The organism is Pantoea sp. SGAir0180, from assembly GCF_043546245.1.
Genome location: NZ_CP028071.1, coordinates 570,947 through 628,617 on the forward strand (window position 1 = coordinate 570,947; position 57,671 = coordinate 628,617).

Below are 57,671 nucleotides of genomic sequence, written 5' to 3' on the forward strand. Positions count from 1 at the left end.
GACCGCACCAAACGTACCCTGCGTAAGAAGATGGCCGGTGAAGCCATATCTGTGAAGGCGATCTGAAAGGCGGACGAACAGGGTTTCTGATCGGTTACCGGCGTGGCAGGCTGCTGCCCACCACACGGATGACAGGAAGGAAACCTTATGCGCAAAGGAGCAGGCGCGCGGCTACTGGCCGTTTTTGTTGTAAGCGGTTGTGTCAGTTCACCGTCGCAACCCGGGGCCGCAGAATTGCGTTTACAGCTGGGTATGCATTACCTTGCCGTAAACGATTACAGTGCGGCGCGCCGTAATTTCCTTCGCGCGCAGGCGGCAGCGCCAAAGGATTATCGGGTGCAGCTGGCCTTTGCCAGGCTCGCTCAGCGTCAAGGACAAACTTCTGCTGCGCATCTTCATTTTTTACAGGCGCAGCAAATTGCCCCATACAATGGTTACATCGCTAACAATTACGGTGCGTTTCTTTGCACTTTAGGGCAGTATGATGAAGCGCATCAACAGTTTATCCGGGCAAAAGATGCGCAGGAAGGAGACGCCCGCATCGATGCGTACGAACTGTCGGGATATTGTTATCTGCGGGCAGGGGACAGACAGTCAGCGCGAGCAGCATTGTCTTATGCGCGTGATGCGGACAGAAGTAAGGGAGAATCGCTGCTGGCTGAAGCTGAAAGAGCGGTCGAACATGACCAATGGGCTAACCTGGCGCTATTGTTAGAGCTTTACCAGCCGCTGCCGGAGACGGCACGCAGCCTGGCGTTACACATACGTTTCGCCGCGCAACAGGGAAATCACGCAGACGTTTCACGTTATGGCGACCAGTTAGCGCGACGTTTTCCGCAATCGATACAGTACCAGCGTTATTTAGCTAATGAATACTGAAGCCACTCAAGAAAATTCTGCAGTTCATTCCACAGGTGCCCGCCTGCGTATCGCCCGTGAGCAAATGGGACTTACGCAGCAAAATGTCGCTGAACGCCTGTGCCTTAAACTTTCTACCGTGCGTGATATTGAAGAAGACAAGTCACCTGCGGATTTAGCCTCTACCTTCCTGCGCGGTTATATTCGTTCCTATGCGCGTCTGGTGCATATTCCTGAAGAGGAACTGCTGCCGATGATGGCAAAACAGACGCCAGTGCGGGCAGCCAAAATCGAACCGATGCAAAGCTTCTCATTGGGTAAACGCCGCAAGAAGCGGGACGGCTGGTTAATGATCTTCACCTGGCTGGTGGTCTTTGTTGTCGTGGGTCTGACGGGGGCCTGGTGGTGGCAAAACCATAAAGCCTCTCAGGATGAACTGGTGTCGATGGCTGACCAAAACGGCAGCAGCAGTGACAACAGCCAGTCGATTCCCTTAGGGCAAAACAGTGGTTCGTCCTCCGCGCCAGCGGATAACAGTACCAGCGTGCCGTTAACCAGTGGAAACAGCGCGGCGACCTCTGCTCCTGCTAACAGCGGCACAGCGGCCAGCACGCCCGCTGAAAACGACAACGCAAATGCAGCCACCTCCTCTTCGGCAGAGAACAATGCCGTGGTTTCACCCAGTCAGGCACCCGTAGAGAACACTACCGCACCGACGTCGTCGAACGCTACGCAGCCCATGCCTGTGGGCGCAGCGGCCGTCAGCGAACCTGCCGCCGATCCGAATGCGGTGGTGATGACTTTCACGGCTGATTGCTGGCTGGAAGTCAGCGATGCGACGGGCAAAAAACTGTTTAGCGGTATTCAGCGCAGCGGCGGTAAACTGAGTCTGTCAGGAACGGCCCCGTATCGTCTGAAAATTGGTGCGCCGGCAGCTGTTCATGTCGAATATCAGAATAAACCCGTTGATTTAAGTCGCTTTATCCGTAATAACCAGGTTGCTCGCCTGACGTTGGGTGCGCAATAACAGCGTAACGCGTGTTCCGGGCAATTGTGGAGAAGAAATATGCATAACCAAGCACCCATTATCCGCCGTAAGTCCAAACGTATTTACGTCGGCCAGGTGCCGATTGGCGATGGTGCGCCCATCGCCGTTCAGTCAATGACGAACACCCGCACCACCGATGTGGCCGCGACGGTCAGTCAGATCAAAGCCCTTGAGCGCGTGGGGGTGGATATCGTTCGCGTGTCGGTGCCCACGATGGATGCCGCCGAAGCGTTTAAACTGATTAAGCAGCAGGTCAATGTCCCGCTGGTCGCCGATATCCATTTTGACTACCGTATCGCGCTGAAAGTGGCGGAGTACGGTGTGGATTGCCTGCGCATCAACCCCGGCAACATTGGTAACAACGAGCGTATCCGCTCTGTTGTCGACTGTGCCCGCGATAAAAATATTCCCATCCGCATCGGGGTTAACGCCGGATCGCTGGAAAAAGATCTGCAGGAAAAATACGGCGAACCTACGCCGCAGGCCCTGCTGGAATCGGCCATGCGTCACGTCGATCATCTGGACCGCCTCAACTTCGATCAGTTTAAAGTCAGCGTAAAAGCCTCGGATGTGTTCCTGGCCGTTGAGTCCTATCGTCTGCTGGCCAAACAAATTGAGCAGCCGCTGCACCTGGGGATCACCGAAGCGGGCGGCGCACGCGCGGGGGCAGTAAAATCCGCTATTGGTCTGGGATTACTGCTTTCAGAAGGCATCGGCGACACACTGCGTATCTCGCTGGCCGCTGACCCGGTAGAAGAAGTCAAAGTGGGCTTTGATATCCTGAAGTCGCTGCGTATCCGTTCACGCGGCATTAACTTCATTGCCTGCCCGACCTGTTCTCGTCAGGAGTTTGACGTGATTGGCACGGTAAACGCGCTGGAGCAGCGACTGGAAGACATTATCACGCCGATGGATGTCTCTATCATTGGCTGTGTGGTGAATGGCCCGGGCGAAGCGACAGTGTCCACGCTGGGCGTGACCGGCAGCAACAAGAAAAGCGGTTTCTACGAAGACGGTGTCCGTCAGCGCGATCGTCTCGACAATGACAATATGATCGATCAACTGGAAGCACGCATTCGCGCCAAAGCGGCGATGCTGGATGAAACCCGTCGTATCGACGTACAGCAACTGGAAAAATAATCCTTTGCGCGTACGGCATGCACGACTTTTTTAGCTGAGCCTGTGCGGTTTCATCCTCATGAGGTATGATGCCGGACAGGTTTTTTTGCATTAAGAGATTTTAACGTGGCGAAGAATATTCAAGCGATTCGCGGGATGAACGATTTTCTGCCTGCGGATACGGCCATCTGGCAACGAGTTGAAGATGTCCTGAAGTCCGTGCTGGCGAGTTATGGTTACAGCGAAATTCGCTTACCTATTGTAGAGCAAACTCCCCTGTTCAAACGTGCAATCGGTGAAGTCACCGATGTGGTTGAAAAAGAGATGTACACCTTTGACGATCGTAATGGCGAAAGCCTGACGCTTCGTCCGGAAGGGACGGCAGGCTGCGTGCGTGCCGGTATCGAACACGGCTTGCTTTACAATCAGGAACAGCGCCTGTGGTACATGGGCCCTATGTTTCGCTACGAGCGTCCGCAAAAAGGGCGCTATCGCCAGTTCCACCAGATTGGTGTGGAAGTCTTTGGCCTGCAGGGGCCGGATATTGATGCCGAGCTGATTATGCTGAACGCCCGCTGGTGGAAAGCGTTAGGTATCGCCGACCATGTGCGCCTTGAACTGAACTCTATCGGTTCACTTGACGCGCGCGCCAGTTACCGCGAGGCGCTGGTTGCCTTTCTGGAACAGCATAAAGAGGCGCTGGACGAGGACTGCAAACGCCGCATGTACAGCAACCCAATGCGCGTGCTTGACAGTAAAAACCCGGATATTCAGACGCTGCTGAACGATGCGCCTCAGCTTGGTGACTTCCTCGATGAAGAATCTCGTGCCCACTTCGATGGCCTGCGTGCGCTGTTAGATGATGCCGGTATCGCTTACACGGTGAATCAGCGCCTGGTACGTGGGCTCGATTACTACAACCGCACGGTGATTGAATGGGTCACCGACAGCCTCGGCTCGCAGGGCACCGTGTGCGGCGGCGGACGTTACGATGGCCTGGTCGAACAACTGGGCGGACGTGCGACGCCAGGTGTCGGTTTTGCCATGGGCATGGAGCGTCTGGTGTTGTTAGTGCAGGCGGTGAACCCAGAATTTGAACCCGCGCGTAATGTCGATGTCTATGTTATCGCCTCAGGTCAGGGCGTTCAGTCAGCGGCAATGCAGCTGGCCGAAAAATTGCGTGATCAGCTGCCCGACATGAAGCTGATGACTAACTTCGGCGGCGGGAACTTCAAGAAGCAATTTGCACGCGCAGATAAGTGGGGCGCTCGCGTGGCGCTGGTGCTGGGTGAAGATGAACAGAAAGCCGGCCAGGTCGTGATCAAAGATCTGCGCAATGGCGAACAGCAAACGCTGGCGCAGGCGGATGCTGCGGCTGCACTGCGCACGCTGTTACAGTAAGCGCGTTATGGCACAACCATTGAAAGGAGAGGGATTGCGTGGAAGTGTATAGCAATGAGAACGAACAGGTTGATGCGCTGCGTCGCTTTTTCGCCAACAACGGTAAAGCATTAGCCATTGGTGTGGTTATCGGTATTGCTGCATTAGGTGGCTGGCGTTACTGGTCGAGCCATGAGCAGGACTCTGCTAAAACCGTGTCGGCTGAGTACCAGAAACTCACCAGTGCCATGCAGGTCAGCAAGCCTGAAACGCTGGAAGCCGTTAACACGTTTGCCCGCGAAAACAGTAACACCTATGGTGCCCTGGCGGCGCTGGATCTGGCGAAGCAGTATGTCGACAGCAATCAGCTGGACAAGGCCGAGAGCCTGCTGCAAAACGGATTAAAAGACACCAAAGATGCCAATCTGCAGGCGGTAATTAACCTGCGCCTGGCACGCATTCAACTGCAACAGAATCAGGCTGATGCGGCACTTAAAACCCTTGACGGTGTGAAGGGTGATGGCTGGACAGCCATTGTGGCTGACATCCGCGGCGAAGCGCTGCTGAGCAAAGGCGATAAGCAGGGCGCGCGCGATGCATGGAGTAAAGGCGTCGAATCTGACGCGTCTCCGGCGCTGAAGCAAATGATGCAGATGAAGATGAATAACTTAAGCTAAGCCAGTCAAGAGAGAGCGCATGGAATTACGTAAATACCTGCTGCCGGGGCTGATTTCAGTCACCCTGCTCAGCGGTTGCTCGCTGTTCAGCGGCGAAGAAGATGTAGTGAAAATGGCCCCATTGCCGAAAGTGGAAAACCAGTTCACGCCGAAGACAGTATGGAGTACAGGCGTGGGCGACGGGATTGGCGATTTCTATTCCAACCTGCATCCGACCTGGCAAGACGGCACCGTTTATGCGGCTGACCGCTTTGGTATCGTAAAAGCGCTCGATGCAGCGGATGGCAAAGAAAAATGGAAAGTCGACCTCTCTGAGAAAACCGGCTTCTTCTCTAAAAACCTGTCTGCCATGCTGTCCGGTGGTATTACCGTCAGCGGCGATCGCCTGTATATCGGCAGTGAGCGCGGTCAGGTTTATGCCCTGAACACCAGTGATGGTTCGATTGTATGGCAAGCTAAAGCGGCTGGCGAAGCGCTGTCGCGTCCTGTGGTCAGCGATGGCCTGGTGCTGATTCATACCAGTAACGGTATGTTGCAGGGTCTGGATCAGGCGACCGGGGCGGTGAAGTGGACCGTGAACCTGGACATGCCTGCGCTGTCGCTGCGCGGTGAATCAGCCCCGTCAGTTGCCTTTGGTGGCGCGATTGTGGGCGGCGACAACGGACGCGTCAGCGCCGTGATCATGAATCAGGGCCAGTTGATTTGGCAGCAGCGTATTTCACAGCCGAGCGGGGCGACGGAAATCGACCGCCTGAGCGACGTGGATACCACGCCGATCATTGTAAATGGTGTGGTTTACGCGCTGGCGTACAATGGCAACCTTTCCGCACTGGATCTGCGTTCAGGGCAGATTTTGTGGAAACGTGAAATTGGCGGCGTGAAAGATCTGATTGTCGATGCCGGGCGTATCTACCTGGTGGATCAGGACGATCGTGTGATTGCCCTGAATGCGGATGGCGGTGTCGCTATCTGGCGTCAAAGCGAGCTGCTGCATCGTAATCTGACCTCACCGGTGCTGTATAATGGCTACATCGTCGTCGGTGACGGCGAAGGCTACCTGCACTGGCTGAACACCACGGATGGCCGCTTTGTTGCCCAGCAAAAACTGGACAGCTCGGGCTTCCAGACTGAGCCTGTTGTCGCCAGCGACAAGCTGCTGATTCAGTCGAAAGATGGTGAAGTTTATGCCATTACCCGCTAACGGGTAAGTTGTCAGGCAGGGTTATCCTTCCGGCACAGCGGCTCCTGATTTCATCAGGGGCCGTTTCGTTTTTAGTCAGGCATGGTATCCTTTGCGCCGTAAGCCTGAACTGAACGGCTAAAGCCGTTATAATCACGCCATTCGGGCGAATTAATACATTATTGAGGCATTGTTATGGTACCTGTGGTCGCGCTGGTTGGGCGTCCCAATGTGGGAAAATCTACGCTGTTTAACCGTTTAACTCGCACACGAGATGCGCTGGTAGCGGATTTTCCTGGACTGACTCGCGATCGCAAATATGGTCGCGCCGAAGTGGAAGGGCGCGAATTCATTGTTATCGATACCGGCGGTATTGATGGCACCGAAGACGGTGTTGAAACGCGTATGGCGGAACAGTCGCTGCTGGCGATTGAAGAAGCCGACGTGGTGCTGTTTATGGTGGATGCCCGTGCAGGCATGATGCCCGCCGATCAGCAAATTGCAAAACATCTGCGCGCGCGTCAAAAAGCGACATTCCTGGTCGCGAATAAAACGGACGGGCTCGATCCGGATCAGGCCATTGTGGATTTCTATTCACTGGGTCTGGGGGAGATTTACGCTATCGCCGCGTCCCATGGCCGTGGTGTGACCAGCCTGCTGGAGACGGCGCTGCTGCCGTGGATGGAAAAGGTTGATCCCGTAGAAGTCACCGAAGAAGATGAAAACGAAGCCTACTGGGCCGCGTTAGCCGCAGAAGAGAACGGTGAGGAAGAGGAAGAAGAGGACGATTTCGACCCGACCACACTGCCGATCAAGCTGGCGATTGTCGGACGTCCAAACGTCGGTAAGTCTACGCTGACTAACCGCATTCTGGGTGAAGATCGCGTGGTCGTTTATGACATGCCAGGCACCACGCGCGACAGTATCTACATCCCGATGGAACGTGACGATCGTGAATATGTGCTGATCGATACCGCCGGGGTGCGTAAGCGCGGCAAAATCACCGATACGGTGGAGAAATTCTCGGTCATCAAAACCCTGCAGGCGATTGAAGACGCTAACGTGGTGATGCTGGTGATCGATGCGCGCGCCGGCATTTCCGATCAGGATTTGTCACTGCTCGGATTTATCCTGAACAGCGGCCGCTCACTGGTGATCGTGGTGAACAAGTGGGATGGTCTGTCACAGGAAGTGCGTGATGAAGTCAAAGAGACGCTGGACTTCCGTCTGGGCTTCATCGACTTTGCGCGCGTGCACTTTATTTCTGCGCTGCATGGCAGCGGTGTAGGCAACCTGTTTGAATCGGTAACGGAAGCGTACGACTGCTCAACGAAGCGTGTAAACACCTCGCTGCTGACGCGCATCATGAACATGGCGGCAGAAGACCATCAGCCACCGCTGGTGCGTGGTCGCCGCGTTAAGCTGAAGTACGCCCACGCGGGTGGCTATAACCCACCGATTGTGGTGATTCACGGCAACCAGGTGAAAGATTTACCGGACTCCTACAAGCGTTACCTGATGAACTATTTCCGTCGTTCTCTGAACGTAATGGGCACGCCAATCCGCATTCAGTTTAAAGAGGGTGAAAACCCGTATGAAGGCAAGCGTAACCTGTTGACGCCAACGCAACAGCGTAAGCGTAAGCGTCTGATGGCGCACATGAAGAAAAATAAGCGTTAACTAATCGAGGGCCAGATGGCCCTCTTTTTTTGCCCTGGCATTGTGCTTATTTACACAATGGTGAAAAACGCTGCGCCAGAACTGTGGACATTTCGTACCCGACAGCGGCAAGGTCCACTGCACAGGATGGGATATCCGCTGTCACAGGGCGCCTGTCTGTCCCGATTGTCATCAATCCTTACGTGACTGAGGCGAGGTGACTGATGACGTCTTCCAGCATGCGGGTTTACTTTCCCGATATATATCCTCGTCCCCTTAAAAGCTCAAAACATCACTTTAGTTGTCCGCTGGGCTACTCTCTGGATCGGCGTGGCCTTATCCAGCGTAAAAATTTGTAGCGAAAATGCTATTGCTTAGTAACAAACAGGTTTAAAACTTCACTGCATAACGTACCAGGTGGTACAATTTCGCCGCGTCATGACGGAGTATCGCCTGCTCTGGCTTCCTCCGGAAACATATCATTCATTTCATGGACGCAGGTCTGATTTAATTGGAATTAAAACAACGCCGTCTCATTAACCTGCAACGTTAACCGCGATACGCGCGAAAAGCGGCGGGCGAAAGAGCGGACTTTGTTTATCAGGAGAGTAAGTGTTATGGCTGAAACATCCTCTCGATCCGGTAAAGGATTGAGAATATGGTCTGTGCTGCTCGGGCTGGTGCTACTGGCAACCGGCCTGTTCTTTGCTGTTGGCGGGGGACAACTCGCAACGCTTGGCGGCAGTTGGTATTTCCTGGTTGCGGGCATCGTTATCGTGCTGTCAGCCATTCAGTTTTTCCGGGCAAAATCCTCAGCGGTTGTGCTTTTCCTGCTGGTATTTTTAGGGACTCTGGTCTGGGCGGTGGTGGACGCTGGCCTGGTCTTCTGGCCACTGGTTTCTCGCCTGATGGTGCCCGCCGGTTTAATGATTCTGGCCTTCCTTACCTGGCCCGCCTTACGCAAGCGCGAGAATAAACCTTCGCTGGCAAAACTCTCTTATGCGCTTTCTGCCGTCATCGCCGTGGGTATGGTGGCTACATTAGTCCAGATGTTCCAGCCGCATCCAACCGTGGCGGCAACGGGTCCTGAACTGCCGCTGATTCCGGTAGAGAAATCGAAGCAACAGCAAAACTGGGATAACTACGGTAATACCGCTGGCGGCAGCCGTTTTGTCGCGCTCGATCAGATTACCCGTGACAACGTGAAGGATCTGCAGGTTGCCTGGACTTACCGTACGGGTGACATTCCCGAAAGCCCAACCGGTAACGGTGCGGAAGATCAGGAAACGCCGTTGCAGGTCGGTAATACACTTTACCTGTGCACGCCGCACAATAATGTCATCGCCGTCGAAGCTGACAGTGGAAAGCAGATCTGGAAGCGTGAAATCAACGCACAGGCTGAAGTCTGGCCGCGCTGCCGTGGTCTGGCCTATTTCGACGCGACGAAACCGCTGAACCAGCCAACGCAGCCCGGCTCAACGCCAGTACCGGCCGTAACGCTGGCGGCAGGAGACAGCTGTCAGCGCCGTATTCTGATGAATACTATCGATGCGCGCCTGATTGCGATCAACGCCGACAACGGTGAATTCTGTGAAGACTTCGGTAACCATGGCATCGTCGATCTGAAAGCGGGCTTAGGTGATGCGCCCGATCCGCTTTATCAGCTGACTTCAGCCCCAACGCTTGCCGGAACCACGGTGGTCGTGGGCGGCCGCGTGGCGGATAACGTGAAAACCGACATGCCTGGCGGCGTGTTGCGCGGTTTTGATGTGATCACCGGTAAAATGCGCTGGGCGTTTGACCCGGGCAATGTCGATCCTAATGCCATCCTGATGCCTGGCAAGGACTATACGCGCAGTACGCCGAACTCCTGGGCGCCGATGTCGTACGATGCGGCCATGAACACCGTGTTTATTCCTATGGGCAGCTCCTCCGTTGACCTGTGGGGAGCCAATCGTACCGCGCTGGACCATAAATATGGAGCCTCGGTACTCGCGCTGGACGCGACAACCGGTAAAGAGAAGTGGGTTTATCAGACCGTTCATAACGATCTGTGGGACTTCGACCTGCCGATGCAGCCCAGCCTGATCGACTTCCCGATGAAGGATGGCAGCACCAAACCTGCGGTCGTCATCGGCGGTAAAACCGGCATGATTTTTGTGCTGGATCGTCTGACCGGTAAGCCGCTCACCAAGGTTGAAGAGCTGCCGATGCCGCAGGGTGATATCCCGAACGAGCAATATACAAAAACCCAGCCGCATTCGACCGGTATGCCGATGATTGGTAATCAGACGCTGAAAGAGTCGGATATGTGGGGCGCAACCCCGTTCGATCAGCTGGCCTGCCGTATCGCGTTTAAGTCAATGCGCTACAACGGCCTGTTTACCGTACCTGGCACTGATAAGTCGCTGAGTTTCCCGGGTTCACTGGGCGGGATGAACTGGGGCAGTATGTCCACCGATCCGAATAACAACCTGTTGTTTGTTAACGACATGCGTTTAGGATTATGGGTACAGATGATCCCGGTTAATACCAGCAAAATTTCACGCGGCAGCAACGGGGGGGAAGCCATCAATACCGGTATGGGCGCGGTTCCGTTGAAAGGCACGCCTTATGCCGTGAACAAAAACCGCTTTATGTCACCGTTGGGTATTCCTTGCCAGGCGCCACCGTTTGGTACCCTGTCTGCGATTGACATGAAAACCCAGAAAATCGTCTGGCAGGTGCCGGTAGGTACGGTAGAAGATACCGGTCCGTTCGGCATCAAAATGCGCGCGAAAATGCCTATTGGCATGCCGACGCTGGGCGGTACGCTGGCGACGCAGGGTGGACTGGTGTTTATTGCCGGTACTCAGGACTACTACCTGCGCGCGTTCGATAGCGCCACCGGTAAAGAAGTCTGGAAAGCCCGTTTGCCTGTCGGCAGTCAGGGTGGACCGATGAGTTATGTCTCACCGAAAACCGGTAAACAGTACATCGTGATTTCCGCCGGCGGCGCACGCCAGTCGCCGGATCGTGGTGACTATGTGATTGCTTATGCGCTGCCAGACAGCAAATAAGCGACGATAAAACAAAAGGGCCATCGCGGCCCTTTTTTTGCGTAACGGAAAACCCGTTTTCCCGACAGGATAAGCTGCGGGTTCATAAGACGTGCCGCAGGGCAAACCCGAAGCCGCCTTCTGAAAAGGCGGCTTTGTTACTTACCGTCGCGCAACAGCGACTTGAGTTCTGGCGGTGCCTGTTGCTCGGGAACCAGTATGACGACCGTGCCGGACTGCTGGCGCGTGGCATATTGAATCTGGATGCGAAAGTAACGTTGATCCCCGCGTCCCACCTCTGCTGCTTTTTCCTCGGGTTCGCCCAAAGGCATCGCCCGTTCCAGTACCTGACAGACGTGCGCTTTTTCGGGAGGCGGAAGTTCGCCCAACGGAAATCGACGCTCATTCCGTAAGCCAGGAATAAAAGCAAAGCCGCCTTCTTGCGTTACCACAATCGTTGCGTCATCGGTGAGCTCGGGGAGTTGACTCATAACACGCCTACCTCTTTCCACGCTTGTTCAATTGCGCTCGCCACCGTGGTGTCGAAGCGCTTTTTACCATGCTGCACGGTGAGTTGTGCAAAGGCTTTGAAGTCCGCATCCTGATGTAAATCTTTATCGCACAGCGTGTCGTACCATGCCTGACCCGCTCGCTCCCAGGCATATCCGCCCAGGGCTTTTGCGGCCAGATAAAAGGCACGATTAGGAATTCCGGAGTTCAGGTGCACACCGCCGTTATCCTCACGTGTTTTAATATAGTCCTTCATGTGGCCTGGCTGAGGATCTTTCCCCAGCATCGGGTCATCGTAAGCGGTGCCGGGATGTGACATTGACCGCAGACCCTTACCATTGATGCCTTTTGCCAGCAGCCCTTCACCGATGATCCAGTCGGCCTTATCGGCTGTCTGTTTCAGACTAAACTGTTTCACCAGCGAACCAAACACATCAGACATGGACTCGTTCAACGCACCGGCCTGTTCAAAATAGATCAAACCGGCTTCGGTTTCTGTGACGCCGTGCGACAACTCATGCGCCACCACATCAATCGCAATCGTGAAGCGGTTAAAGATTTCGCCATCACCGTCGCCAAACACCATTTGCTGACCGTTCCAGAACGCATTTTGGTACTTCTCACCGTAGTGAACCGTCCCAGCTAGTTTCAGACCGTGATTATCCAGAGAATTTCGTTTATAGATTTGCCAGAAAAAGTCGTGTGTGACACCAAGATAGTTCCAGGCTTCGTCGGCAGCAACGTCACCATTTGAAGACTGGCCTTCTTTACGCACCAGCGTGCCAGGTAATGTTTCCTGGTTTTTGGCATCATAGATTTCACGCTCAATCTTCCCGGCCTGCGTGGTTTTTGGCGCTGCCGTCTTTTTCCAGTGTTCAGCCATCAGGTGCTGAACATGGGTCAGTGTACGACGTGCCTGCTCCTGCTGGTGGCCGGTGCCGTGATCGATAATCTTGCGAAGAATATAGGGAGGAATAACGCTGAAAGCCATTTGAGACTCCTTGGCATGAGGGATGTACCAGGAAGTATAGTTAAGAAATGCTTTTCTTTCGTCTCGGTTTTTCAGGAATAAGTTGCGTGACCTGGCTTTCAACCCAGCCATCATCAAGGCGGGTGCGTAACCGATCGCCCTTATTCAACTGACCAGTTTTTTTCACGACCTGTCCATGGGTATCCGTCGTAACGCTGAAACCCCGCGCCAGCGTGGCGAGCGGGCTGACGCCTTCCAGTTGCGCGGCAAGCTGACCAAAACGTTGTTTATCGCGGTTAAGCATTTTTTCCATGGCCTGCTGCAGGCGATAGTGCCAGTTCTGCAGACTTTTTTGTGCCTGATACAGGCGTTCTTGTGGCTGCTGTTGGGCCAACCGCTGTGCCAGGCGATCCTGCTGACGGCTGGCGTGGCGAAGCCGTGTTTCCATCGCATCGCCCAGGCGCTGTTGTAGCCGGAACAGCAGGGTCTGCTGGCGCGCAAGGCGCAACTGCGGATGTTGCTGCTGCAGGCGATGGTCTAAACGGCTGAACAGACGCTGCTGACGCGCCAGATAGTAATCCATTGCCATTTCCAGCCGCTGCTGTTGTGACTGAAGTTGACGCAACAGCTCAAGCTGATTACGGCTGACAATTTCGGCCGCAGCCGATGGCGTTGGGGCGCGCAGGTCAGCGACAAAATCAGCAATCGTGACGTCAGTTTCATGCCCGACAGCACTGACCACGGGAATGTGGCTGGCAAAGATAGCGCGCGCCACGCGCTCGTCATTAAAGCTCCACAGATCTTCCAGCGAACCGCCGCCGCGTCCCACGATTAACACGTCGCACTCTGCCCGCAGGTTAGCGATTTCAATCGCACGTACGATCGCGGCAGGCGCATCTACGCCCTGTACGGCGGTGGGATAAATCACGACCGGTAGTGAGGGATCGCGACGGTGAAGCACGCGCAGTACATCGTGCAGCGCCGCGCCGGTAGCAGACGTTATGATGCCGACCTGCTTTGCCGGTTGCGGCAAGGGCTTCTTATGTTCTGGTGCGAACAGGCCTTCCTGCGCCAGCTTTGCTTTCAACTGTTCGAACTGCTGCTGGAGCAGGCCTTCACCGGCGGGATGCATGCTTTCAATAATCAGCTGATAATCGCCGCGCGGCTCATACAGCGTGATATTGGCGCGAACTAAAATCTGCTGACCATGCTGCGGGCGAAAGGTCACACGACGGTTGCTGTTACGAAACATCGCGCAGCGCACCTGTGCACCATCATCTTTCAGCGTGAAGTACCAGTGGCCAGAAGCCGGCTGGGTAAAATTAGAGATTTCGGCACTCAGCCACACCAGGCCCATCTCATTTTCCAGCAGCTGGCGCACTGTGGTATTGAGACGACTTACGGTAAAAATATTGGCGTTCGGTGGCAGCGACATGTGACGAAGATCAAATTCCAAATCAGTAGGTTAATTAGTCGATACTACAGGCCCTGTTGCGCGGATCAAGACTTTTTCTAAAAAACTAGTGGAGGCAATCGATTACGCCCTGTATAATGCCGCGGCAATATTTTATCTATTCTCACGCACCCGAGGTGGAGTATTGCCATGTTAAGAATCGCTAAAGAAGCACTCACTTTCGACGACGTCCTGCTCGTTCCTGCTCACTCCACCGTCCTGCCTAATACGGCCGACCTCAGCACGCAACTGACCAAAAATATTCGCCTGAACATTCCCATGCTTTCTGCTGCGATGGATACCGTGACCGAAGCGGGCCTGGCGATTGCGCTGGCACAGGAAGGTGGTCTGGGCTTCATTCATAAAAACATGTCAATTGAACGCCAGGCAGACGAAGTCCGTAAAGTCAAAAAACATGAAAGCGGCGTGGTTACCGAACCACAGACCGTACTGCCCACCACCACACTGGCCGAAGTTAAAGCGCTGACCGAGCGCAACGGTTTTGCTGGTTACCCTGTGGTGAACGCGAAAAACGAACTGGTGGGCATCATCACCGGTCGCGATGTGCGCTTTGTGACCGATCTGAACCAGCCTGTCACTGCCGTGATGACGCCGAAAGAGCGTCTGGTGACGGTGAAAGAAGGCGAAGCCCGCGACGTTGTTCTGCAAAGAATGCACGAAAAACGCGTCGAGAAAGCCCTGGTCGTGGACGACAGCTTCCATTTGCTGGGCATGATCACCGTAAAAGATTTCCAGAAAGCCGAACGTAAGCCTAATGCCTGTAAAGATGCGCAGGGCCGTCTGCGTGTGGGTGCTGCTGTCGGTGCCGGTGCGGGCAACGAAGAGCGCGTGGATGCACTGGTGGCTGCCGGTGTTGACGTCTTACTGATCGACTCTTCTCATGGCCACTCTGAAGGTGTACTGCAGCGCATCCGGGAAACCCGCGCGAAATACCCTGATCTCGAAATCGTCGGCGGCAACGTGGCGACTGGCGCGGGTGCGCTGGCGCTGGTTGAAGCGGGCGTAAGCGCCGTTAAAGTGGGCATCGGTCCGGGATCCATCTGTACGACCCGTATCGTTACCGGTGTCGGTGTTCCGCAGATCACCGCCGTTTCTGACGCTGTTGCGGCGCTGGAAGGCACGGGTATCCCTGTTATCGCTGACGGCGGTATCCGTTTCTCAGGTGATATCGCCAAAGCCATCGCGGCAGGTGCTTCCTGTGTCATGGTAGGTTCTATGCTGGCAGGTACAGAAGAATCGCCGGGTGAAATCGAACTTTACCAGGGCCGTGCCTTTAAATCTTATCGTGGGATGGGGTCACTGGGTGCGATGTCTAAAGGTTCATCAGACCGTTATTTCCAGACCGACAACGCCGCTGACAAGCTGGTGCCGGAAGGCATCGAAGGCCGTGTAGCCTATAAAGGCCGCCTGAAAGAGATTGTGCATCAGCAAATGGGCGGTCTGCGTTCATGTATGGGGCTGACCGGTTGCCCGACCATTGACGATCTACGCACTAAAGCAGAATTCGTCCGTATCAGCGGTGCGGGCATCAATGAGAGCCACGTGCACGATGTGACCATCACCAAAGAGTCGCCGAACTACCGCATGGGTTCATAACCCCGCAAGATTTCCCGCCCGGCGACAGCCGGGCGCTTTACTTTATCAAGTCACCGTTTTGGAAAACCCTCAATGACGACGGAAAATATCCATAAGCACCGCATTCTGATTCTCGATTTTGGTTCTCAATACACGCAACTGGTGGCGCGTCGCGTCCGTGAGCTTGGCGTGTACTGTGAACTCTGGGCCTGGGACGTTACCGAAGCGCAGATTCGCGAGTTCAATCCCAGCGGTATCATCCTGTCAGGTGGCCCGGAAAGCACCACCGAACACGACAGTCCGCGCGCACCTGACTACGTTTTCACGGCTGGCGTGCCCGTGCTGGGCGTCTGTTATGGCATGCAAACCATGGCTATGCAACTGGGTGGTAAGGTCGAAGGCTCTAACGAGCGCGAATTTGGCTATGCGCAGGTAGAGGTGAACACCGCCAGCGCACTGATTCGCGATATCGAGGATGCTATCAGCGCATCAGGCAAACCGTTGCTGGATGTCTGGATGAGTCACGGTGACAAGGTGACCGCGATTCCGGCTGACTTCGTCACCGTTGCCAGCACGGAAACCTGTCCGTTTGCGATTATGGCGAACGAAGAGAAGCGCTTCTATGGCGTGCAGTTCCACCCGGAAGTCACCCATACGCGCCAGGGCCTGCGCATGCTGGAGCGTTTCGTTATCGATATCTGCCAGTGTGAAGCGCTCTGGACACCGGCCAAAATCATTGAGGATGCCGTTGAGCGCCTGCGTGCACAGGTGGGCGATGACAAAGTCATTCTGGGCTTGTCCGGTGGTGTCGATTCCTCTGTGACCGCGATGCTGCTGCACCGTGCGATTGGTAAAAATCTGACCTGCGTTTTCGTGGATAACGGTCTGTTGCGTCTGAACGAAGCGCAGCAGGTGCTGGATATGTTTGGCGATCACTTTGGTCTGAACATTGTTCACGTCGATGGTGAAGCGCGCTTCCTGGATGCGCTGGCCGGAGAAAGTGACCCTGAAGCGAAGCGTAAAATCATTGGCCGCGTTTTCGTCGAAGTCTTTGACGAGCAGGCGCTGCGTCTGGAAGACGTGAAGTGGCTGGCACAGGGCACCATCTATCCGGATGTGATTGAATCCGCTGCCTCTGCCACCGGTAAAGCCCACGTCATCAAATCACACCACAACGTCGGCGGCCTGCCGAAAGAGATGAAGATGGGCCTGGTCGAGCCATTACGTGAGCTGTTTAAAGACGAAGTGCGTAAGATCGGTCTGGAACTGGGCCTGCCGTACGATATGCTCTATCGCCATCCATTCCCGGGCCCGGGTCTGGGCGTACGCGTACTGGGTGAGGTGAAGAAAGAGTACTGTGACCTGCTGCGCCGTGCGGATGCCATCTTTATTGAAGAGCTGCATAAAGCCGATCTCTACAATAAAGTCAGCCAGGCCTTTACGGTGTTCCTGCCCGTCCGTTCCGTGGGCGTAATGGGCGATGGCCGTAAATACGACTGGGTCGTTTCACTGCGTGCGGTCGAAACCATCGACTTCATGACTGCCCACTGGGCGCACCTGCCGTATGATTTCCTGGGCCGCGTGTCCAATCGTATCATTAACGAAGTGAACGGCATTTCCCGCGTGGTCTATGACATTTCCGGTAAGCCACCGGCGACGATTGAGTGGGAATAATTTCCCGACCGGTAACGTCTGGCACTAACAGGCACTAAACCATACTTAAGTCCGCGTAATTGCGGACTTTTTTTGTTTTTGGCTTAGTCATTTTTGGCAATGTCTGGCAACGCCAAGCACGGTTTGACCGTGGTATTTTGATGGGTATGATTCATTGGTAATGCCATGGATTACGCCCGATACCATGCTGAGTATTTTTGATGGGGCATGGTATTAATTTTTCATATCTATTTGTTTTATAAATATTAATCTCTAATTATTTAGAGGTTTTTCAGCATGGTATCAAACAAAAATTACAGGTTGAAACATGCTGACTGATACTAAGCTACGCAATCTCAAACCCAAAGATAAACTTTACAAAGTCAATGACCGTGATGGCCTCTATGTTGCCGTCACAACCGCAGGGTCTATCTCCTTTCGCTACAACTACTCGATCAATGGCAGGCAAGAAACCATTACCTTTGGCCGCTACGGAGTAGGAGGTATAACGTTAGCTGAAGCACGTGAGCGTCTTAATGAAGCGAAGCGAATGGTTACTGATGGAAAGTCTCCGGCCAAAGAGAAAGCTCGTGCTAAGGCGAGAACGAAAGATGCTGAAACCTTTGGTGCATGGGCACACAAATGGCTGCGTGGGTATCAAATGGCCGACTCTACCCGGGATATGCGTCGCTCAGTCTACGCCCGAGAGCTAGAGGGAAAATTTGGCAACCAAAAGCTCACAGAAATTACCCATGAAGACTTGAGAGCACTTACTGATGCGATTGTGGAGAGGGGGGCACCTGCAACAGCAGTGCATACGCGTGATATTGTGCTCCAGGTATATCGATGGGCGATAGAAAGAGGGCAGAAAGTCGAGAATCCCGCTGATTTGGTACGGCCTGCAAGTATCGCTCGATTTGAGCCGAGAGACCGAACATTAACGCCAGCTGAGATCGGTTTGATGTACCGGTATATGGAAAAAGTAGGAACAACGCCTCAGATTCGTGCTGCGGTAAAGCTTCTCTTGTTGACGATGGTACGTAAAAGCGAATTAACGAATGCAACTTGGAATGAAATAAACTTTACTGAAGCGTTGTGGACGATCCCTAAGGAGCGAATGAAACGGCGTAACCCACACTTGGTATTTTTGTCTCGCCAAACTATGGATATTCTGATTGCTTTGAAAACATTTGCCGGTGGTTCTAACTACATTCTTCCTTCTCGGTATGATTCCGATGCTCCAATGAGCAGTGCGACGATGAACCGCGTAATGGATTTAACATACAAGGCGGCGCAGAAAGAAGGCCAGTCACTCATTAAATTTGGACCTCATGATCTTCGTCGAACTGCGAGCACTCTGCTGCATGAGGCCGGATACAATACTGACTGGATCGAAAAATGCCTGGCACATGAACAGAAAGGGGTAAGGGCGGTATACAACAAAGCTGAATATCGAGAGCAAAGAGCATCAATGCTACAGGATTGGGCTGATATGATTGATGAATGGATTGTTTAAGATTTGTATATTCATACATAAGCCGGAATATATAGGTGCATAGGCTAGCCTAATTAGACAGGCAGCTCTGTATCAGAAGGGCACATTCGGCATCTTTGTAGAAACAATCACATGCATACTTTGAAAGTTCGTTTTCGCATATAACTTCCTGATGCAGCTTAACTTTTTTTTAATAGTTTGATAAGGTTATCGCATGTGTATTATGTAGATATTATAGGTGGCCAAAGTGATCATAAACGATATATTTAAAATATCCGAAGCAATTTCTTCTCCGTTTCACTATATCTTCAGAAGAAATCTCTCACATTACTTATATCAAAAGAGTGTTGTTGCAATCCTAACCAGAGTCAATGAAAAAAGACTACGGGAGTGGTATCGGCCATTGGATTTAATTGACGCCAGAGAATTTAGAGGGCTAATTAATTCACTTTTCCAACCTGGGGACTATCATTTTTCTGCAATGGATATCGCCGTTACAATTAATATAGCAATAGGGCATTATTGCGATAATGAATTTAACAAAATTAGTCATGAGATTATTGATTTTTCATATCACTTTTCATGTGAAATAAAAGAGTCTATAATTAAGAGTAAACTAATGCGGGATGGGTTGGCTGATTATGGAAAAAACATTGCCCTTCTTGATGTCAATTCAGAGCGCGCAAAGATTGAATATCTGTTTAAAAATAAGAAGGCTTTATTTAATCATTACTTCTCCACATTCAAAAATGATAATTTTAACCACAGCATCAGGATCTGGCATCAAAGTAATGACCATTCATGGGTTGACTGGAACGAAAAAAACTCCATCTGTATAAACATTAATCCGTACAAAATTCGTGAGGGTTTCTTTTTGGTCGGTTTTGACTACTTTGATATTACAAATAGCGAAAGTTTGTATGTTGCCAGCAATAAAGATGGATGTGAATATTTTAATGAACATTTAGATGATGGTTTATGCGTATGGGTGCGTTAGAAATTAATAAAGATAGGGCTTAATTTAAAATGATTTAATGAAATTCAAATGATAAATTCACTGTTTATACTAATCAAGGCCTTTGAAACTGCTTGGTGTGAAATAATTCTCCCCTCAATTTTTGTTAACTTATCTGCAATTTGTCTCTGATTGAATCCTTGTTTCTTAAGAACAAGCATACGTTTCTTACTATCTGTTAATCGTGAGTCAACCATGCGGCGAGCAATATTTCGCAGCATTCCGAGATCGTTAGCTCCAAGCGTTTTACCTGCTCCAGTCAAGCGAACGGCTGCTTCATGAATGAGTCTTTCGGTTTCTCCCTTAAGTAATATTGGGTACTTAAAATTATCCCTAACGTAATGAAAGAATTCGTCACTTTGTTTCTGAGTGACGCATTTATTTTGGAGGAAATGATAGAAATAAAGGTCAATTAGTTCATCTTTTGAAATGACTTTAAGTTCTTCGACTCTGACAATGTGAAGTTGCAATCTCTGCAATTCATTCTCGAATTTCTCTTTTGAGTTTAGAGCACTCTTGTGAGTGGAGTTCCACGTACAGCCGTTTTTATGTTTCGGTTTATGGTAAGAACAATACCTGTGGCTGAGTTGTAGTTTTTTCTGATTATCAGGATTTTTTTCGTTATGACTATCTATGTCATCTTCCAGTTCTAGCATGTTTTTATCTAGCTTATAGAAATATTCTGCAAGTTCATTTCTTTGGCCACACAGTTCGCAGAAAGTTTGCTTTCGTCGCGCATTGAGTTTTGTGTCTGCATTGTGCTGCTTGAAGCGCGTCGGTGTAAGGTGAAGCTGCCATAAAAGCTCAAGAAGATTATCCACGGTGGCCTGAAACTTAAAATCTACAGCTCGATATTGATGTTGCGTATTTGCAAAATGTCTTAGTTGTTGTTTAATTACATCATGAGCATTTTTGAAACCCATGACCACTACTAGATTGGTTATTGGAGTTTCTTCTTTAAATTTATAACTGTATTTACGAGAAGAAAAACCAGGGGCGCTTTCAGGACTGATCAAATTATCATTTGAACGTTGTAAGTGAGAGTGAGCAACATTCATATAGGGGTTAGGAAAGAATTTAAAATGACTCTCAGGAAGAGATTTAAGGAATGCTGAGACCTTAGGATCAATGACTTCTAAGATAAGCTCTCCAATAGGGCGCTTATCCGATTCTCGTTTGTCGTAGGATGAAACCCCTTTCAAATGGCTTCGTGAGTCTTTCCTTTTTGAATGTACGCTGTAGTTTGCCCACCGATCTCGAAATTCCCGTATGCCAGCGGCAACAGCGTTATCGCAATCTTCCCAGACAGAGATAAAGTACATGCCTAAGCGATCACTTACATCTTTTTCACTTTCGATATACGCCATTTGTCACGTCCCTCATATGTAGACCATTGCTATGTTACTACTGGTTAAGTAATGAGTCTATTGGCAACTGCTTGTAATTACTGGCAGCTGTTCTTTGTTAATTTGAAAATAAATAGTAGATTCAACCTAATCCGCCAAAACGTCCAATTCAATGTCTAAAAAATATTGGCATACTCAGGTCTCTGCAACTAACAGGAGGCCAACACATGCAAGAACTAGCACATAAGACCCTAATTAATCGTAAGACCTTACTCAGCATCATTCCTTTGTCTGATCGAACAATCTATAACCTGGAACAACGTGGTGAGTTTCCTCAGCGTATTGTTTTGACGAGTCGAAGTGTTGCATGGGATTTAGCGGAGGTTGAAAGCTGGATAGAAGCAAAGCGCAGATCTGCTTTAAAGGCAGCAAGACCCGGTTTTATGTGGTCTGTGTGAATCATCATGAGGATTAAAAATTTAATAGATTTTCAGACTCAGGAAACAACCAATAAAAAAAAGGAATCTGTGACAAACAATAAAATGAAATTGGATGCAGGATATGTAGATAAACTTATCGCAATACATGAGTGCAGTGCTCAGGAGGCTAATCAACTTGGTTTCATTGCTCGGTTTTTAATTCAAGCAACTCTGCCACACAGCAAGCCAAGATTGAATGAGTGGAGCCGTAAGAATGGCAATTTGACCATGCATATGATGGCACCGTCAGCAGTAGGTTTGCCTTACGGTTGTTATGCACGATTATTATTGGTTTGGATTAGTACTCAGGCAATTAGAAATAAATCGAAATTAGATAAAGGTATTATTACTGAGCAGGAAGTTCGTAAGCTTGAATTGGGGCGATCTCAGCGACGTTTTATGGAAGCACTGGGGCTACGTTCAAGTGGTGGGAAAAATGGCTCTATTGTCCCGCTTCGTGATCAGATGCGACGATTATTTAAAACGACAATTAGTATTATGTTAGCAGAGTTAAATGACGAAAGTGGATATATTTGTGAAGATGAAATGGGAGCCAGGGTTGCCGATATTTCACATATTTGGTGGAGTGTAAAATATCCTGAGAGAGATTTATTGAGTCAATCTTGGGTAGAGTTGTCGCCTAAATTTTTTCAACTGATAACAGATAAGCCTGTTCCATTGGATATGAGAGTTCTGCGGCTGATTAAACGTTCTCCGATGGCTTTAGATATATATTGCTGGGCGACTTATAGGGTTAGTTATTTAAAGCGAGTAACAATTATTCCTTGGTCAGGTTTGATGGAGCAAATAGGATCTAATTACGCCGATGTCAAAGACTTTAGACGACGGTTTAATGATGGGCTTAAAAAAGTACAGTGGGCATGGCCAGGGCTAGACGCTACACCAACCGAAAAAGGACTTCTTATAAAACCAAGTGCCCCTCAAGTACCTCGAAGGAAAAAACAAAGAACAGAGAGGTTTTGAAGCTTTATGAACGCCTATTCACTGACTCTTTATAAGTGTGTATATGCTTGGGGATAAAGAAAGTTATCCACGCATATTCTGTCCCGCTTTATAGAAAGTATTCTGCGCATCTTCTGTCTCAGTTTGCGCATGTTTTGTCTCAGGCTACGCATGTTCTGTCTCTTAAATGGTCGTATAGTCCTTTTGTAACAGAGGCTTATAGGGAATCCTATAGTATAGCCTGTAGGTTTAACCTATATAAAAATCAGCCTGTAGCCTAAGTTGAGAAATTGTGGATAAACTCTGGGGGTAATTATATCTCTGACTGGCATTTTTCACTTTCTCATTTTTTAATGAGCTGTTAGCTAAAAGGATTTTCTAAATATCATTTTTTCTTTTGGACGTGATGTGCTCTGTATACGTTTAAAACTTGCCATCATATTTATGACATATGAGGTACGTATTTTTTTTGATATGTAAAACAGTATGTTAGCTGCATTCATGGTTTTTCGAGAATTTTAGCCGCTAAAATCCGATGATCTATCTAGGAAGATAAGAGCGATGAAACCAGTTATAGCTGAGTTTATAACCACTGAGGCGAGGAACGAGATTCACTATATAGAAGAATTTTACCCGAGTAATCCTACAGTAATACTTTAAAAAAACACATCCAGTACACAGGAATACACAGTACGTACACAGATTTACAACGGCAACTGTAGGGCAGGACATGTAAAGTAGGCCCACCGCTCCGGTGTCCCAACTTTACCACTCCCTATTCGCCGCAACGCTGCTCAAGGTAGTCCTGCTCTGCGAGGCTGATCGGCTACCGCCTATATGGAGAGTGATATGACAGTTTCTCAGACTAGAAAGAACAGTTCACCAATTAAAGTTTATTGTTTGCCAGAGGAAAAAGCGCAAATCCAGGAAAATGCAGAAGCTTCTGGTTTAAGTGTCGCGAGTTTCATTCGTAAAGTCGCAATGGGTTATCAGGTTGAGTCTATTGTAGATATTAAACAGGTCATAGAACTTAGCCGGGTAAATGCTGATCTAGGGAGGCTTGGTGGTTTACTTAAACTGTGGCTAGCTAATGATCCTCGCACGATTGATTTTTCGCCCACACTGATAAAAGCGTTGCTTGCAAAAATAGAATCAACCAGACAAGAACTAAGGAATATTATGGATAGAATTTTGGATAATTAAATGTATGGTTTTCTACATATCAGCATCTGTTACCAGTCCAAGTTTACAATACTCATAATCAGTTGAATTTGAGGTAGGCAAATGAAATTTATGCTCCGAATATTTTCATCGCAAAGAACTATTTTAGCCGCTAAAAAAGCCTTGGTAGCTTCCTTCATGGCATATATAGTAGTACTTCCGGTGAAAGCAGGTATTCCTGTTATTGATGGAACTAATGTGGTTCAGACCACAATCAGCGCTGTCAACAACGTTCAGGCAGTATCAAAACAAATCCAGCAATATCAGATGCAACTGCAGCAATATGAAAACATGCTGCAGAACACCGTAGCACCTTCGGCTTACATCTGGGACCAAGCTAATTCGACCATCAACAAATTACTGCAGGCGCAGGATACCCTAAATTACTACAAAAATCAGGCTGGAAGTCTCGATTCATATCTTAAACGTTATCAAGACATTAACTACTACCGTTCTTCACCTTGCTTTAATACTAATCTTGAGTGTACTGCATCTGAAATTAGCGCACTGCGTAAAGCTGAACAGGACAGTTCTGAGGCACGAAAAAATGCTAATGACGCTGTATTCCGGGCAATTGATGAACAGCAAGAAACGCTACAAAACGATGCTAACAAGCTGGCAGACCTGCAAACTCAGGCAACAGGTGCAAAAGGGCAAATGGAAGCCATTCAGACGGCTAACCAGCTTGCCAGTGCACAAACAAACCAGTTACTGCAAATACGCTCATTACTGGTGGCACAACAAAATGCAGCTATAACTCTAGCGCAAGTTCAGGCCGATAAAGAAGCCCAACAAATAGCCGCTGATGAGAAAGTATTAGCTGGACAGAACACACCAAGCCCAAAGCGAATGTGGTGAGGGCCAATTAAATGAAAAATAAAATTACGATAGTTTTTATTCTAATCACTTTAATAACTCTATGTTCTTGCAAAAAAAACGATGAAGATTGCTCAGTGACGGCAGATAAAAAAGTAGACGCGCATAAATACGATATGTGTGCATTGCGTAGTAATAATAACCCAAGCCCTAAACGAGAATGGTAATTATGAAAATAGTAAGCAAGCTAACTTTTGTAGGTGTAATAATTTTATTTTCTGTTAATGCCTATGCTGGTCAGTTAAATAGTAGCGGGTTACTTGATACTTTGTTAGATAAGTTTCAACAAGTAGCTAGCACATGGACAACAGTAATTGGCGATTATGCGAATTGGCTCTTCTGGGGGCTGGTGTTAATCAGTATGGTCTGGACATTTAGCATAATGGCGATGCAAGGGGAAGGGTTGACTGGGGTACTTGCAGAAATGGTTCGTTTTTTTGCCGTGATTGGTTTTTTTTATTATCTTTTAATCAATGGGCCAGCCATATCGCAATCAATAATTATTTCAATGAGACAACTTGCTGCAAACGCTTCGGGAATAGGTACTGGTATATCACCCTCGAGCATAGTTGATATGGCGTTTGTGATACTGACGAAGGTCAGCTCAGCCGCATCAATTTGGTCGCCAATGGTATCCACTATTATGATAACAGTCGCGATAATCGTTTTGATAGTGATGGCTCTCATAGCGATAAATATGCTAGTCCTTTTAGTTTCTGCATGGGTATTGTGTTATGCGGGAGTTATATTGCTTGGCTTTGGGGGCTCGAAGTGGACCTCTGATATAGCAATAAATTACCTACGCACTGTCTTATCGATTGGTGTTCAATTATTCACTATGACATTAATCATTGGGATTGGACAATCATTTATAGATCAATATCTTTCAATTATTAGAAATGATGTGCCTGATCTTAATAGTCTTGTTGTTTTACTTCTGGCGTCAATCATTCTTTTAGTATTGACAAATAAATTACCGTTATTGTTATCTGGCGTTGTAGGGGGGGCATCCTTACAAGGAATTGGTGGGTTTGGGGCCGGTATGATTACGGGCGCTGCTACTACTGCGATTAGTGGTGCTGGAACGATGGCAATGAGCACTACAGCTCAAGTCAGCGGCGGGGTTTCTGCATTAAAAGCCGCTTTCGAATCTGCACAAACGTCGATGGCCGAAGAATCCGGATCTGCCGGTGGTGGTTCAGGTGGCGGATTTGGCGGTGGGGAAGATACTGGTTCTGTAAACACGTCGGGAGACAAACCATCTGGTAAAGGTAGTTCCAATGGTGGAAGCGAGGGTTTTGCTGCATCGTTCTCGCGTGCTGGACGCATGGCAAGACATATGGGAAGCAGTATGATTAATGGAGCTGCTGAGTACCAGACAATGAAGCAAAACAGCAATTCTTCTGGTGCTCATCAGTCTATTGGAGAAGAGTTGGCGACTCAGATACGTAAACAAACAGCTACTCGTCGGGATAACCGCGAACATGATGATTTTGTCGGAGATAGCTTATCCGGCAATAATAAATCTTGAATCATGCGCGTCAGTTAACGGGAAAACGCGAACTGGCGCTTCAACTGGGCAAACTCTACACCTGCAATTCAAAGGAAAAATTATGTCTTGGACTCCCGATTCACGTTTACGCATTGAGGGCTTTCGTAAAGCTGAGGCTTCCCTTAGACTCGAAGGAAAGGACCCCAGTGGTACGCCGCTCTATGAGTCCATCAAGGCACGTATTATTTCAGGTGAGCTGACGTATGAGCAGGGGCGTTCTGAGATTCTTGCCTACTATACAAGAGCAGAGAACGATGGGCCTGTGACAGTGGGGAAAAATGCTGACAAAGGAATTTTTAAAACCGTTAAGTATGACTCATCTTGAACTGGCGGAAGCTATGGGTATTCGCCGACAGGGCATTGAAGATATCATCTACGGTATGCGTCGTCTTAGGGATGACGAGGCTCGCGTTCTTGCTGAGATATTCGGGACTGATGAGGACTTCTGGTGTAACCTGCAGGTGCTCCTCGATCGTCCAGAGCAACGGTGTAAGTAATTAGTGGAGAGCACGTCAGCCCCCCAAATGTCACTAAATTCGACCATTTTGCGAAGCCTTTCATCAGAGAAAAATTTTCGTTAGAAACTGGAGTGTTTTCAAAATCCATCCACAAAACGTTGGTTTTACAACGCATTAAAAAAAGACATCCGAGACTATCCGAATCTTAATTGTCACGTTAATATTCTCGTCAAGTTTTCAACGCCCCGGTGTGTCAATGATACAGCGAATAGGCTACACATGGTCGACGCGCCACCGCGCTGATCGTCTCTCCACCCTAGAAGTTCCCGGCTACAATTGAGGCCTTCACGACATTCAGGCTAGTCCTATTGGGGCAAATATGCTCACTCGCACTCTTCCTTCCTCTCTCATATAATGTCAATAAGGGATTGATTGGGGGGTGGGATGTTGGAAGTCGACAAAAAACGCGAAGCAACAGCTTCAATTAGGGGCTATTTCTACCAGCTCGATGCAGCTTTACTCGGAATTCTAAACGCGGGCCTTGACGAGAGCGTTGTGATTGAGGGCATTGAAGACTTCGACCGCTACACCGATGAAGGCGTCATTTACGGCCAGGTCAAATACTACGCGGAGCAGAATCTGACAGACTCAGTACTGCGTGATCCTCTGCATAAGCTCTTTGTTCATTTCCATGGGCTCGAAGAAGCACAGCGGGCAGGACGAAAATACCTGCTGTACGGGCACTTTTCAGAAGTTAAGATCAAGATTGGTGAGCTTTCCGTCGAGCGTTTCAAATCAGTGATGGAATACCGAAAGGAAGTGAAGGACGCTGACGGTACAAAATCCTACGAAAAGAAGTCTTTGCTCGATGGCATGGCCGCGTCAGATGGGCTAATTGAGGCGTTCTGCAAGAGCTTCAGCATACAAATCTCGACAGAATTTTCTGAACATCGCAATCTCGTCATCGAGGCAATACGGAAAAACCAAAACATCTCCGGGTTTGAGGCCGAAGGTTTTCACTATCCAATGGCCTTCGACTACATCGCCACACTCGCCACGAAAAAAGATCACAACGACCGTAAGGTCACCCGTCGTGATCTGCAGGAACTGCTCAAAGGTACTCAAACTATCCATAATCGTTGGCTTCTCCGGGAGAAGGATGCAAGTGAGTACGCGAAGCATATGAAACGCCTGTACTTCTCGCCCACGAACGGCGCAGGAATCGTCCGTGCTTTCATCATAGAATGCAGTGCGGCAACCGACGGTTCGGTTGTTTGCGACCAACTCAGAGCAATCGCCAAGAACTGGAGTTCGGCTAAGAATCGCCGCATCCAGAATTCCGAGCGCTACGCGCCATTCATCCTGTTACGCGACGCGGATGAAAAACTCATCATGCAAGTGAAGAACATGCTTTTCGATACTGGAACTGTTTTCGTAGATGGTTTCCCATATCGCGGATCGCCATTCCGGATCGATCACGTTCACAGCCAGCAAACCCAAGAGCACCAGATCGAAATTCGTTTTGTTGACGACGTTGGCCAGTTGTTGGAGGTCCTCAATGGGGTGGGACGGAAGTTATGCCATATATACGATTTCTTCCTTGAACGCCCTGCAACCATGACGCTGCCGGGTCCAAAGAGTCGGATGTATTCGATCCCCATAAGTAGCATCTCAACAATCACGAATATTATCTGAGGACGAACAATGACTGAACAAATCGCCAATGCTGAGGTGGTCGCCGTTTACCCCAACAAAGTCCGAGTGGCCGTCGATGATCTTTTGAACTTCCAGGCGGCAGGAGAGTCTCTTCGTGTTGGGTCCTTTCTTAAGGTGTCGGACAATGACAACGTTTCTCTCATCTGCATCATCGAAAGCTTTTCAATCGAGATGAAAGAGGTGAAAGGCGACGGCAGTAGTGACTACAAGCGCGTCTATATGATTGATGCGTATCCTCTCGGGACCCTTAAAGACGGAAAGTTCAATCGCGGCGGTGACGAACTCGCCATTCCGCCAAAGAAGGTCGTCCCGGCGACGAAAGCGGAAATCGCATCCATCTATGCAGACTGCTATGCGGCTGAAGACCGCTTCTGCTTTTCTTCATTGACCAGGCAACGCGATATCGTTGTACCTGTTCATGGCGACCGGTTTTTCAACAAACATATTGCTGTTGTCGGTGCTTCGGGATCAGGCAAATCGTCGAGTGTGTCGTCGGTTCTGCAAAGGGCTATATCAGCCAAAACAGGTGAATACCAAGGCCTCAACAACTCCCATATCCTGATATTTGATCTTCATTCCGAATATGCCGCAGCGTTTCCGAAAGCAAATGTTATTACCGTCGATGATCTCGTCCTGCCATATTGGTTGCTAAACGAAGACGAGATGGAGGACATGTTTCTGGAGTCAGGTGACAACAACAATTATAATCAGGAAGCATTGCTGCGGCAGATTGTTACTATCGCAAAAAAGATCAGTAATCCTGATGTAGATAAAGTCAATTTTGACAGTCCACTTCCCTACGAGATCAATCATGTCGCGAATGCGTTCAGAAATCTCACCAGAGAGACAAAGAACGCTGACAATTCTTTGCTGATCAAGTTCAAGGACAATACGGAAATCGATTTTACTGACGTTGATGCCCAGATCGAGCATTATTGTATGGAATTGCGCGAATTCGCGACTACAAAACGTAGTGAGATTAATAAAGGGCCATATTCCGATGGGTCAATCGACAAGTTCGAACGACGGGTCAGATCAAAAATCTCGAATACGCGCCTAGGGTTTATTTTCGGTGAAAGGGCTAAGAAGGCTTCTTTGGAGGATGTTCTTCAACAGTTCACTGGCTACAACGCGGGGGGGGAGTCGAATGTCACCATCATTGACCTTAGCGGCATCCCTTTTGAACTACTCAGCATCACCGTTTCGCTCATCTCACGTCTAATGTTCGATTTTTGCTATTATGCTCGGCGCGTTGAAAGCAAAACCGAACAGCCATTCCTGATGGTCTATGAGGAAGCGCACAAATATGCGCCGAAGAGCGGTCTTTCCCGCTATAAGGCTTCACTGGCTGCTATCGAACGCATAGCCAAAGAAGGCCGAAAATACGGTATCAGCTTAATGATTTCGAGCCAGCGACCGTCTGAAATTTCAGAAACTATTTTTTCGCAATGCTCCAACTTCCTAGCGATGCGTCTTACTAATCCTGATGATCAAAGCTATGTCCGCCGACTACTGCCGGATACGCTTGGCAATTTGACCGAGGGAATGCCCGCGCTGGAGCAAGGGGAGGCGCTTCTGATCGGAGACGCGGTCATCATGCCGTGTGTGGTGTATGTTGAGAAATGCGACCCCGAACCCTCGTCCAGTGACGTGAAATATCTCACGCTCTGGAAAGCGGAGTGGAAGAAGATCGACTTCAAAAAGCGTGCCGATAACTGGCGAGGGTGACGGGTGCTGATCAAGGATTGCAGGTACAAATTGTCGATATGGATAAATGATCTCAACCGAATGAAACCGGGCTGCCCTGAACTCCAAATTCGCCAGACCGCCATCGGCTCCAGATGTGATGTTTCGCCCTAAGCTCGGTGAGTGACAGCTTACCCGCACTCATAGATCAAAACCTGCTACTCCGCTAACGGTCAGGGCTGCTCATTCCGGGGGCGGTTGTGGCAAAACTCCAACGTCGGCTTTAACCCAAACCTGCCGCTCCACATATGATAGCGAACGGCGGGTTTGTCCCCAAGGTCGGGCCATATTTACAACTCTTGCCTTAGCCGTGGCGAGTCGTTGTTGGACGGCCATAGGAAGCGTCTCTAGGTCGTTAACTTGAAGTATGGTATCAACAATGGTATTGTTGATTCATGGTTATATAAGCTACTGATAAATATTGCTTTTATGAGGCTAAAAATAATCGAGTGGGAATAATCCCGCTTCCGGTATAGCCCGACAGTCGGTTATATCAAGCACGAAGCCCGCATGATTGCGGGCTTTTTTATTCTCCGTCCTTCGGCTGTCTTGCGAGACCCTGTCGAAACCCATAAGGCACAGCCTCTGCTGATGCGAAAAAGGGTAACGCGGGGCACCAGGTCGACATATAAGGCAAAAAAATCAGCCGGCCTTATCCGGCTGATTTTATTAACAGTATTTCTGCCGGAGAGAAGAAGACGCACCTCCCCGGTCGGGCAATGCTTACTTAAGATGTTCCTTCAGCTCCACGGACGCCTGGCTTATCGCTGTGCGCACCGTTGGCTCTTTACTCAGGGCATTCAGCAAACCAAAGTCGTGGATCATGCCGTTGTAGCGGGTAACGGTTACCGGCACGCCGGCCGCGTCCAGTTTACGGCCAAACGCTTCCCCTTCGTCGCGCAGGACATCCAGTTCGGCGGTCTGAATCAGCGTCGGTGGTAAACCTGCCAGCTCTTCTTTGGTTGCGCGCAGCGGCGAGGCCAGAATACTATTCCGATCTTTTTCTGAGGTGGTGTAGTTGTCCCAGAACCACTTCATCATGTTACGGGTCAGGAAGTAGCCATTGGCAAACTGCTTATAAGAAGCATCGTCAAAGTTTGCATCGGTGACAGGCCACAGCATTACGTCGTAGCGAATAGCCGGGGTTTTATTCTGCTTAGCCTGCAGCGCAACGGCGGCAACCATATTTCCGCCTACGCTGTTCCCCACCAGAGCCAGGCGCTTACCGTCCACCCCAATTTCAGCGCCGTGTTCGGCTACCCATTTTGTTGCCTCGTAAGCCTGGGTAATGGCGACCGGATAGTGCGCTTCCGGCGAAGGCGTGTAGTTTACAAACACGGCTGCAGCACCGGATTCATTCACGAGATCGCGTACCAGACGTTCATGTGTCGGAAAATCACCCAGCACCCAGCCACCGCCGTGGAAAAACATAAACACAGGCAGTACGCCAGCGGCATGGGCTGGTTTGACTATTGTCAGCGTCAGCGGTTTACCCAGTGCCGTAATGGTCTTTTCAGAAATCTGTGCAGGCGGCAGCGTGGCGCCTTTCTGCGCCCCTGTAAGCACCGCGCGGGCTTCTTTAGGGGATAAGGTTTCAATCGGTTTTCCGCCGCTACTGTTAAGCGCGTGAAGAAATGCCGCCACGCCAACGGTGGGCTCCGGTGCGTTTTCGACCGGACTGGCCCATGCTGATGTCATCTGGCTGGCTAACAGTAAAGCACCTGCGGTGAGTTTCACTTTCATTGGGGTTTCCTTGTGTTTGCTATTAAGTAGTGTGCTATTTAGTTTGGCTACAATGCCAGTGAATTATCATCTTGTAAACAACTAAATAGTGAGCTATCTAAATTTTTACTATCTCACGGTGGGATGAACACGCCAAATAGCGAGGGCGGAATAAAAAATAACTATTTTTATTAGTGGCTTAAAACGGTGGGTGATAATTTAACACCTGCTTTTTTTTGCGCGCTACACTCATGTTGAAGCCGCTACGTTCGCGAACAGGCTATCCATTATTGGTACGTCTTGATCGAGCCGAGTTAAATCAGGGCAGTGCAACAGCCGCGCTTGCGCTGCTGATATGGAAAATGTTCGGTGTCGAGGGGGAGGCTGACGCGCTCGGTAAACTGCTTTTGCCAGAAGCACAACCGCGCTACCGGGACTGGTTGCAGCGCATTGCGGATCAGGCTAGCGGTTAGTCCCCTTAGCGCACTGGCGTAACCGGGGGAGGAAAACCGTGCAAAAACCTTTGCGTCACCTTGCCATGCGTTTCAGCGCAGAAATGCTGATTTATGCGTTAATGGGATGCTCGCCGCTGATCATCGCGCTTACGGCAGGGCAGGTTGCCAGTGTGGCCGGTTGTCCGCTGAATGAGAGCCGCGCGTATCCCTGCTTTATTCTGGGATACGATACCGGCCAGCTCCTTTACAGGATGGGCGTTTCAGGCTGGTTCAGTCTGTATAGCCTGCCGCTGGGGGCGATGCTCATGATGCTACGCACCGCAGCCTTCTTTGGGCAACTGTATTCACATTACCGTGCCAGGGGCAGCTAACGTGTCATGCCGCCGCAGGCGAAGTGAAGTCAAAGCCGGTGCTTTATTGCACTATAACAGCCTGTCTCTGATCCCCGGGAACCCTCATGCTGACCCTGAAAATTTTTTGTCTCTGCTTTCTTACCGTCATTGTGCTGTCGCTCGCGGCCAGTCTGGCGCAGGCGACGCGCGGCGCTGATGCCCTGAATCAGGGTGGCTGGGCGACTGCCCGGCGGGATTCGGCAGGGCTCGCTCCCGATCCGCATGTTAACGCCAGTCAGGCCATCATTCAGGTTTATGCCGCGCCGACCTATGGCTGGAAGGGTGCCGTTGCGGTGCATCCGTGGATTATTTTTAAACGCGCAGGTGAAACCCGCTATACGCGTTATGAAGTCATCAGTTGGGGCAGTGGCGATAAGGTAAGGCGCAATGCCTCTTTGCCAGATGGTTACTGGTACGGTGCAAAACCGCGTTTGCTGGTGGAGCACCGTGGCCCTGAAGCGCAGAACCTGATTCCGCAGATTGAAGCCGCCATCAAAACCTATCCCTGGCCCACGACCTATCATGCCTGGCCCGGACCGAACAGTAATACTTTTATGGCGCACATTGGGCGCAATGTGCCCGCGCTGAAACTGAATCTGCCTGCTAACGCTCTGGGGAAAGACTATCGGCCATTATGGCGTCCGGTTGGCTTACCGCCTTCAGGGCGCGGGGTTCAACTGTCCCTGCTTGGCGTGGCGGGCGTAACGATCGGCGTGCAAGAGGGCGTTGAGTTTAATCTGTTAGGACTGAGTGCTGGCGTCGGATTTGCGCCGTTTCAGCTGCGCCTGCCTTTTATCGGCGGTGTAGGGCATAACAACCTGCAACATGATCATCCCTGATTGCCGGCCAGGGTGAGGCGTCGGGCGCATTGACGTCCTGCCCTCGTCTGCCCTGACGCGCTAACGGCCCACAGGTTAGCGCGTCCCGGCAGAAACGGTCAGCAGACGCCGAAATCGCCATCTTCGTGATAAAGGTTCACGCTGTCTGCTTTAATTTCAATTTCCTTTTTACTGGCATCATCTACGCGCGCGCACCAAAGCGTGTCGCCTTCGGCACGCAGCACGACCATTTTAGGACCGCCCGTTTTCGACTGAACCAGGTCATCAGGGTTAAACATATTTCCTCCGTTGTTTTCTGATGGTTATGTCTGGCATAGCAGCCTCGCATTTTTTGCGCGGCCTTTTCCATTTTAGACACAACCCGTTTTACCTGCCGTCCGACTGCTCGCGTCCTGTCCACACATCACAAAAATACCGCAAGGTTGTCAGTTGACAACCGAAAAAATATAAGGAATGCTACGCGCCATGGTGGACAGAAAGCGGCACCCGAATAAAGAGATTGAGGCAGCATTACGTTACGCAGAATCTTACGGATGGCGGGTTATTGCCTCCGGTCATCATGCATGGGGAAAGCTGTATTGCCCCTCAAATCTTGAGACATGCCGGTGTGGGGAATTTTGTCTGACCTGTATCTGGCACACACCAAAAAGCGCGACGAACCATGCAAAAGCATTGCGGCGCGTCGTAGATAACTGTAGTGAGATAAAAAAACGCAAGCGAGGGCATTAACATGACGGAATACTGTTTCACCTTGCGGTTTGAACTGCCTGAAACGTCGGCACCCATTGATACAATACTGGAAAAACTGGCCGAGGCAGGGTGCGATGATGCGCTGGTGGGCGCGGGAACCGCTGGCAAGCTGGCGCTGGAGTTTACCCGCCCGGCGATGTCGGCCAGCGATGCGGTCGACAGTGCGATCCGGGATGTTCAGGTTGCCATTCCTGGCGCGGTCATGATCGAAGCGGCACCGGACTTTGTCGGCTTAACCGATGTGGCTGACCTTATTGGCGTGTCGCGTCAAAATATGCGCAAACTGATGCTGACGCACAGCAAACAGTTTCCACTGCCGGTGCATGATGGCAAAACTGCTATCTGGCATTTAGCCGACGTGCTGGAGTGGCTGGGGCAGCGCAATCACTACCAGCTACCCGCGGTCACCTGCGAACTGGCGCAGGTAACCCGTCGGCTTAACGTGTTGGGTTCCGTGCAGCGCTACGGTTACCAAAAAACTAAGCCCTAGTGCGGCAACAGGAAAAGCGTCGCCAGGCCCAGGAAAATAAAAAAGCCACCGGTATCGGTAATGGCCGTAATCAGAACGCTGGAGCCCACGGCGGGATCGCGTTTCATTTTGGTCATTACCAGCGGCACCATCACGCCCATGATGGCCGCCAGCAAAAGATTCAACACCATCGCCAGCATCATCACGCCGCCCAGTGCCATATTGCTGTACATGAGCCAGGTGATGGCACCCATAATCCCGCCCCAGAACAGGCCGTTAATCAGGGCGACGCCAATTTCTCGCTTAAACAGAAACGAGAAGTTGCCCGGTTCAACCTGATGCAGCGCCAGGGCGCGGACAATCATGGTAATGGTCTGGTTACCGGTATTGCCGCCGATGCCGGCGATAATCGGCATTAAAGTCGCAAGCGCGACAATCTGTGAGATAGTGCCCTCAAACAGCCCAATCACGCGGGAAGCGATAAAGGCTGTGCAGAGGTTGATGGCCAGCCAGGCCCAGCGATTTCGTACCGACTTACGGACCGGAGCAAAGACATCCTCTTCCTGGCTGATCCCGCCCATTTTGCGGATGTTGCTTTCATTTTCTTTGTTTACCAGGTCGACCACATCTTCAATCGTGATACGGCCAATGAGCTTGCCTTGGGCGTCCGTCACCGCTGCGGAAATCAGGTTATAGCGTTCAAAGGCACTGGCGGCGTCTTCGGCTTTATCGTCCAGCTGAAAGGTGGTGGGATGGGGATTCATCACCTCGCTCACCAGGGTTTTGGGTTTGTTCAGCAGGATATCCGTTAACAGCAGTTCGCCGAGCAGCTGATTCTGTTCATTGGTAATGAAGATTTTGTCCGTGCCGTCGGGCATGCTTTTGCCTTTGCGCAAAAACCGTTGCACGGTCGCCAGCGTGACGTCCTCGCGTACAGTGAGGATATTGAAGTCCATCACCCGACCCACGCGATCGCGGTCAAACTTCATCACGCTCAGAATACGCGCCCGTAGTTTGGGCTCCAGGGAGGTCAGTAAGCGCCCGGTGAGGCCGCGCGGCAGATAGCGCACCAGCCAGGCCTGGTCGTCAATATCCAGCGGCGCGATAGCCTGGAGAATATCGCGGTCGCTCATCTCGTCGGTCAGGCTGTCCCAGACGGTTTCTGACGCTTCAACCAGCACATGGCCGCGTTTTTCCGGCGGTACCAGGCTCCAGAGCGCCAGGCGGGCTTCTTCAGGCAACGCTTCAAGGATGTCGGCCAGGTCAGCCGCATGGAGCTGGTCGATGTCTTGTTGCAGAATTTCCCGATGTATCACATTTTCACGTTGCTGCTCAGGCGAGAGATGACCGGCTTTATTCCGTAGTGTCTCGCTGAGACCCTGCTCATTGAGCAGCAGCGTCAGAATACGATGACGAATTTCATTTAAACGTTGAGTGTGTGAGGCAGACACATTGCATCCCTTTAGTCTGAAAGCACCTGCACGAAGTGTAGCGTTTTGAGTGAAAAAGGGAGGCAAAAAATCGTCCCGCAGGCGGGAATGCGCGCGGATGTGTCAGCGAAAAGCCTGTAAGGGATTAACGACTGCTGGAAAGCGTCGGGATAACAGGCGCGGATTCAGTTTGCTTTTGCTGATGATGCTCGAAGGCCGCAGGCAGGATAAAAACGAGACGGCTAAACAGAATGATAAAACTGATGAGTAAAACAACCCGCGTCATACTGACGCTTTTTTTACGTCTTCGGGGAGAAAGGGCGCTGTTCACGCAAAGAAATTCCTGTAATAACCCGGACCGGGCGACAGCAATATTTAGTCACAGTCGCCCGGGTAAATCAACCGCTGTTTAAAAAAAATACAACGGGTCAATAGCTGGCTTTCTGGGCCAGCAGGGTCGCAAAACGGCAGTTAATCCGGTTGCCGTTTTCATCTTTGCGATGTAGCTGTCCCCAGTTTTCGTTGTATTTCACAATGTGCCAGTTGCGGTAGTAATGGCTTAACTCACCGGATTTAAACGCGAAAGGGAAGTCAGACGGACAGGGCGCATCCTCGGTATTCATCGCGGCCACAATCAGGTTGAAGCCGTTTTTCACGGTACAGGCTTGCATATCCGCGATGAGCTGGGGAATGGTGGCCGGTTGCAAAAACATCATGACCACCGTCGAGATGACCACCTGCCAGGCCCCGTTAAAACGCACCTGATTTAAATCCTGCAGCGCCGTATGAATGCCGGTCAGCCCTTCGGCGGCGATGATCTGATTGAGCCGTTCCAGACTGGCGGGATTGTGATCCCAGGCCGTCACGTCAAAACCATGTTGGTTAAGGAACAGCGTATTACGTCCACTTCCGCACCCCAGATCAAGCGCTTTTCCAGGTGTCAGTTTAGGCAGCGCCTCGGCCACCTCCGAGTGCACAGGGGTTAAGCCATAGGTTTCTGCAAAATAGTTATCGGTTCGCAATGTCATGATTATCCGTTCGGTAATGCGGGCAGCAAATGCCCGCACAATCAGGCTTCTGCCAGAATCAGCTTCCAGCCGGTGACCTCATTCCAGTAGTTTTGCTCACGCTCCAGATCGAGCTGGACCAGGTTATTTTGACTGAAATAGCCCGCCGGGAAGGTAAGCGTCCAGTGGCCCTCATCACAGGTCAGCGTTAACGCGTCAGGACGTGTAGTCGCCTGACGCTGGTTGTTCAGTAAGGTGCCAAGGCGCAGCAGGAATATCAGCGGCAGAAACTGCTTTTTCTTAAACAGCGTGACGCGAGGCAGTTCATCCACTTTGACGGCTTTGCGGTGGAATCTGACCAGTGCTGCCAGCAGCATCTGCTGATCCTGGTTAAAACCCGGCAGGTTGGTGTTCTGCAAAATATAGGCTGAGTGGCGTTGCATGCCGCTGTGGTTGATCGTCAAGCCGACTTCGTGCAGCATCGCCGCCCATTTCAACAGCGCCGCCAGCTGAGGATTCGCGAGTTTGGGATTCTGGTCGCGCCATTGCAGATAGAGCTGCTCGGTGGTTTCCAGCACTCGACGCGCCTGGTCGCTGTCGATGGCATAGTGATTCGCCAGGCTCTGAGCGGTGCGGCTGCGAATATCCCGATGGCGGAAACGGCCTTCCATCTCATAAAGTACGCCTTCACGCAGCGCGCCATCGCTCAGGGTCAGTTCACGAATCGCCAGCGCATCAAACACGCCGCAAAGAATCGCCAGCCCCGGAACAAATACGCTTTTGCGCTCTTCAGACAGGCCTGGCAGACTCAGCGCAGCGAACGATTTATGCTTGATCACTTCATCATAAAGCTTTGTCAGTCGCTCTGGCGTAATCAGCTTCTCTTTCTCGCCCATCGCCAGCAGCACTTCGCAGGCCGCTTTGATGGTGCCGGAAGCACCAAGGGCATATTGCCAGCCGTGCAGACGATATTGCCACGCCAGGGTTTCCAGCTTCTGCGTGGCGGCCAGCCGGGCGCGACGGAAGTTTTCAACGCTGATTTCGCCGCCAGGGAAGTAAAGCTGGGCAAAGCTGACGCAGCCCATGCGGCGGCTTTCGACCAACTGAGGCTCAAAATCTTCACCGATGACGAGCTCTGTCGAGCCGCCACCGATATCAATCACCAGCTTGCGTCCTTTTTCCGGTTGCGTATGTTCGACGCCCATAAAGATCAGGCGCGCTTCTTCGTGACCGGAAATCACCTCTATTGGATAAGGAATGACCTCTGCCGCGCGCTGTAAAAACGTCTCAGCGTTAACCGCCTGACGCAGCGTATGTGTGCCGACAATCGTCACGTTGCTGGCATTAAAGCCCTGCAGGCGTTCGGCAAACAGTGCCAGGCAGTTCAGACCGCGCTCCATGGCGTCTTCGCTCAGGTAATTTTTGGCATCCAGGCCATCAGCAAGATGCACGCGCTGCTTCAGTCGCCCCAATACCTGCAAAGCCCCATCCACCACACGGGCAATGACCATGTGGAAACTGTTTGAACCGAGATCGATGGCCGCAAACTCTTGAGGTTTCGGCGTACTTTTTTGGGATATTGGCATAGGCGTTATTCAGGTTGTTCCAGCTTCTTAATGTATTCGTAAATCGCCATTTGCGACCGCACCTTACGACGATTGCCGCGCTGAACGTATTGGTTACTCAGCTCTTTATCCACGACGCGCGCTTTAACCGTGTCGCTGAGCTGAATGGCAATGATGTCCAGAATGCGCTGCTTTATTTGTGGATCCAGGATAGCCACGGCCACTTCGATACGGTAATCAATGTTACGCGTCATCCAGTCAGCCGAGGAGAGAAACACTTTCTTGTCCCCACCGTTTTCAAAGATATAAACGCGGTCATGTTCCAGGAAGCGATCAACGATACTGATCACACGAATATTTTCACTGATCCCAGGCAAGTCCGGAATCAATGAGCACATCCCACGAACCAGTAAATTAACATTTACGCCAACGCTGGAGGCCGTATAAAGCCTGTCTACCAGCCCTTTGTCCACCAGGTTGTTAATTTTAAGAGTTATGCCACTGGGGCGCTTTTGTTGGGCATTCGCAATCTCGTTATCGATCAAATCATACAGCATCCGACGTGAGTTTTGCGGAGAAACCATCAGGTGATCAAACGTCACCGGGCGGTACGGGTTTTCGATAAAGTTAAAGACCCGGCGCACTTCATTGGTGATCCGCGCATCGGCGGTCAGCAGCGAGTAGTCCGTGTACAGACGCGCGGTTTTCTCATTAAAGTTACCGGTGCCGATGTGGGCATAGCGCACGATTTCTTCGCCTTCACGACGGGAAATCAGGAACAGTTTGGCGTGAATTTTCAGGCCAGGTGCCGAGAAAATAACGTGAACACCGGCTTCTGTCAGGCGCTTAGCCCAGTAAATATTGGCTTCTTCATCGAAACGCGCCTGAAGTTCGACGACCACCGTCACTTTTTTACCGTTATAGGCGGCGTGAATCATCGCATCCATGATGCGGGAATGCTTGGCGACGCGGTAAATATTAATTTTAATCGCCAGCACGCTGGGGTCGAATGATGCCTGGCGTAGCAGTTCCAGCACATGCTCGAACGTGTGATACGGATAATAAAGCAGGACGTCGCGATTACGAATGGCGTCAAAACCGTTGCGGAAGCCATCAAAACCTATGTGGCGAATCTGCGGCATCGGACGGTTAATCAGGTTGTTTTTCCCGACGTTAGGAAACCCGATAAAGTCTTTGAAGTTGTGATAGCGTCCGCCTGCCAGCACGGAGTCGTAGTTGGAAATCGACAGCTTGTCGCACAGCAGCGCCACCATAGAATCCGGCATATCGCGCTGATAGACAAAACGCACAGGTTCTGCCGTCAGACGCTGTTTCAGGCTGGAGGACATCAGTTCCAGCAGGCTGGACTCCATTTCGGTGACCAGATCGTACTCCGCATCGCGCGTCATTTTCATTGAATAGGCGTTCAGCGTGTCGTAATCGTAGAAACCTTTGAAAATATCATCCAGGCAGTAGCGCAGGATATTATCTAACAGGATCATCGGCTTGCGGCGGCGCGGCGGCTCCGCAGGCAGGTTAATAAAACGCGGGACCTTGTCTGACGGGATTTCCAGCAACGCGTACTGAATATCGCTGCCGCGAATGATCTCGACCGCCAGATAGGTGTAATCGTCTTTCAGAAACTCCGTCAGGTCGGTTTCATGGGTAATCAGGATCGGCGTGATGTGCTGACGCAGTTCATGCTTAAAGTAGTGACGCAGCCAGCTTTGCTGATTAGGTGAAAGCTGACGTTCGTTAATCAGAAAGATTTGATTGCGCGCCATTTCCAGCAACAGGTCGTTGTAGAGCGCATCAAATTCCTGATCCGATTTCAGTACGCGCTGCTGAATCTTCTTCAACAGGTGGCGCGGTGTGCTGGCGGAGCCTTGCTCTTCGCCAATCAGGATGCGTCGTTTCAGGTCGGCAAACCGGACCTTGTAAAATTCGTCGAGGTTATTTGAGTAAATACCTAAGAAACGCATACGTTCAATCAGCGGATTACTTTTGTCTGCCGCTTCCTGCAAAACACGTTCGTTAAAGCACAACCAGCTCATTTCTTTTTCAATATAAAGCTTTACCTGACCCATTCTCACTCCGTATGACGGTTGCAGGACTGACGACGCTACAGTATCCATCAGCATTATGGCGAGAGTATGGCAGGCTTGTCCAACAGCAAAAGTTGTCTTATCAAGCCGCTACGGGCAACATAGCGACTCATTTTCGCCGCATAATCAGGGCCGCATGAGCGTAAACCATATTCCCGTCCAGTTTAGCGATCGCCGACGTCGTGCTATTGACCGTTACACGCGGCGCCTCGTCACGTGCTGCGGGGTCGCTATTCTGTTACTGATGATGCTGCTGTTCTTTTGGTTGCTCTGGGTGGTCCTGCCGTTGTTTAGCGCACCGGGTGTGCACAGTCTCAGTCATCAGCGGCTCTGGGATGCATCGCCCGCACTGGCCATTGGTAATAAAGGCAGCGTTGGCTGGCGTATCAGTCGTGATGGCAAGGCACGATTTATACCGCTGAATGGCCAACCGCCTGAGCCCGCGCTGATGCTGACGCCCGCGCCGCAACAGGTGGTAACGAGCGCCGATGGCGATACGGTGCTGCTCAACGCACAGGGCAGTTTAACCCTGTTGCAGCCGGTGATAAGCAAAGGCGAAGGCGAGTGGCATTTTCCGTTGGGCGATAGCGGCTTTCGTCTGCCCCAGGGCGACGTAAAAGAAATGGCTGTCGCCACACTTCGTCCCGATCAATGGCGGATTGCAGCGCTCACTGACGCGGGCGTCAGTCTGTTAACGCTGGAAACTAACCGCCAGGCTGCGCTCATCCAGCTGCCGGGTCTGCAGCCTGCGCATCTGGTGCTTTCGCCTAAAGGCGACCTGCTGTACACCACCGAAGGCCGCCTGCTGCGGGTCTGGCAAATCGATGACGGGCGGGCCTGGCTGCGGGAAACGCAGATGCTCCCGGAAGCGCCCCAACATATGCAGTTACTGGCCGGAGGCCAAACGCTGTTAATTCAGGACAGTCACGGTATTACGCAGTGGTTTTCCATTGCTGGCGATAACGGCCTGCGCCTGCACGCCATCCGCACGTTCGCACACAGCGCCGGACAGGGTCTGATCGTCAGTGAGGCGCAGCGCCGGGTTTTCGCTACCTTTGATCAAACCGGACTGCTTAAGGTCTTTGCCAGCAAACAGGATGGGCCCATTCTGCAACGCCAGTTAGCACCCGGCATCCTGAAGGCGCAGTTTTCGCCGCAGGGTGACAGCCTGTTGCTGGAGCGATCGTCAGGTTGGGAAACCCTTAAACTGACCAATCCCTGGCCGGATGTGACCTGGCGTAACTTCTGGCAAAAAATCTGGTATGAAAACTATCCCAAAGCCGACTGGGTCTGGCAGTCCACCAATGCCGGAGACAGCTATCAGGCGAAGTTCAGTTTAATTCCGATGGTGGTGGGCACACTGAAAGCGGCCAGTATGGCGCTGCTTTTTGCCACGCCGCTTGCCCTGGCGGCCGCGATGTACACCGCCTGGTTTATGGCACCGGGTTTACGTCGTTGGGTGAAGCCTGCGATAGAGATGATGGGGGCGTTGCCCAGTGTGGTGATTGGGCTGATTGCCGGATTATGGTTAGCGCCCCATGTCGGTCAGGCATTAACAGGAATTCTGTTGCTGCCGGTCACGCTGGCGGGCAGTCTGCTTGGCTGCGGTATTCTGGCCCGCCGCTTACCGGCCCGCTGGCGGCAGCCGGGCTATGAGGTTATCCTGCTGCTGCCCGTGCTGCTTATTGTCGCGGCGTTAACGCTCTGGCTACCCACGCTTATCGTGCCGGATGCCGGTGACTGGCTGCCGCATTACGCGCAGCGTAATCTGCTGATAGCGGCGCTGGCGATGGGGTTTGCGCTGGTGCCGATGATTTTTACGCTGGCGGAAGATGCGCTGTTCAGCGTTCCGGCGTCGCTGGGGCAGGGCTCACTGGCGCTGGGCGCCACGCCGTGGCAAACCCTGACGCGGGTCGTGCTGCCGGGAGCGTCGGCCGGCATTTTTGCCGCGTTGATGATTGGTTTCGGACGGGCCGTAGGCGAAACCATGATTCTCTTAATGGCCACCGGGAACACGCCGCAAACTGAAGGCGGCCTGTTCAGTGGCCTGCGCACGCTGTCAGCCAATATCGCGATTGAAATGCCTGAGGCGGCCGTTGGCAGCGCACATTACCGGATTCTGTTTTTAAGTGCGCTGGTGCTGCTGGTCTTCACGTTGATGATCAATACGGTTGCCGAGCTTATCCGCCAGCGTCTGCGCCTGCGTTTTAGCCAGTATAAGGAGCAGGCATGAAGGCGATACGACAAAACGATCGCTGGCGTTGGCTTACGGCGGGTGCCGTGACGGTCTGTTTGCTGGCCTTTACCCTGTTGATCGCGCTGCTGGGATGGCAGGGCCTGCGCGCGTTCTGGCCCCATCCCGTCGATCTCTATCAGTTCACACTGCCTGATGGCAGCAAAACCCGTGTACTGGGCGAAACGCTTGAGCGGCAATCGCATTATCCGGCGCCTGCCGCCGCGTCAGACGGCATACCGGGCGACGTACATCGCTATCTGATTAAGACCGGCAACCGGGACTGGGCCGCGCCTGACTTTCGGGCGGTGCTGAGTCAGCAGGCACCGATTGTCAGCCAGCCGGACGACGTGATGGTGCTGCAGCGCCGCAGTCAGGGGAATGCCTATGGCTGGTTTGTCGGCCTGCGGGAAGAGAATGATGTTCTTACGGCAAAAGACATTATGGCGCTTCTGCAACAGCGCCTTGAACAGGTAAAGCTTATCGAGCAGCAGGCCAGCGAGATGCGTCGGGTCGATATTGCCCGGTTGAATGAACAACTGGACCAGTTGGACGATCAGGCTGAGCATCAGCGCGCGGCAAAGCAGTTCGATTTGCAGGCGCAGTCAGAATACGAGGCCAACCAGGCGGCGCTGCAACGCCGCCTTCTTCAGCTCAATGACAGGCTGAACAGCCTGCAAGCGGAAAGCCAGCGTGATGCGCTGATTCTGCGCGATGTGAACGGCACTGATCATCGCATTCCCCTGTCGCAGATTGTGGAAGCCTGGCAACCCAACGCGATGAGTCTGACGCAAAAAATGGGGCATTTCTGCCAGCAGGTGTGGCGCTTTATTAGCGATTCGCCTGCCGAAGGAGAAAGCGAGTTTGGCGTGTTTCCGGCGATATTTGGCACGGTGCTCATGGTGCTGCTGATGTCTGTAGTTGTGATGCCGCTGGGCGTTATCGCGGCGCTGTGGCTACATGAATATGCGGAACGCAACGCGTTGACCCGTCTGGTACGCATCGCCGTGGTCAACCTGGCGGGCGTACCCTCGATTGTTTATGGCGTATTTGGGCTGGGCTTTTTTGTCTGGCTGGTGGGCGGCACGGTGGACCAGCTGTTTTACAGCAGCACCTTGCCCGCCCCGACATTTGGTACGCCCGGTTTGCTGTGGGCGTCGCTGACACTGGCCCTGCTGACCTTGCCGGTGGTGATTGTCGCGACGGAAGAAGGGCTTTCCCGCATTCCCGACAGTCTTCGGCAGGGCTCGCTGGCGCTGGGGGCGACCCAGGCCGAAACGCTCTGGAACGTGGTATTGCCTATGGCCGTTCCGGCCATGTTAACCGGACTGATTCTGGCCGTGGCACGTGCCGCAGGCGAGACCGCGCCTCTGATGCTGGTGGGCGTGGTTAAAATGGTGCCGGAACTGCCGGTTGATGCGGTGTTCCCTTACCTGCACCTCGACAGAAAATTTATGCATCTGGGCTTTCAGATCTATGATCTCGCCTTTCAGAGCCCTAATACCGAAGCCGACCGGCCGCTGGTTTTCGCCACGGCGCTGCTTCTGGTGCTCATTATTCTGTTGCTGAACCTGTTAGCTATGGGCCTGCGTCACCGCCTGCGTGAACGCTATCGCCTGATGACTCAATAACTGACGATGACTATGATGCCCGAAACTGATATTGCGCTAACCGTTGATCATCTGTCGCTCTGGTACGGTGAGCGCCAGGTGCTTCAGGATGTCTCGCTGCAACTGCCCAAAAATCGCATCACCGCATTGATTGGCCCGTCCGGCTGCGGCAAATCAACGCTGCTGCGCTGCTTTAATCGTATGAACGACGTGATTGATCGCTGCCGCATTGAAGGGGACATTCTGCTGGATCAGCAGTCGATTATGCGACCTGCTCAGGATGTCTCTGCGCTGCGTCGCCGGGTCGGGATGGTGTTTCAGCGGCCCAATCCATTTCCCAAATCGGTTTACGAAAATGTGGTGTACGGACTGCGGCTGCAAGGGGTGCGCGATAAGCGCGTACTGAATGAAGCCTGTGAACGGGCACTCCGGGCGGCGGCGCTGTGGGGCGAGGTGAAAGATCAGCTGGCACAGAATGCGCTGACGCTTTCCACGGGGCAGCAACAAAGGCTGGTTATCGCCCGCGCTATTGCGATTGAGCCGGACGTCCTGTTACTTGATGAGCCAACATCCGCGCTGGACCCGATTTCTACCCTGGTGATCGAAGAACTGATGAGCACGCTCAGGCAGCATTTCACCCTGGTGCTGGTCACCCACAACATGCAGCAGGCTTCACGCGTGTCGGATTACACAGCCTTTATGCATCAGGGATCGCTGGTGGAGTTTGATACCACAGACAGGATTTTCACCACACCACAGGTGCGCCGGACGGAAGATTACATCACCGGGCGTTACGGTTGAAAGGGCAGGGAGCCTGGCTCCCTGAGCATTAATCGTGGGCGTAGCCCTGAGCGGGTAAGGGATGACCATCCAGCCAGGCTTTTCCCTCACGCATGGTCAGTCGGCCTTCGGTAAACCAGTTAATTACCAGTGGGTAGATGGCATGTTCCTGATGCTGAACGCGTTCGGTAATCTCGGCCTCGCTGTCTTCAGCAAACACCGGCACCCTGGCCTGCAAAATGACCGGGCCACCATCCAGTTCATCGGTCACGAAGTGCACGGATGTACCGTGCTCCTTATCGCCGTTTTCAAGCGCCTGGCGGTGCGTATGCAGACCGGGATATTTCGGCAGCAGCGACGGATGAATGTTCAGCAGACGGTCAGAGTAATGCGCCACGAAGCCCGGACTCAGAATGCGCATATAACCCGCCAGCACCACCAGATCCGGTGCATACGCATCGATCTCACGCATCAGTTGCCGATCAAAACTGTCGCGATCGTTAAAGTCACGTGCATCCAGCGCTTTTGCCGGGATCCCGGCCTTCTGCGCGCGAACTAAACCATAGGCGGAGGCTTTGTTACTGAACACGGCAGCGATGCTGCCGTGAATACGCCCGTTTGCACAGGCGTCGAGGATGGACTGAAGGTTACTTCCGTTACCCGAAATCAGTACAACCAGCTTTTTCATGAATGAATAACCACACGCTCTTCCGAGTCTGAGGCGTTAATCACACCAATTTTCCAGGCGTTTTCACCGGCAGCACGCATCAGGTCAACGGCCTTATCCGCGTCAGCCGGGCTCAGCGCGATGATCATGCCCACGCCGCAGTTGAAGGTGCGATACATCTCATGACGACTGACATTGCCCGCCTGCTGCATCCAGCCGAACACGGCAGGCCACTGCCAGCTTTTCTCGTCAATCACCGCCTGAGTATTGTCGGGCAGGACACGCGGAATGTTTTCCCAGAAACCGCCACCGGTGAGGTGAGCAATCGCGTGCACATCCACCTGCTCAATCAGGCTGAGGATGTTTTTGACGTAAATGCGCGTCGGCGCCAGTAAGTGATCGGCCAGCGGTTTGCCTTCCAGTTGCTCAACCAACGGATCGGTGCCGCTGACTTCCAGAATCTTACGCACCAGGGAATAGCCATTCGAGTGCGGGCCGCTTGAGCCCAGGGCGATCAGCACATCACCGTCCTGAACCTTGCTACCGTCAATGATTTCTGACTTTTCAACCACACCGACGCAAAAGCCCGCGACATCGTAATCTTCGCCATGATACATGCCCGGCATTTCAGCGGTTTCGCCGCCCACCAGCGCACAGCCTGACTGCAGACAACCTTCGGCGATACCGGTGATGACCGCCGATGCGGTGTCCACATCCAGCTTGCCGGTCGCGTAGTAATCCAGGAAGAAGAGAGGCTCCGCGCCCTGTACCACCAGGTCGTTAACACACATAGCAACCAGATCGATACCAATGGCATCGTGACGTTTGAGATCCATCGCCAGACGCAGCTTGGTGCCCACGCCATCGGTGCCGGAGACCAGCACAGGCTCACGGTATTTTTGCGGCAGCGCACAAAGCGCACCGAAGCCGCCTAGTCCACCCATGACTTCCGGGCGACGCGTCTTTTTCACTACGCCTTTAATACGGTCAACCAGAGCGTTACCAGCATCAATATCAACACCGGCGTCTTTGTAGCTGAGAGAGGTCTTATCGGTCACTGCGAGGTCCCCACGCGAGTTGCGGTTGGTGGTTTAATATAAAGCGCGGCAATTCTATCAGCGCAGGCAAACGTTTGCGAGTCTCAGATTGCGTCCCCGACAATTTTCATCAATCCTTATTTTATGCGGTGGATTGCGCAAGCACATGTGGCGCGATGTTAAAAAGGCGGTATAATCCCGCGATTTTTTTTTAGCTCAACTCACTCCGGGAGAACAACAATGAAGATCGTGGAAGTTAAACACCCGCTGGTCAAACATAAACTGGGACTGATGCGTGAGCATGATATCAGTACGAAGCGTTTCCGTGAGCTGGCCTCTGAAGTGGGCAGTCTGCTGACCTATGAAGCCACGGCCGATCTGGAAACCGAAAAGGTCACCATTGAGGGCTGGAATGGCCCGGTTCAGGTTGATCAAATTAAAGGCAAAAAAATCACCGTTGTGCCCATCCTGCGTGCCGGCCTGGGCATGATGGAAGGCGTACTGGAGCACGTGCCCAGCGCGCGCATCAGCGTGGTAGGCGTGTACCGTGACGAAGAAACGCTGGAGCCTGTACCTTATTTCCAGAAGCTGGTGTCCAACATTGAAGAGCGCCTGGCGCTGGTGGTCGATCCGATGCTGGCGACGGGCGGCTCCATGATCGCCACTATCGATCTCCTGAAAAAAGCCGGCTGCAGCAGCATTAAAGTGCTGGTGCTGGTCGCTGCGCCAGAAGGCATTGCCGCACTGGAGAAAGCGCACCCGGACGTGGAGCTGTACACCGCCTCCGTGGACCAGGGCCTGAACGACAAGGGCTACATCATTCCGGGCCTGGGTGACGCGGGCGATAAGATTTTCGGCACCAAATAGTGACCTGTTCAGGCGGCTTCATGCAGCACCTTGCTGTCAGCCTGCAGGCGCAGGCCGAGCTGCTTTTTTTCGCAACAGCCAATAACCTTCATCAGCCGACCAGAGAGTCGGCTTTTTTTTGACCAAAAACAGACTATCAACTCAAGGGGACTTTTAATGACTCGTCGCGCTATCGGCGTTAGCGAACGGCCGCCATTACTGCAAACGATTCCGCTCAGCCTGCAACATCTGTTCGCCATGTTCGGCGCAACAGTGCTGGTACCCATCCTCTTTCATATCAACCCGGCTACGGTACTGCTGTTTAACGGTGTCGGGACGCTGCTGTATCTGTTTATCTGTAAAGGCAAGATCCCCGCTTATCTGGGATCCAGTTTTGCCTTTATTTCACCTGTTTTACTCCTGCTGCCGCTGGGTTACGAAGTGGCGCTGGGGGGATTTATTCTCTGCGGCGTGCTGTTCTGTCTGGTCGCGTTGATCGTCAAAAAAGCCGGTACCGGCTGGCTGGATGTGATGTTTCCGCCTGCAGCAATGGGCGCTATCGTGGCGGTCATTGGTCTGGAGCTGGCGGGTGTCGCAGCAAACATGGCGGGCCTGCTCCCTGCTGAAGGTCATGCGCCTGACGGGACAACCGTGCTGATTTCGCTGGTCACCCTGGCCGTCACCGTTTTTGGCTCGGTGTTATTTCGTGGCTTTATGGCCATTATCCCGATTTTGATCGGCGTGCTGGTGGGCTACGCGCTTTCCGCTTTTATGGGCATTGTGGACTGGCGCGGCGTGGAAAATGCGCCGTGGTTTGCATTACCGACGTTTTATACGCCGCGTTTTGAATGGGTGGCGATGTTAACGATCCTGCCCGCCGCGCTGGTGGTGATCGCCGAACACGTGGGCCACCTGGTGGTCACGGCCAATATTGTTAAGCGTGATCTGGTCCGTGATCCCGGCCTGCATCGTTCCATGTTCGCCAACGGTTTATCGACCGTCATCTCGGGTTTCTTTGGATCCACGCCAAACACCACCTATGGTGAAAACATTGGCGTAATGGCCATTACCCGCGTTTACAGCACCTGGGTGATTGGCGGCGCGGCCATTTTCGCGATTTTGCTCTCCTGCGTGGGCAAACTGGCAGCGGCTATACAGGCGATCCCGGTGCCGGTCATGGGTGGCGTCTCCTTGCTGCTGTACGGCGTCATCGGTGCCTCCGGTATTCGTGTCCTGATCGAATCCAAAGTGGACTACAACAAAGCGCAAAACCTGATTCTGACCTCCGTGATCCTGATCATTGGCGTCAGCGGCGCGAAAGTGCACATCGGTGCCGCCGAGCTGAAAGGGATGGCGCTGGCGACGCTGGTTGGCGTTGCGCTGGCGTTGATTTTCCGCGTCATTTCCCTGCTGCGCCCGGAAGAAGTGGTGCTTGATGCAGAAGAGACACGCGACACACCGTCATGATGAAGGCCTGAAGACGCGGGCAGGGACGCCCGATTCATCTCTTCGCAAAAACTATGATAGACTGCCCCCGATTTTTGCCTGTTCGCTTGCTGAGGTGCTTCTGAACACGCCGGCACAATTGTCATTGCCACTCTATCTACCTGACAACGAAACCTTTGCCAGCTTCTGGCCGGGGGAAAACCCCTCGCTGATCGCTGCGATCAAGGGGGCGCTAAGCCAACAACATGGCAGCTATCTCTACTTCTGGTCGCGCGAAGGAGGAGGGCGCAGCCATCTGCTGCACGCTGCCTGCGCTGAAATGTCCGCGCGTGGTGAAGCCGTGGGCTATGTACCGCTGGATAAGCGCACCTGGTTTGTTCCAGAGGTGCTGGACGGCATGGAACAACTGCCGCTGGTTTGCATCGACAATATCGAATGCATCGCGGGAGAAGAAGCCTGGGAAATGGCGATTTTTAATCTCTATAACCGCATCCTGGAAACCGGCAATACCCGGCTCTTTATTACCGGCGATCGTCCCCCGCGTCAGCTGAACCTGCATTTACCCGATCTGGCATCACGGCTCGACTGGGGGCAAATCTACCGTCTGCAGCCGCTCTCCGATGAAGATAAGTTACAGGCTTTACAGCTTCGCGCCGGACTGCGTGGGTTCGAACTGCCTGAAGACGTCGGACGGTTTTTACTGAAGCGGCTGGATCGGGAGATGCGCACGCTGTTTGATACGCTGGATCGTCTGGACAGCGCCTCTATCAGTGCGCAACGCAAACTCACGATCCCGTTTGTTAAAGAAACGCTTGGACTTTAAAGAATCGCCAGTACCTCCTCGGGCGGACGGCCTAAGCGGGCCCGATCGCCATTGATCACAATGGGCCGCTCAATCAGAATGGGATTTTCCACCATCGCGTCCAGCAAAGCGCTTTCGCTTAACGCTGCCTGATCCAGCGCCAGGGCGGTATAGGTCGGTTCGTTGCGGCGCATCAACTGACGCGCGCTCTCCATGCCCAGTTTCTGCAGCAGAATCTGCAACGTCGCTTTGTCGGGCGGCGTCTCCAGATAGCGCACAATCACCGGCTGGATGCCACGCTGCTCCAGCAGTGCCAGAGTTTCCCGACTCTTACTGCAACGGGGATTATGATAAAGCGTCACCATACTGCTTATCCTTTCTGATATTGCTTAAAGCGTTGCTGCAACTGGCGCAACTGATCGATGCGCGCATCATAACGCGCCTGTTTCAGGCTCCCCAGCGGCACCTGGGCACTGGCCTGGCTCAGGGCACTGATGGCCTGAGCGATCTGACCATTTAAGGCCAGACTTTCGGCACGGGCAAACAGCTCTTCGTCGGTATGGCCCTGCTGTGCTGAAGCCTGAGCCAGCAAATCCCATCCGTTGGTGTCATCTTTGTGTGTCCATGTATAGCGGTTCAGGATGCGGCTGGCATTGGCGGGTTGCTTCGCTTCAACATAAGCGTTCGCCAGGTTGAGCTGAACGACCGGGCTGGTTTTAGCCGCCTGCGTCGCGGTCAACAGTGCAATGGCCTGCTGTGGCTGATTCAGGCCGATATCAATATCCGTCATCAGGTCAAGCAGCCAGACGTTTTCAGGCTGCTTAGCCAAAAGTGGCGTCACAATCCTTTTGGCTTCGCCATAGTTTTTGGCCTGCAAAAACTGCACCGCCTTACCGTACCGGGAAGCCAGCTGCTCGCGTGCATTACCATTGGCATACTGGTTCAGTAACTCATCGGTCAGTTGATTACGGCCGGTCGGATACATGCCCAACGTGCGCACCTTTGCCAGATAAAAGTCCTGAGAAGACTGGACTACCACCGCGCGCATCTGGTTTGCCCGGTTGCGCGCATCGGCGAGACGGCTGTCTGGTAAGGGGTGAGTCAGCAGAATTTCAGGCGGTTTGGAAGAAAACCGGCTCTGATCGGCCAGTTTTTGCAGAAAGTCCGGCATGGCCTGCGGGTTAAAGCCCGCGCGCTGCAAAACCTGAATACCAATGCGGTCGGCTTCCTGTTCGTTATTCTGCGTAAAACTGATGATGCCCTGCTGGGTACCCGCCAGTGTACCGGTTAAGGCGGCCATGCCCGCCTGTGGGCTGGCCATCGCCAGCAGGATCGAGCCCAAAGCCCCTACCCAGGTCAGCGGGGCATTGCGCTTTTGATCTTCCATCGCCCGCGCCAGGTGGCGCTGCGTCACGTGGGAGATCTCGTGCGCCATCACCGAGGCCAGCTGGCTTTCAGTATCGGTGAAGCGGAATAGCGCGGCGTGCAACACCACATTGCCACCAAAAAACGCAAAGGCGTTAAGTTCATCATTTTGAATCAGGAAAAAGTGGAAAGGCGTTTTAACCGCGTCCGCGTGAGAAACCAGCCGTTGACCGAGCTGATTGATGTACTGATTTAGCAGGGGATCGTTAATCAGCGGGGCGCTGGCACGTAGTTGCCGCACATAGAAATCCCCCATCTGCAACTCCTGATTAATCGACAGCGTAGAGCCTGCGGTCGTGCCCATATCCGGCAGGGAGTCGCTGATATCCGCCTGCGAGGTCAGCGGACAGGATAACGTGAGTGCAGGGAGTAGCGCAGCAATCAGCGTTTTTTTTAACCGGTTCAACATGCCTGAATCCTGTAATAAATCCCTGAATGGGACAGGTAAGCCGCTAATATGTTCTGTTTTACCCACGAATAGCGAGGCGTCCTGCGTATCTTAACCACAGGGCATGAAGAATGAAATGACGTTGTCGCGCGCACTGCGCGGCAGGATTGTGATAATGCTTCAAACCTGACGAAAAAATTTGACGGTACAATGATCTGCAAAGCGCCTGAATAACAGCCTGTCCGGATGAAAATGGCCGACAACGTTGGCATAAACGCAAGGGCCGAATACAAAGATACACGCGGACTGACATGCGGGCCGGGTAGCCACAAGGCGGACGCGCTGAAAAGCAACAAAAAAACTGAACATACTGGCCATTTTCCCAGGTATTCTCTGAAAAAAAGGCCCTGTACCGTAACGATTATCAGAAAGGTAAATTAAAAATATTGATGGTGAAAATGCCTTTATTGCCGACAGGCTATTTATGGCTGGCAAGGAAGCGCCAGGAAATCGCGTTATCCAATCAGGAACCGTGACACGCTTTATGAACCATCTTAAATAAGAAAGAAAAAACACGGTCGATAAAAAATACTTTTTATCACGCTCCGTTTTTATTTTATGGCCGTCCCGACAAAATGCTATTAAGAATTTCAGCTGCTCTCCGCGTTGTACCACTGTGATATAGATAAGCCGCCGTCATCTTCAGGAGCCGCCGACGTTGCGGTAGCACGGTATACATCAGATTTAAACAGCAGGAGAGTGAGTGATGCGACCAGCAGCCTTTATTGTGGTAGCGGCGGTAGCGGGATTTATTGGCGGGAATGTTATGCAGTTGCCAGTATTAGTCGACAAGGTCAGCGGTAAATTTGCCAGTAAAACAGAACCCAGTGATTACTGGAGCACTCCGGCCATTCAGGGCTATGGAAAAATACATTATGTGGATACACCCGCGTATAAACCCGGCACGGTAGCGGATCTCAGTAATAAAATTGTTTTTCAAATTAATCGCAGTGAAGGCGATATTCGTCGGCCTAATCTGGGGCTGGAGCGCGTGGCACGCGTCACGAATCTCTATTACGCCGCAGGTGTACCGTTAGATAAACTGAATTTCGTCGTGTCAATTAACAGTGATGCCGTTCCCGCCGCACTGAATAATGAACAGTTTCATAAAGCATACGGGGTGGATAATCCTAACCTCCAGTTAATTAGCGCACTGGAAAAGGCGGGCGTGAAAGTGTCCATTTGCGATCAGTCAGTGGCGTTTCACCATTTCGAGCGTGACTGGATTGATACGCGCGTCACCCACACGATCTCCAGCGGCACCACCGTTGCCACGCTGCAAAACCAGGGTTATGCCTTTTTGATGCTGTAAGTCTCGCGATGGCGGTGCGCGCCGCTGTCACCTTAACGTCATCTTTCCGCGATGTGCATGTCATAAAACGCCTTTAGTGTAAGCGCCAATGAGATCGATCTCATTGGCGACTGACGAGGGTGAAATGAGTGACTTAATTCGTGTGGCAGAACGGGCTGGGGTTTCGCGCGCCACCGCCGCACGTGCCTTTTCCGATCCCCATCTGCTTAAACCCGGCACGCTGAAAAAGGTGCTGGATGCCTCGGAAGCACTGGGTTTTCGCCCCAACCATATTGCGCGCCAGCTCCGTACGCAGAGTTCGACCACTCTGGGCGTACTGCTGCCATCACTCAGTAACCCGGTGTTTGCGTTACAGCTTCAGGCAATGGAGCACCAGGCCCGGCTGGCGGGTTATGGCCTGCTGGTCGCGACAACGGATTATCAGCCAGAACGTGAGGCGGCGATCGTTGAACACATGCTGCGTCAGCGCGTAGCAGGGATGGTCCTGACCGTGTCAGATGCTGACAGCAGCGCCGTATTACCCACCCTGGCTGAAGCCCGCATGCCTTTCGTTCTGGCGCATAACATGCCGCAGAACACCGCCTGGCGCAGCGTCTGTGTGGATAACCGCCGGGCAATGGCAGAAGCCACTGCGCACCTGATCGCGCTGGGCCATCGGCATATTGTCATGGCGGCAGGGCCGATGTTGCAGTCTGACCGTGCACGTCAGCGCTACCTCGGCTATTGCGATGCGATGCAGCAGGCAGGCTTTACGCCCAGCGCGCTGGTTGATATGCCCAGCCACATTCACGCCCTGTTCGATCCCTTTTTACCGTTGATGACGGGCAGCGATCCGCTGACCGCCGTAATTTGCAGTAACGACCTCCTGGCCATCAGCCTGATGGGGGCGGCCGCGCGTGCAGGCATTAACGTACCGCAACAGCTGTCTGTTATGGGCTTCGATGGTATTGCCATCGGTGAACAGCTTTCGCCTTCACTGGCCAGCGTGGTGCAGCCCAGCGAGCGGTTGGGTGCCTGTGCCATCGATATGCTTCTCGATTCGTCTGTTGAGGCTTCGCGCTTACTGGACCACCACCTGCGTTCAGGCGAGAGCATCGCAGCAATTTTTCATTCTTCAACATCAGGAAAACATCATGTCTACACACAATAAAATTGCGCTGTTTGCCAGCGCGGCGTTGCTTACCGCCTGTGCATTATCCAGCCCGCTGGCGCAGGCCGAGGAGAATGCGATTTGCTACAACTGCCCACCGGAATGGGCGGACTGGGCGACACAGCTCCAGGCGATCAAAAAAGACACCGGTATTGTCGTGCCGCAGGATAATAAAAACTCCGGCCAGGCCCTGGCGCAGCTCGTCGCCGAAAAAAATAACCCCGTCGCCGATGTGGTGTATTACGGTGTCAGTTTTGGGATTCAGGCGGCACAGGCGGGCGTGGTGACCGACTACAAACCCGCCAACTGGGACCAGGTTCCGGCAGGGATGAAAGACCCGCAGGGTAAGTGGGTCGCGCTGCACTCTGGCACCATGGGATTTATGGTTAACGTCGATGCTCTGGGCGGCGCGCCGGTGCCGACGTCCTGGGACGACCTGCTGAAGCCAGAATACAAAGGCATGGTGGGTTATCTGGATCCCGCCAGTGCGTTTGTCGGCTATGTCGCCGCCGTGGCGGTGAACCAGGCGAAAGGGGGCACGATGCAGGATTTTACCCCCGCGCTGACGTGGTTCAAAAAGCTGCAGGCCAACAAGCCGATTGTGCCTAAACAAACCGCCTATGCCCGCCTTATCTCTGGCGAAATCCCGATTTTGCTGGATTACGACTTCAATGCCTATCGCGCGAAGTATAAAGATCACGCCAACGTCGTCTTTGTCATTCCTCAGGAAGGCACGGTGACGGTGCCTTACGTCATCAGTCTGGTAAAAAACGCCCCGCATGCTGCCAATGGCAAGAAAGTGATGGACTACGTGCTGTCGGATAAAGGGCAGGCGATTTGGGCTAACGCCTATCTGCGCCCGGTGCGGCCTTCTGCGATGTCCGCAGAGGCTAAAAAGCGCTTCCTGCCCGACAGCGATTACGCGCGCGCCCATACTGTTGACTACCAGCAGATGGCTGATGCACAGAAAGCCTTCTCTGCCCGTTATTTGAGTGAGATTCGGTAATGGCCTTGTCGAATGCCCGCAGCGGTTTACCGGTGGCCTCGCGCCACCGGTCTCGCCGACGTGAGCAGGGGGCCAACTGGCCATGGATGCTGCTGCCGGCCTTACTGTTTTTTGCCGCCTTCTGGCTGTTGCCTTTTGCCCGTTTATTACAGATGGGCATGACGCCGGATCGCAGCACCCGGCACAGTGGTTACTGGACAGTGATTACCCAGCCCCAGTATCTGCAAAGCCTGTTTAACACTGTCCTGTTGTCGCTGGCGGTCACACTGGTCACGCTCGCGATTGCCAGCGTGGTGGGCTGTTTCCTGGCTCGCCAGCGCTTCGCCGGGCGCGGCACCTTACTGGCGTTGCTCACGTTCCCCCTGGCGTTCCCGGGTGTGGTGGTCGGGTTTTTAGTGGTGATGCTGGCGGGACGGCAGGGCGTGCTGGCGCAGATCAGTATGCAACTGGTTCATGAACGCTGGACGCTGGCCTACTCGCTTACTGGGCTGTTTGTTGGCTATCTCTACTTTTCACTGCCCCGTGCCATTGTCACGCTGGTCGCCGCCAGTGAAAAACTGGATCGTTCGCTGGAGGAGGCCGCTCGCTCATTGGGCGCCAGCCAGTGGCGCATTATTTGTGACGTGATTGTGCCGGGTCTGAAACCGGCACTGCTCTCCAGCGGTGCACTGTGTTTTGCCACCAGTATGGGCGCATTCGGCACCGCCTTTACGCTGGGCACCGACCTGAGCGTACTGCCACTCACGATTTACGGCGAGTTTACTAACTATGCCAACTTCGCCACGGCGGCGGCGCTGTCGGTGGTCATGGGCGCGGTGGCCTGGCTGGGATTGATGCTGGCACGTGTACTGACCCAATCCCGGGAGGAGAAGACCTCATGAAACGGCGTGGACTGTTCTGGCTGCAAATCGCGATCACGACGCTGACCGCCCTGTTCATGATTGTGCCGGTGGTGTTATCCATGCTGGCGGGCGTCACGCAAAACTATTTTGTCGGCCTGCGTAGCGGGCTGACGTTGAAGTGGGTTGAACAGGTGTGGGACATGTACAGCGACACGTTTTGGCTGTCGCTGATGATCGCGGTGAGCTGTTTGCTTGTCACGATGGTTGTCGGCGTGCCCGCCGCCTGGGGATTACTCAAGTCGCCGTCGCGCTGGTCGTCACGTATTGAAGAGTGCCTGATGCTGCCCGTGGCGCTACCGGGCCTGGCGACGGCGCTGGGGATTATCCTGCTGTACGGCCAGTTTTCCGGCCTGCGCGACAGTTGGGTTTTTATCCTGATTGGCCATGTGCTGTTTACGCTGCCGTTTATGATCCGCCCGGTTCTGGCCGTGATGCAGGCTATCCAGTTGCCCCGACTGGAAGAGGCAGCCGCCAGCCTGGGGGCAGGCTTCTGGCAGCGTTTTTTCACCGTGGTGGTTCCCAACTGCCGTAACGGCATTCTTGCCGGGGCTTTTATGGTGACGACGCTGTCGGTCGGCGAATTCAATATTACCTGGATGTTACATACACCGCTGACCAAAACGCTGCCTGTGGGCCTGGCCGACAGCTATGCCTCCATGCGGCTGGAAGTCGGCTCGGCGTACACCTTGATCTTCATTTTAATGATTTTACCCCTGCTGCTGATGCTTAACGCCTGTAATCACTGGCTTGAACGTCAGTCACGTCAGCCATTCAGCGAGGAAAAGGCATGAATAACGATGCTGTTAACGTTACGTTGCGCGGCTGCGCGCGCCGTTTTGCGCATCACCAGGCGCTGCATCCTCTGGATCTCAGCGTGCACGCTGGCGAAACCCTGGTGCTGCTGGGGCCATCGGGCTGTGGCAAAACCACGACGTTGCGCATTATCAGTGGCCTGGAGCGTACCGATGCGCCGGGTGAAGTCTGGTTTGACGATCGCAACGTGACCGATTTGCCGATTGAAAAACGTAACGTCGGGATGGTGTTCCAAAACTATGCGCTGTTTCCCAATCTCAACGTGGCGCAAAACGTGGCCTACGGCCTGAAAGTGCAGGGCATCCCGCGTGCCGAACGCGAGGCACGAGTCCAGGAGATGCTGGAACTGGTCGATCTGACTGCACTGGCCCAGCGCCATATCGATAAACTCTCTGGTGGTCAGAAGCAGCGCGTTGCGCTGGCAAGAGCCCTGGCGGCCCGGCCTAAAGTGT

53 protein-coding genes (2 of these 53 running past the window's edge) are annotated in these 57,671 nt (G+C 52.5%); 38 read left to right on the top strand and 15 right to left on the bottom strand.

Going from position 1 to position 57,671, the window contains the following annotated elements; genetic code table 11:
• From C1N58_RS02855 to C1N58_RS02895, 9 genes are all read left to right on the top strand, one after another.
• On the top strand, positions 1 to 66 hold the end of the coding sequence (locus C1N58_RS02855) for a bifunctional tRNA (adenosine(37)-C2)-methyltransferase TrmG/ribosomal RNA large subunit methyltransferase RlmN (protein ID WP_033740892.1). The gene continues 1,104 nt to the left of window position 1, outside the view; only the last 66 of its 1,170 coding nucleotides appear in the window; its start codon lies beyond the left edge, outside the window; it ends in the stop codon at positions 64 to 66.
• A gap of 81 nt (positions 67 to 147) precedes the next feature.
• Positions 148 to 879, top strand: coding sequence for a type IV pilus biogenesis/stability protein PilW (pilW, locus tag C1N58_RS02860; RefSeq protein ID WP_033740890.1), 732 nt, complete (start codon positions 148 to 150; stop codon positions 877 to 879).
• A complete protein-coding gene (gene rodZ / locus C1N58_RS02865) occupies positions 869 to 1,885 on the top strand; it encodes a cytoskeleton protein RodZ (protein ID WP_162286378.1) in 1,017 nt (338 codons plus the stop codon). Before pilW ends, rodZ begins: the two co-directional genes overlap by 11 nt.
• Before the next feature lie 39 nt (positions 1,886 to 1,924).
• Positions 1,925 to 3,046: a flavodoxin-dependent (E)-4-hydroxy-3-methylbut-2-enyl-diphosphate synthase gene (gene ispG / locus C1N58_RS02870; RefSeq protein ID WP_033740886.1), complete on the top strand. Its 1,122-nt coding sequence runs from the start codon at positions 1,925 to 1,927 to the stop codon at positions 3,044 to 3,046.
• Between the two features lie 105 nt (positions 3,047 to 3,151).
• Complete coding sequence (gene hisS / locus C1N58_RS02875; protein WP_006120624.1) at positions 3,152 to 4,426, top strand: histidine--tRNA ligase; 1,275 nt, start codon at positions 3,152 to 3,154, stop codon at positions 4,424 to 4,426.
• 38 nt (positions 4,427 to 4,464) lie between these two features.
• Complete coding sequence (locus tag C1N58_RS02880; RefSeq protein ID WP_006120623.1) at positions 4,465 to 5,082, top strand: YfgM family protein; 618 nt, start codon at positions 4,465 to 4,467, stop codon at positions 5,080 to 5,082.
• Positions 5,083 to 5,101: 19 nt separating this feature from the next.
• Positions 5,102 to 6,283 (top strand): outer membrane protein assembly factor BamB, encoded by a 1,182-nt coding sequence (bamB, locus tag C1N58_RS02885; RefSeq protein WP_006120622.1) that lies wholly within the window; start codon positions 5,102 to 5,104, stop codon positions 6,281 to 6,283.
• A gap of 174 nt (positions 6,284 to 6,457) precedes the next feature.
• Positions 6,458 to 7,942, top strand: coding sequence for a ribosome biogenesis GTPase Der (gene der, locus C1N58_RS02890; RefSeq protein ID WP_006120621.1), 1,485 nt, complete (start codon positions 6,458 to 6,460; stop codon positions 7,940 to 7,942).
• Between the two features lie 596 nt (positions 7,943 to 8,538).
• Positions 8,539 to 10,980, top strand: coding sequence for a glucose/quinate/shikimate family membrane-bound PQQ-dependent dehydrogenase (locus C1N58_RS02895; protein ID WP_394564556.1), 2,442 nt, complete (start codon positions 8,539 to 8,541; stop codon positions 10,978 to 10,980).
• Between the two features lie 137 nt (positions 10,981 to 11,117).
• Here the strand turns inward: C1N58_RS02895 and C1N58_RS02900 are convergent, their stop codons facing one another.
• Genes C1N58_RS02900 through xseA form a run of 3 tightly spaced genes read right to left on the bottom strand, consistent with a single transcriptional unit; the run spans position 11,118 to position 13,874 of the window.
• A complete protein-coding gene (locus C1N58_RS02900) occupies positions 11,118 to 11,450 on the bottom strand; it encodes a protealysin inhibitor emfourin (RefSeq protein WP_033740881.1) in 333 nt (110 codons plus the stop codon).
• On the bottom strand, positions 11,447 to 12,460 hold the full coding sequence (locus C1N58_RS02905; RefSeq protein ID WP_033740879.1) for a M4 family metallopeptidase: 1,014 nt from the start codon (positions 12,458 to 12,460) through the stop codon (positions 11,447 to 11,449). Before C1N58_RS02905 ends, C1N58_RS02900 begins: the two co-directional genes overlap by 4 nt.
• Before the next feature lie 40 nt (positions 12,461 to 12,500).
• Positions 12,501 to 13,874 (bottom strand): exodeoxyribonuclease VII large subunit, encoded by a 1,374-nt coding sequence (gene xseA / locus C1N58_RS02910; protein WP_394550411.1) that lies wholly within the window; start codon positions 13,872 to 13,874, stop codon positions 12,501 to 12,503.
• Positions 13,875 to 14,042: 168 nt separating this feature from the next.
• On the opposite strand from xseA, the gene guaB reads away from it, so the two are divergent.
• From guaB to C1N58_RS02930, 4 genes are all read left to right on the top strand, one after another.
• Entirely contained in the window at positions 14,043 to 15,509 is a 1,467-nt protein-coding gene (gene guaB, locus C1N58_RS02915) for an IMP dehydrogenase (protein WP_033740877.1), read from the top strand.
• 72 nt (positions 15,510 to 15,581) lie between these two features.
• Positions 15,582 to 17,162, top strand: a complete 1,581-nt coding sequence (gene guaA, locus C1N58_RS02920; protein ID WP_006120616.1) for a glutamine-hydrolyzing GMP synthase — start codon at positions 15,582 to 15,584, stop codon at positions 17,160 to 17,162.
• A 307-nt stretch (positions 17,163 to 17,469) separates the two neighbouring features.
• Positions 17,470 to 18,657, top strand: a complete 1,188-nt coding sequence (locus tag C1N58_RS02925) for a tyrosine-type recombinase/integrase (protein ID WP_039339979.1) — start codon at positions 17,470 to 17,472, stop codon at positions 18,655 to 18,657.
• A gap of 382 nt (positions 18,658 to 19,039) precedes the next feature.
• Positions 19,040 to 19,633: a hypothetical protein gene (locus tag C1N58_RS02930; protein ID WP_394564557.1), complete on the top strand. Its 594-nt coding sequence runs from the start codon at positions 19,040 to 19,042 to the stop codon at positions 19,631 to 19,633.
• Positions 19,634 to 19,677: 44 nt separating this feature from the next.
• Here the strand turns inward: C1N58_RS02930 and C1N58_RS02935 are convergent, their stop codons facing one another.
• Positions 19,678 to 21,018, bottom strand: coding sequence for a hypothetical protein (locus C1N58_RS02935; RefSeq protein ID WP_394564558.1), 1,341 nt, complete (start codon positions 21,016 to 21,018; stop codon positions 19,678 to 19,680).
• A 206-nt stretch (positions 21,019 to 21,224) separates the two neighbouring features.
• On the opposite strand from C1N58_RS02935, the gene C1N58_RS02940 reads away from it, so the two are divergent.
• The 9 genes from C1N58_RS02940 (at position 21,225) to herA (ending at position 29,990) form a co-directional block, all read left to right on the top strand.
• Complete coding sequence (locus C1N58_RS02940; RefSeq protein ID WP_217156253.1) at positions 21,225 to 21,455, top strand: helix-turn-helix transcriptional regulator; 231 nt, start codon at positions 21,225 to 21,227, stop codon at positions 21,453 to 21,455.
• Positions 21,456 to 21,461: 6 nt separating this feature from the next.
• The gene (locus C1N58_RS02945) at positions 21,462 to 22,460 is read left to right on the top strand and encodes a replication protein RepA (RefSeq protein ID WP_394564559.1); all 999 of its coding nucleotides are present in this window, start codon (positions 21,462 to 21,464) and stop codon (positions 22,458 to 22,460) included.
• 828 nt (positions 22,461 to 23,288) lie between these two features.
• Entirely contained in the window at positions 23,289 to 23,642 is a 354-nt protein-coding gene (gene traJ, locus C1N58_RS02950; protein ID WP_394564560.1) for a conjugal transfer transcriptional regulator TraJ, read from the top strand.
• Between the two features lie 81 nt (positions 23,643 to 23,723).
• Entirely contained in the window at positions 23,724 to 24,518 is a 795-nt protein-coding gene (trbJ, locus tag C1N58_RS02955) for a P-type conjugative transfer protein TrbJ (protein WP_394564561.1), read from the top strand.
• A gap of 187 nt (positions 24,519 to 24,705) precedes the next feature.
• Positions 24,706 to 26,067 (top strand): P-type conjugative transfer protein TrbL, encoded by a 1,362-nt coding sequence (trbL, locus tag C1N58_RS02960; protein WP_394564562.1) that lies wholly within the window; start codon positions 24,706 to 24,708, stop codon positions 26,065 to 26,067.
• An 82-nt stretch (positions 26,068 to 26,149) separates the two neighbouring features.
• The gene (locus C1N58_RS02965) at positions 26,150 to 26,413 is read left to right on the top strand and encodes an antitoxin VbhA family protein (RefSeq protein WP_235318789.1); all 264 of its coding nucleotides are present in this window, start codon (positions 26,150 to 26,152) and stop codon (positions 26,411 to 26,413) included.
• Positions 26,400 to 26,585 carry a helix-turn-helix transcriptional regulator gene (locus C1N58_RS02970; RefSeq protein ID WP_394564563.1) on the top strand — a complete coding sequence of 62 codons (186 nt, stop codon included), beginning with the start codon at positions 26,400 to 26,402 and terminating at the stop codon, positions 26,583 to 26,585. Before C1N58_RS02965 ends, C1N58_RS02970 begins: the two co-directional genes overlap by 14 nt.
• A 405-nt stretch (positions 26,586 to 26,990) precedes the next feature.
• Positions 26,991 to 28,241, top strand: a complete 1,251-nt coding sequence (locus tag C1N58_RS02975; protein ID WP_039339967.1) for a DUF4297 family anti-phage-associated protein — start codon at positions 26,991 to 26,993, stop codon at positions 28,239 to 28,241.
• A 9-nt stretch (positions 28,242 to 28,250) separates the two neighbouring features.
• A complete protein-coding gene (gene herA / locus C1N58_RS02980; RefSeq protein ID WP_394564564.1) occupies positions 28,251 to 29,990 on the top strand; it encodes an anti-phage-associated helicase HerA in 1,740 nt (579 codons plus the stop codon).
• 741 nt (positions 29,991 to 30,731) lie between these two features.
• Here the strand turns inward: herA and C1N58_RS02985 are convergent.
• A complete protein-coding gene (locus tag C1N58_RS02985) occupies positions 30,732 to 31,751 on the bottom strand; it encodes an alpha/beta hydrolase (protein ID WP_033740876.1) in 1,020 nt (339 codons plus the stop codon).
• A gap of 490 nt (positions 31,752 to 32,241) precedes the next feature.
• Here C1N58_RS02985 and C1N58_RS02990 point away from each other — a divergent pair, with 490 nt between their 5' ends.
• Entirely contained in the window at positions 32,242 to 32,556 is a 315-nt protein-coding gene (locus C1N58_RS02990) for a hypothetical protein (protein ID WP_152607481.1), read from the top strand.
• Between the two features lie 86 nt (positions 32,557 to 32,642).
• Positions 32,643 to 33,416 (top strand): DUF3750 domain-containing protein, encoded by a 774-nt coding sequence (locus C1N58_RS02995; RefSeq protein WP_054633337.1) that lies wholly within the window; start codon positions 32,643 to 32,645, stop codon positions 33,414 to 33,416.
• 98 nt (positions 33,417 to 33,514) lie between these two features.
• Here C1N58_RS02995 and C1N58_RS03000 read toward each other — a convergent pair whose 3' ends face one another.
• The gene (locus tag C1N58_RS03000; protein ID WP_033740871.1) at positions 33,515 to 33,694 is read right to left on the bottom strand and encodes a hypothetical protein; all 180 of its coding nucleotides are present in this window, start codon (positions 33,692 to 33,694) and stop codon (positions 33,515 to 33,517) included.
• 187 nt (positions 33,695 to 33,881) lie between these two features.
• Here C1N58_RS03000 and C1N58_RS03005 point away from each other — a divergent pair, with 187 nt between their 5' ends.
• Together C1N58_RS03005 and C1N58_RS03010 are read left to right on the top strand one after the other, a co-directional pair.
• On the top strand, positions 33,882 to 34,145 hold the full coding sequence (locus C1N58_RS03005) for a hypothetical protein (RefSeq protein ID WP_133745432.1): 264 nt from the start codon (positions 33,882 to 33,884) through the stop codon (positions 34,143 to 34,145).
• A 1-nt stretch (position 34,146) separates the two neighbouring features.
• Positions 34,147 to 34,656, top strand: a complete 510-nt coding sequence (locus tag C1N58_RS03010) for a helix-turn-helix transcriptional regulator (RefSeq protein ID WP_039339950.1) — start codon at positions 34,147 to 34,149, stop codon at positions 34,654 to 34,656.
• On the opposite strand, the gene mgtE is transcribed toward C1N58_RS03010, so the two are convergent.
• From mgtE to ppk1, 5 genes are all read right to left on the bottom strand, one after another.
• Positions 34,653 to 36,086 carry a magnesium transporter gene (gene mgtE, locus C1N58_RS03015; protein WP_033740865.1) on the bottom strand — a complete coding sequence of 478 codons (1,434 nt, stop codon included), beginning with the start codon at positions 36,084 to 36,086 and terminating at the stop codon, positions 34,653 to 34,655. The two genes, C1N58_RS03010 and mgtE, sit on opposite strands and share 4 nt — an antisense overlap.
• A gap of 124 nt (positions 36,087 to 36,210) precedes the next feature.
• Positions 36,211 to 36,396 carry a YfgG family protein gene (locus tag C1N58_RS03020; RefSeq protein ID WP_394550413.1) on the bottom strand — a complete coding sequence of 62 codons (186 nt, stop codon included), beginning with the start codon at positions 36,394 to 36,396 and terminating at the stop codon, positions 36,211 to 36,213.
• Positions 36,397 to 36,493: 97 nt separating this feature from the next.
• Complete coding sequence (gene tehB / locus C1N58_RS03025; protein WP_072021705.1) at positions 36,494 to 37,132, bottom strand: tellurite resistance methyltransferase TehB; 639 nt, start codon at positions 37,130 to 37,132, stop codon at positions 36,494 to 36,496.
• Between the two features lie 2 nt (positions 37,133 to 37,134).
• The gene (ppx, locus tag C1N58_RS03030) at positions 37,135 to 38,658 is read right to left on the bottom strand and encodes an exopolyphosphatase (RefSeq protein ID WP_033740864.1); all 1,524 of its coding nucleotides are present in this window, start codon (positions 38,656 to 38,658) and stop codon (positions 37,135 to 37,137) included.
• Positions 38,659 to 38,663: 5 nt separating this feature from the next.
• Positions 38,664 to 40,724: a polyphosphate kinase 1 gene (gene ppk1, locus C1N58_RS03035; protein ID WP_006120467.1), complete on the bottom strand. Its 2,061-nt coding sequence runs from the start codon at positions 40,722 to 40,724 to the stop codon at positions 38,664 to 38,666.
• Positions 40,725 to 40,878: 154 nt separating this feature from the next.
• Between ppk1 and C1N58_RS03040 the strand changes: the two genes are divergently transcribed.
• From C1N58_RS03040 to pstB, 3 genes are read left to right on the top strand one after another with little or no spacing between them, the layout of a single operon-like run.
• A complete protein-coding gene (locus tag C1N58_RS03040; protein WP_394564565.1) occupies positions 40,879 to 42,975 on the top strand; it encodes an ABC transporter permease subunit in 2,097 nt (698 codons plus the stop codon).
• Positions 42,972 to 44,606 carry a phosphate ABC transporter permease PstA gene (gene pstA / locus C1N58_RS03045; protein WP_205953419.1) on the top strand — a complete coding sequence of 545 codons (1,635 nt, stop codon included), beginning with the start codon at positions 42,972 to 42,974 and terminating at the stop codon, positions 44,604 to 44,606. The genes C1N58_RS03040 and pstA overlap by 4 nt, the downstream gene beginning before the upstream one ends.
• Before the next feature lie 12 nt (positions 44,607 to 44,618).
• Positions 44,619 to 45,386 carry a phosphate ABC transporter ATP-binding protein PstB gene (pstB, locus tag C1N58_RS03050; RefSeq protein ID WP_033740860.1) on the top strand — a complete coding sequence of 256 codons (768 nt, stop codon included), beginning with the start codon at positions 44,619 to 44,621 and terminating at the stop codon, positions 45,384 to 45,386.
• Positions 45,387 to 45,414: 28 nt separating this feature from the next.
• Here the strand turns inward: pstB and purN are convergent, their stop codons facing one another.
• Entirely contained in the window at positions 45,415 to 46,053 is a 639-nt protein-coding gene (purN, locus tag C1N58_RS03055) for a phosphoribosylglycinamide formyltransferase (RefSeq protein WP_394564566.1), read from the bottom strand.
• Entirely contained in the window at positions 46,050 to 47,090 is a 1,041-nt protein-coding gene (gene purM / locus C1N58_RS03060) for a phosphoribosylformylglycinamidine cyclo-ligase (RefSeq protein ID WP_033740857.1), read from the bottom strand. The genes purN and purM overlap by 4 nt, the downstream gene beginning before the upstream one ends.
• A 219-nt stretch (positions 47,091 to 47,309) precedes the next feature.
• Here purM and upp point away from each other — a divergent pair, with 219 nt between their 5' ends.
• The 3 genes from upp to hda all read left to right on the top strand — a co-directional run bounded on the left by upp (position 47,310) and on the right by hda (position 50,184).
• On the top strand, positions 47,310 to 47,936 hold the full coding sequence (upp, locus tag C1N58_RS03065) for a uracil phosphoribosyltransferase (RefSeq protein ID WP_013026702.1): 627 nt from the start codon (positions 47,310 to 47,312) through the stop codon (positions 47,934 to 47,936).
• Between the two features lie 156 nt (positions 47,937 to 48,092).
• Positions 48,093 to 49,382: a uracil permease gene (uraA, locus tag C1N58_RS03070; protein WP_394564567.1), complete on the top strand. Its 1,290-nt coding sequence runs from the start codon at positions 48,093 to 48,095 to the stop codon at positions 49,380 to 49,382.
• A gap of 94 nt (positions 49,383 to 49,476) precedes the next feature.
• Entirely contained in the window at positions 49,477 to 50,184 is a 708-nt protein-coding gene (hda, locus tag C1N58_RS03075; protein WP_033740991.1) for a DnaA inactivator Hda, read from the top strand.
• On the opposite strand, the gene arsC is transcribed toward hda, so the two are convergent.
• Together arsC and C1N58_RS03085 are read right to left on the bottom strand one after the other, a co-directional pair.
• Entirely contained in the window at positions 50,181 to 50,528 is a 348-nt protein-coding gene (gene arsC, locus C1N58_RS03080; RefSeq protein WP_394564568.1) for an arsenate reductase (glutaredoxin), read from the bottom strand. The two genes, hda and arsC, sit on opposite strands and share 4 nt — an antisense overlap.
• A gap of 5 nt (positions 50,529 to 50,533) precedes the next feature.
• On the bottom strand, positions 50,534 to 51,997 hold the full coding sequence (locus tag C1N58_RS03085) for a beta-barrel assembly-enhancing protease (protein WP_033740854.1): 1,464 nt from the start codon (positions 51,995 to 51,997) through the stop codon (positions 50,534 to 50,536).
• Positions 51,998 to 52,742: 745 nt separating this feature from the next.
• On the opposite strand from C1N58_RS03085, the gene C1N58_RS03090 reads away from it, so the two are divergent.
• From C1N58_RS03090 to C1N58_RS03115, 6 genes are all read left to right on the top strand, one after another.
• Complete coding sequence (locus C1N58_RS03090; protein ID WP_006120453.1) at positions 52,743 to 53,348, top strand: DsrE family protein; 606 nt, start codon at positions 52,743 to 52,745, stop codon at positions 53,346 to 53,348.
• A 124-nt stretch (positions 53,349 to 53,472) separates the two neighbouring features.
• Entirely contained in the window at positions 53,473 to 54,498 is a 1,026-nt protein-coding gene (locus tag C1N58_RS03095) for a substrate-binding domain-containing protein (protein ID WP_394564569.1), read from the top strand.
• Positions 54,482 to 55,504: an ABC transporter substrate-binding protein gene (locus C1N58_RS03100; protein WP_039339928.1), complete on the top strand. Its 1,023-nt coding sequence runs from the start codon at positions 54,482 to 54,484 to the stop codon at positions 55,502 to 55,504. Before C1N58_RS03095 ends, C1N58_RS03100 begins: the two co-directional genes overlap by 17 nt.
• Entirely contained in the window at positions 55,504 to 56,385 is an 882-nt protein-coding gene (locus C1N58_RS03105) for an ABC transporter permease (RefSeq protein WP_039339926.1), read from the top strand. Before C1N58_RS03100 ends, C1N58_RS03105 begins: the two co-directional genes overlap by 1 nt.
• The gene (locus C1N58_RS03110; protein WP_162286367.1) at positions 56,382 to 57,197 is read left to right on the top strand and encodes an ABC transporter permease; all 816 of its coding nucleotides are present in this window, start codon (positions 56,382 to 56,384) and stop codon (positions 57,195 to 57,197) included. The genes C1N58_RS03105 and C1N58_RS03110 overlap by 4 nt, the downstream gene beginning before the upstream one ends.
• Positions 57,194 to 57,671, top strand: partial view of an ABC transporter ATP-binding protein gene (locus tag C1N58_RS03115; RefSeq protein ID WP_033740849.1) — the beginning only. It continues 509 nt past the right edge of the window; the window shows 478 of its 987 coding nt (coding positions 1–478); it begins with the start codon at positions 57,194 to 57,196; the stop codon falls past the right edge of the window. The genes C1N58_RS03110 and C1N58_RS03115 overlap by 4 nt, the downstream gene beginning before the upstream one ends.

Coding starts and splice junctions, on each gene's coding strand:
- rodZ (WP_162286378.1), top strand. CDS start 869: ATGAATACTGAAGCCACTCAAGAAAATTCTGCAGTTCATTCCACAGGT.
- C1N58_RS02965 (WP_235318789.1), top strand. CDS start 26,150: ATGTCTTGGACTCCCGATTCACGTTTACGCATTGAGGGCTTTCGTAAA.
- C1N58_RS02975 (WP_039339967.1), top strand. CDS start 26,991: ATGTTGGAAGTCGACAAAAAACGCGAAGCAACAGCTTCAATTAGGGGC.
- C1N58_RS02925 (WP_039339979.1), top strand. CDS start 17,470: ATGCTGACTGATACTAAGCTACGCAATCTCAAACCCAAAGATAAACTT.
- upp (WP_013026702.1), top strand. CDS start 47,310: ATGAAGATCGTGGAAGTTAAACACCCGCTGGTCAAACATAAACTGGGA.
- uraA (WP_394564567.1), top strand. CDS start 48,093: ATGACTCGTCGCGCTATCGGCGTTAGCGAACGGCCGCCATTACTGCAA.
- bamB (WP_006120622.1), top strand. CDS start 5,102: ATGGAATTACGTAAATACCTGCTGCCGGGGCTGATTTCAGTCACCCTG.
- C1N58_RS02895 (WP_394564556.1), top strand. CDS start 8,539: ATGGCTGAAACATCCTCTCGATCCGGTAAAGGATTGAGAATATGGTCT.
- C1N58_RS02900 (WP_033740881.1), bottom strand. CDS start 11,450: ATGAGTCAACTCCCCGAGCTCACCGATGACGCAACGATTGTGGTAACG.
- trbJ (WP_394564561.1), top strand. CDS start 23,724: ATGAAATTTATGCTCCGAATATTTTCATCGCAAAGAACTATTTTAGCC.
- C1N58_RS03110 (WP_162286367.1), top strand. CDS start 56,382: ATGAAACGGCGTGGACTGTTCTGGCTGCAAATCGCGATCACGACGCTG.
- der (WP_006120621.1), top strand. CDS start 6,458: ATGGTACCTGTGGTCGCGCTGGTTGGGCGTCCCAATGTGGGAAAATCT.
- pstB (WP_033740860.1), top strand. CDS start 44,619: ATGATGCCCGAAACTGATATTGCGCTAACCGTTGATCATCTGTCGCTC.
- C1N58_RS02935 (WP_394564558.1), bottom strand. CDS start 21,018: ATGGCGTATATCGAAAGTGAAAAAGATGTAAGTGATCGCTTAGGCATG.
- pstA (WP_205953419.1), top strand. CDS start 42,972: ATGAAGGCGATACGACAAAACGATCGCTGGCGTTGGCTTACGGCGGGT.
- C1N58_RS02970 (WP_394564563.1), top strand. CDS start 26,400: ATGACTCATCTTGAACTGGCGGAAGCTATGGGTATTCGCCGACAGGGC.
- C1N58_RS03095 (WP_394564569.1), top strand. CDS start 53,473: ATGAGTGACTTAATTCGTGTGGCAGAACGGGCTGGGGTTTCGCGCGCC.
- C1N58_RS03100 (WP_039339928.1), top strand. CDS start 54,482: ATGTCTACACACAATAAAATTGCGCTGTTTGCCAGCGCGGCGTTGCTT.
- ppk1 (WP_006120467.1), bottom strand. CDS start 40,724: ATGGGTCAGGTAAAGCTTTATATTGAAAAAGAAATGAGCTGGTTGTGC.
- ppx (WP_033740864.1), bottom strand. CDS start 38,658: ATGCCAATATCCCAAAAAAGTACGCCGAAACCTCAAGAGTTTGCGGCC.
- C1N58_RS03005 (WP_133745432.1), top strand. CDS start 33,882: ATGGTGGACAGAAAGCGGCACCCGAATAAAGAGATTGAGGCAGCATTA.
- guaA (WP_006120616.1), top strand. CDS start 15,582: ATGACGACGGAAAATATCCATAAGCACCGCATTCTGATTCTCGATTTT.
- C1N58_RS02985 (WP_033740876.1), bottom strand. CDS start 31,751: ATGAAAGTGAAACTCACCGCAGGTGCTTTACTGTTAGCCAGCCAGATG.
- trbL (WP_394564562.1), top strand. CDS start 24,706: ATGAAAATAGTAAGCAAGCTAACTTTTGTAGGTGTAATAATTTTATTT.
- C1N58_RS03105 (WP_039339926.1), top strand. CDS start 55,504: ATGGCCTTGTCGAATGCCCGCAGCGGTTTACCGGTGGCCTCGCGCCAC.
- C1N58_RS03040 (WP_394564565.1), top strand. CDS start 40,879: ATGAGCGTAAACCATATTCCCGTCCAGTTTAGCGATCGCCGACGTCGT.
- C1N58_RS03090 (WP_006120453.1), top strand. CDS start 52,743: ATGCGACCAGCAGCCTTTATTGTGGTAGCGGCGGTAGCGGGATTTATT.
- xseA (WP_394550411.1), bottom strand. CDS start 13,874: ATGTCGCTGCCACCGAACGCCAATATTTTTACCGTAAGTCGTCTCAAT.
- ispG (WP_033740886.1), top strand. CDS start 1,925: ATGCATAACCAAGCACCCATTATCCGCCGTAAGTCCAAACGTATTTAC.
- C1N58_RS02995 (WP_054633337.1), top strand. CDS start 32,643: ATGCTGACCCTGAAAATTTTTTGTCTCTGCTTTCTTACCGTCATTGTG.
- C1N58_RS02940 (WP_217156253.1), top strand. CDS start 21,225: ATGCAAGAACTAGCACATAAGACCCTAATTAATCGTAAGACCTTACTC.
- C1N58_RS02945 (WP_394564559.1), top strand. CDS start 21,462: ATGAGGATTAAAAATTTAATAGATTTTCAGACTCAGGAAACAACCAAT.
- arsC (WP_394564568.1), bottom strand. CDS start 50,528: ATGGTGACGCTTTATCATAATCCCCGTTGCAGTAAGAGTCGGGAAACT.
- C1N58_RS03085 (WP_033740854.1), bottom strand. CDS start 51,997: ATGTTGAACCGGTTAAAAAAAACGCTGATTGCTGCGCTACTCCCTGCA.
- traJ (WP_394564560.1), top strand. CDS start 23,289: ATGACAGTTTCTCAGACTAGAAAGAACAGTTCACCAATTAAAGTTTAT.
- C1N58_RS03000 (WP_033740871.1), bottom strand. CDS start 33,694: ATGTTTAACCCTGATGACCTGGTTCAGTCGAAAACGGGCGGTCCTAAA.
- pilW (WP_033740890.1), top strand. CDS start 148: ATGCGCAAAGGAGCAGGCGCGCGGCTACTGGCCGTTTTTGTTGTAAGC.
- purN (WP_394564566.1), bottom strand. CDS start 46,053: ATGAAAAAGCTGGTTGTACTGATTTCGGGTAACGGAAGTAACCTTCAG.
- C1N58_RS02905 (WP_033740879.1), bottom strand. CDS start 12,460: ATGGCTTTCAGCGTTATTCCTCCCTATATTCTTCGCAAGATTATCGAT.
- herA (WP_394564564.1), top strand. CDS start 28,251: ATGACTGAACAAATCGCCAATGCTGAGGTGGTCGCCGTTTACCCCAAC.
- C1N58_RS03010 (WP_039339950.1), top strand. CDS start 34,147: ATGACGGAATACTGTTTCACCTTGCGGTTTGAACTGCCTGAAACGTCG.
- guaB (WP_033740877.1), top strand. CDS start 14,043: ATGTTAAGAATCGCTAAAGAAGCACTCACTTTCGACGACGTCCTGCTC.